This window comes from Pseudomonas sp. Root329, from assembly GCF_001424925.1.
Taxonomy (GTDB): Bacteria; Pseudomonadota; Gammaproteobacteria; order Pseudomonadales; family Pseudomonadaceae; genus Aquipseudomonas; species Aquipseudomonas arabinosi.
Window position 1 is genome coordinate 57,184 of record NZ_LMCV01000009.1, and the last position, 57,671, is coordinate 114,854.

Annotated in this window: 49 protein-coding genes and 1 tRNA gene (2 of these 50 only partly in view); 20 read left to right on the top strand and 30 right to left on the bottom strand. The window is 59.4% G+C overall.

Going from position 1 to position 57,671, the window contains the following annotated elements; genetic code table 11:
* The 10 genes from ASC74_RS10240 to ASC74_RS10280 form a co-directional block, all read right to left on the bottom strand.
* Nucleotides 1-1,697 carry the 5' portion of an alpha/beta hydrolase family protein gene (locus ASC74_RS10240; RefSeq protein WP_056741286.1) on the bottom strand. It extends 130 nt beyond the left edge of the window, so only the first 1,697 of its 1,827 coding nucleotides appear in the window; its start codon is at nt 1,695-1,697; the stop codon falls past the left edge of the window.
* Entirely contained in the window at nt 1,663-2,817 is a 1,155-nt protein-coding gene (pqqE, locus tag ASC74_RS10245; RefSeq protein WP_162247440.1) for a pyrroloquinoline quinone biosynthesis protein PqqE, read from the bottom strand. The genes ASC74_RS10240 and pqqE overlap by 35 nt, the downstream gene beginning before the upstream one ends.
* A complete protein-coding gene (pqqD, locus tag ASC74_RS10250; protein WP_056741288.1) occupies nt 2,810-3,085 on the bottom strand; it encodes a pyrroloquinoline quinone biosynthesis peptide chaperone PqqD in 276 nt (91 codons plus the stop codon). The genes pqqE and pqqD overlap by 8 nt, the downstream gene beginning before the upstream one ends.
* A complete protein-coding gene (pqqC, locus tag ASC74_RS10255) occupies nt 3,082-3,834 on the bottom strand; it encodes a pyrroloquinoline-quinone synthase PqqC (RefSeq protein WP_056741289.1) in 753 nt (250 codons plus the stop codon). The genes pqqD and pqqC overlap by 4 nt, the downstream gene beginning before the upstream one ends.
* A 144-nt stretch (nt 3,835-3,978) precedes the next feature.
* Nucleotides 3,979-4,890, bottom strand: coding sequence for a pyrroloquinoline quinone biosynthesis protein PqqB (gene pqqB, locus ASC74_RS10260; RefSeq protein ID WP_056741290.1), 912 nt, complete (start codon nt 4,888-4,890; stop codon nt 3,979-3,981).
* A 75-nt stretch (nt 4,891-4,965) separates the two neighbouring features.
* The gene (pqqA, locus tag ASC74_RS30935; protein ID WP_009045898.1) at nt 4,966-5,040 is read right to left on the bottom strand and encodes a pyrroloquinoline quinone precursor peptide PqqA; all 75 of its coding nucleotides are present in this window, start codon (nt 5,038-5,040) and stop codon (nt 4,966-4,968) included.
* Between the two features lie 155 nt (nt 5,041-5,195).
* On the bottom strand, nt 5,196-7,625 hold the full coding sequence (gene pqqF, locus ASC74_RS10265) for a pyrroloquinoline quinone biosynthesis protein PqqF (RefSeq protein WP_056741291.1): 2,430 nt from the start codon (nt 7,623-7,625) through the stop codon (nt 5,196-5,198).
* Nucleotides 7,626-7,673: 48 nt separating this feature from the next.
* A complete protein-coding gene (locus ASC74_RS10270; RefSeq protein ID WP_056741292.1) occupies nt 7,674-8,468 on the bottom strand; it encodes a carbon-nitrogen hydrolase family protein in 795 nt (264 codons plus the stop codon).
* 12 nt (nt 8,469-8,480) lie between these two features.
* A complete protein-coding gene (locus ASC74_RS10275) occupies nt 8,481-10,163 on the bottom strand; it encodes a flavin monoamine oxidase family protein (RefSeq protein WP_056741293.1) in 1,683 nt (560 codons plus the stop codon).
* A gap of 156 nt (nt 10,164-10,319) precedes the next feature.
* Entirely contained in the window at nt 10,320-10,781 is a 462-nt protein-coding gene (locus ASC74_RS10280; protein ID WP_007980298.1) for an Lrp/AsnC family transcriptional regulator, read from the bottom strand.
* 111 nt (nt 10,782-10,892) lie between these two features.
* On the opposite strand from ASC74_RS10280, the gene ASC74_RS10285 reads away from it, so the two are divergent.
* A complete protein-coding gene (locus ASC74_RS10285; RefSeq protein WP_056741334.1) occupies nt 10,893-11,549 on the top strand; it encodes a hypothetical protein in 657 nt (218 codons plus the stop codon).
* 54 nt (nt 11,550-11,603) lie between these two features.
* On the opposite strand, the gene ASC74_RS10290 is transcribed toward ASC74_RS10285, so the two are convergent.
* Nucleotides 11,604-11,912: a DUF3077 domain-containing protein gene (locus ASC74_RS10290; RefSeq protein WP_056741294.1), complete on the bottom strand. Its 309-nt coding sequence runs from the start codon at nt 11,910-11,912 to the stop codon at nt 11,604-11,606.
* A 492-nt stretch (nt 11,913-12,404) separates the two neighbouring features.
* Here ASC74_RS10290 and ASC74_RS10295 point away from each other — a divergent pair, with 492 nt between their 5' ends.
* Both ASC74_RS10295 and ASC74_RS10300 read left to right on the top strand, forming a co-directional pair.
* A complete protein-coding gene (locus tag ASC74_RS10295) occupies nt 12,405-12,770 on the top strand; it encodes a type II toxin-antitoxin system RelE/ParE family toxin (RefSeq protein WP_056741295.1) in 366 nt (121 codons plus the stop codon).
* Nucleotides 12,763-13,068: a helix-turn-helix domain-containing protein gene (locus ASC74_RS10300; RefSeq protein WP_056741296.1), complete on the top strand. Its 306-nt coding sequence runs from the start codon at nt 12,763-12,765 to the stop codon at nt 13,066-13,068. Before ASC74_RS10295 ends, ASC74_RS10300 begins: the two co-directional genes overlap by 8 nt.
* Nucleotides 13,069-13,149: 81 nt before the next feature.
* Here the strand turns inward: ASC74_RS10300 and ASC74_RS10305 are convergent.
* The 5 genes from ASC74_RS10305 to rpsU all read right to left on the bottom strand — a co-directional run bounded on the left by ASC74_RS10305 (nt 13,150) and on the right by rpsU (nt 21,694).
* A tRNA-Ile gene (locus ASC74_RS10305) sits at nt 13,150-13,226 on the bottom strand.
* A 15-nt stretch (nt 13,227-13,241) separates the two neighbouring features.
* Entirely contained in the window at nt 13,242-16,988 is a 3,747-nt protein-coding gene (locus ASC74_RS10310; RefSeq protein ID WP_056741297.1) for a bifunctional diguanylate cyclase/phosphodiesterase, read from the bottom strand.
* Nucleotides 16,989-17,110: 122 nt separating this feature from the next.
* On the bottom strand, nt 17,111-18,961 hold the full coding sequence (gene rpoD, locus ASC74_RS10315; protein ID WP_033056224.1) for an RNA polymerase sigma factor RpoD: 1,851 nt from the start codon (nt 18,959-18,961) through the stop codon (nt 17,111-17,113).
* A 67-nt stretch (nt 18,962-19,028) separates the two neighbouring features.
* Complete coding sequence (gene dnaG, locus ASC74_RS10320) at nt 19,029-20,996, bottom strand: DNA primase (protein ID WP_056741298.1); 1,968 nt, start codon at nt 20,994-20,996, stop codon at nt 19,029-19,031.
* A gap of 482 nt (nt 20,997-21,478) precedes the next feature.
* On the bottom strand, nt 21,479-21,694 hold the full coding sequence (gene rpsU, locus ASC74_RS30940; RefSeq protein ID WP_002551877.1) for a 30S ribosomal protein S21: 216 nt from the start codon (nt 21,692-21,694) through the stop codon (nt 21,479-21,481).
* A gap of 199 nt (nt 21,695-21,893) precedes the next feature.
* Here rpsU and tsaD point away from each other — a divergent pair, with 199 nt between their 5' ends.
* Complete coding sequence (gene tsaD / locus ASC74_RS10330; RefSeq protein ID WP_008147192.1) at nt 21,894-22,919, top strand: tRNA (adenosine(37)-N6)-threonylcarbamoyltransferase complex transferase subunit TsaD; 1,026 nt, start codon at nt 21,894-21,896, stop codon at nt 22,917-22,919.
* Between the two features lie 35 nt (nt 22,920-22,954).
* Here tsaD and plsY read toward each other — a convergent pair whose 3' ends face one another.
* Entirely contained in the window at nt 22,955-23,524 is a 570-nt protein-coding gene (gene plsY, locus ASC74_RS10335; RefSeq protein WP_056741300.1) for a glycerol-3-phosphate 1-O-acyltransferase PlsY, read from the bottom strand.
* Nucleotides 23,525-23,598: 74 nt separating this feature from the next.
* Here plsY and folB point away from each other — a divergent pair, with 74 nt between their 5' ends.
* Both folB and folK read left to right on the top strand, forming a co-directional pair.
* A complete protein-coding gene (gene folB / locus ASC74_RS10340) occupies nt 23,599-23,955 on the top strand; it encodes a dihydroneopterin aldolase (protein ID WP_008008297.1) in 357 nt (118 codons plus the stop codon).
* Nucleotides 23,946-24,464 (top strand): 2-amino-4-hydroxy-6-hydroxymethyldihydropteridine diphosphokinase, encoded by a 519-nt coding sequence (gene folK, locus ASC74_RS10345; protein WP_056741301.1) that lies wholly within the window; start codon nt 23,946-23,948, stop codon nt 24,462-24,464. Before folB ends, folK begins: the two co-directional genes overlap by 10 nt.
* A gap of 93 nt (nt 24,465-24,557) precedes the next feature.
* Here the strand turns inward: folK and ASC74_RS10350 are convergent, their stop codons facing one another.
* The 11 genes from ASC74_RS10350 to ASC74_RS10400 form a co-directional block, all read right to left on the bottom strand.
* On the bottom strand, nt 24,558-25,787 hold the full coding sequence (locus tag ASC74_RS10350; RefSeq protein WP_056741302.1) for a multifunctional CCA addition/repair protein: 1,230 nt from the start codon (nt 25,785-25,787) through the stop codon (nt 24,558-24,560).
* A gap of 63 nt (nt 25,788-25,850) precedes the next feature.
* Nucleotides 25,851-27,413, bottom strand: a complete 1,563-nt coding sequence (locus ASC74_RS10355) for a SpoVR family protein (protein ID WP_056741303.1) — start codon at nt 27,411-27,413, stop codon at nt 25,851-25,853.
* Nucleotides 27,410-28,681: a YeaH/YhbH family protein gene (locus ASC74_RS10360; RefSeq protein WP_056741304.1), complete on the bottom strand. Its 1,272-nt coding sequence runs from the start codon at nt 28,679-28,681 to the stop codon at nt 27,410-27,412. Before ASC74_RS10360 ends, ASC74_RS10355 begins: the two co-directional genes overlap by 4 nt.
* A 202-nt stretch (nt 28,682-28,883) precedes the next feature.
* Nucleotides 28,884-30,806: a PrkA family serine protein kinase gene (locus tag ASC74_RS10365; RefSeq protein WP_033056218.1), complete on the bottom strand. Its 1,923-nt coding sequence runs from the start codon at nt 30,804-30,806 to the stop codon at nt 28,884-28,886.
* Nucleotides 30,807-31,102: 296 nt separating this feature from the next.
* Nucleotides 31,103-31,432, bottom strand: coding sequence for a thiosulfate sulfurtransferase GlpE (gene glpE, locus ASC74_RS10370; RefSeq protein ID WP_008147200.1), 330 nt, complete (start codon nt 31,430-31,432; stop codon nt 31,103-31,105).
* Between the two features lie 33 nt (nt 31,433-31,465).
* On the bottom strand, nt 31,466-32,347 hold the full coding sequence (locus ASC74_RS10375) for a symmetrical bis(5'-nucleosyl)-tetraphosphatase (protein WP_046045373.1): 882 nt from the start codon (nt 32,345-32,347) through the stop codon (nt 31,466-31,468).
* Complete coding sequence (apaG, locus tag ASC74_RS10380; protein WP_008147202.1) at nt 32,347-32,727, bottom strand: Co2+/Mg2+ efflux protein ApaG; 381 nt, start codon at nt 32,725-32,727, stop codon at nt 32,347-32,349. The genes ASC74_RS10375 and apaG overlap by 1 nt, the downstream gene beginning before the upstream one ends.
* A 121-nt stretch (nt 32,728-32,848) precedes the next feature.
* Nucleotides 32,849-33,667 carry a 16S rRNA (adenine(1518)-N(6)/adenine(1519)-N(6))-dimethyltransferase RsmA gene (gene rsmA, locus ASC74_RS10385; protein ID WP_056741305.1) on the bottom strand — a complete coding sequence of 273 codons (819 nt, stop codon included), beginning with the start codon at nt 33,665-33,667 and terminating at the stop codon, nt 32,849-32,851.
* Nucleotides 33,664-34,653, bottom strand: a complete 990-nt coding sequence (gene pdxA, locus ASC74_RS10390) for a 4-hydroxythreonine-4-phosphate dehydrogenase PdxA (protein ID WP_056741306.1) — start codon at nt 34,651-34,653, stop codon at nt 33,664-33,666. The genes rsmA and pdxA overlap by 4 nt, the downstream gene beginning before the upstream one ends.
* Complete coding sequence (surA, locus tag ASC74_RS10395) at nt 34,650-35,966, bottom strand: peptidylprolyl isomerase SurA (RefSeq protein WP_056741307.1); 1,317 nt, start codon at nt 35,964-35,966, stop codon at nt 34,650-34,652. The genes pdxA and surA overlap by 4 nt, the downstream gene beginning before the upstream one ends.
* Nucleotides 35,947-38,748 (bottom strand): LPS-assembly protein LptD, encoded by a 2,802-nt coding sequence (locus ASC74_RS10400; protein ID WP_056741308.1) that lies wholly within the window; start codon nt 38,746-38,748, stop codon nt 35,947-35,949. The genes surA and ASC74_RS10400 overlap by 20 nt, the downstream gene beginning before the upstream one ends.
* A 130-nt stretch (nt 38,749-38,878) precedes the next feature.
* Here ASC74_RS10400 and ASC74_RS10405 point away from each other — a divergent pair, with 130 nt between their 5' ends.
* Genes ASC74_RS10405 through ASC74_RS10415 form a run of 3 tightly spaced genes read left to right on the top strand, consistent with a single transcriptional unit; the run spans nt 38,879 to nt 41,335 of the window.
* Nucleotides 38,879-39,898 (top strand): aminoglycoside phosphotransferase family protein, encoded by a 1,020-nt coding sequence (locus ASC74_RS10405; protein ID WP_056741309.1) that lies wholly within the window; start codon nt 38,879-38,881, stop codon nt 39,896-39,898.
* Nucleotides 39,895-40,566 carry an N-acetylmuramate alpha-1-phosphate uridylyltransferase MurU gene (murU, locus tag ASC74_RS10410; RefSeq protein WP_056741310.1) on the top strand — a complete coding sequence of 224 codons (672 nt, stop codon included), beginning with the start codon at nt 39,895-39,897 and terminating at the stop codon, nt 40,564-40,566. The genes ASC74_RS10405 and murU overlap by 4 nt, the downstream gene beginning before the upstream one ends.
* A gap of 1 nt (nt 40,567) precedes the next feature.
* Nucleotides 40,568-41,335, top strand: a complete 768-nt coding sequence (locus ASC74_RS10415) for a TerB family tellurite resistance protein (RefSeq protein ID WP_056741311.1) — start codon at nt 40,568-40,570, stop codon at nt 41,333-41,335.
* Between the two features lie 7 nt (nt 41,336-41,342).
* On the opposite strand, the gene ASC74_RS10420 is transcribed toward ASC74_RS10415, so the two are convergent.
* Nucleotides 41,343-42,335 carry an alpha/beta hydrolase family protein gene (locus ASC74_RS10420; protein ID WP_056741312.1) on the bottom strand — a complete coding sequence of 331 codons (993 nt, stop codon included), beginning with the start codon at nt 42,333-42,335 and terminating at the stop codon, nt 41,343-41,345.
* Between the two features lie 73 nt (nt 42,336-42,408).
* Between ASC74_RS10420 and ASC74_RS10425 the strand changes: the two genes are divergently transcribed.
* The 10 genes from ASC74_RS10425 (at nt 42,409) to trpE (ending at nt 55,040) form a co-directional block, all read left to right on the top strand.
* Entirely contained in the window at nt 42,409-44,808 is a 2,400-nt protein-coding gene (locus ASC74_RS10425) for a PAS domain-containing sensor histidine kinase (RefSeq protein WP_056741313.1), read from the top strand.
* Nucleotides 44,809-45,438, top strand: a complete 630-nt coding sequence (locus ASC74_RS10430) for a response regulator (RefSeq protein ID WP_003210977.1) — start codon at nt 44,809-44,811, stop codon at nt 45,436-45,438.
* Between the two features lie 341 nt (nt 45,439-45,779).
* Nucleotides 45,780-46,904: an ABC transporter ATP-binding protein gene (locus ASC74_RS10435; RefSeq protein WP_056741314.1), complete on the top strand. Its 1,125-nt coding sequence runs from the start codon at nt 45,780-45,782 to the stop codon at nt 46,902-46,904.
* A 49-nt stretch (nt 46,905-46,953) separates the two neighbouring features.
* On the top strand, nt 46,954-47,997 hold the full coding sequence (locus ASC74_RS10440) for an ABC transporter substrate-binding protein (RefSeq protein ID WP_056741315.1): 1,044 nt from the start codon (nt 46,954-46,956) through the stop codon (nt 47,995-47,997).
* 198 nt (nt 47,998-48,195) lie between these two features.
* Nucleotides 48,196-49,443: an ABC transporter permease gene (locus ASC74_RS10445; RefSeq protein ID WP_056741316.1), complete on the top strand. Its 1,248-nt coding sequence runs from the start codon at nt 48,196-48,198 to the stop codon at nt 49,441-49,443.
* Between the two features lie 12 nt (nt 49,444-49,455).
* Nucleotides 49,456-50,280 carry an ABC transporter permease gene (locus ASC74_RS10450; protein ID WP_056741317.1) on the top strand — a complete coding sequence of 275 codons (825 nt, stop codon included), beginning with the start codon at nt 49,456-49,458 and terminating at the stop codon, nt 50,278-50,280.
* A gap of 221 nt (nt 50,281-50,501) precedes the next feature.
* Nucleotides 50,502-51,650, top strand: coding sequence for an iron-containing alcohol dehydrogenase (locus tag ASC74_RS10455; protein ID WP_056741318.1), 1,149 nt, complete (start codon nt 50,502-50,504; stop codon nt 51,648-51,650).
* A gap of 347 nt (nt 51,651-51,997) precedes the next feature.
* Nucleotides 51,998-52,672: a ribulose-phosphate 3-epimerase gene (gene rpe, locus ASC74_RS10460; RefSeq protein WP_056741319.1), complete on the top strand. Its 675-nt coding sequence runs from the start codon at nt 51,998-52,000 to the stop codon at nt 52,670-52,672.
* Entirely contained in the window at nt 52,669-53,487 is an 819-nt protein-coding gene (locus ASC74_RS10465) for a phosphoglycolate phosphatase (protein ID WP_056741320.1), read from the top strand. Before rpe ends, ASC74_RS10465 begins: the two co-directional genes overlap by 4 nt.
* 71 nt (nt 53,488-53,558) lie before the next feature.
* Entirely contained in the window at nt 53,559-55,040 is a 1,482-nt protein-coding gene (trpE, locus tag ASC74_RS10470; RefSeq protein WP_056741321.1) for an anthranilate synthase component I, read from the top strand.
* A gap of 191 nt (nt 55,041-55,231) precedes the next feature.
* Here the strand turns inward: trpE and estP are convergent, their stop codons facing one another.
* Nucleotides 55,232-57,139: an esterase EstP gene (estP, locus tag ASC74_RS10475; RefSeq protein WP_056741322.1), complete on the bottom strand. Its 1,908-nt coding sequence runs from the start codon at nt 57,137-57,139 to the stop codon at nt 55,232-55,234.
* A 405-nt stretch (nt 57,140-57,544) separates the two neighbouring features.
* On the opposite strand from estP, the gene ASC74_RS10480 reads away from it, so the two are divergent.
* Nucleotides 57,545-57,671 carry the 5' end (the start) of an aminodeoxychorismate/anthranilate synthase component II gene (locus ASC74_RS10480; RefSeq protein ID WP_033056198.1) on the top strand. It continues 467 nt past the right edge of the window, so 127 of the gene's 594 nt are visible here — the first part of the coding sequence; it begins with the start codon at nt 57,545-57,547; its stop codon lies off the right edge, out of view.

Genomic DNA, 57,671 nt, shown 5'->3' on the forward strand with positions numbered 1-57,671 from the left:
TCCTGTAGCGCCGTGACCATGTCGCGGGTCTGTTGCGGCACCACCACAGCGTCCAGTTCACCCTGGAAGAAAATCACCGGCACACGGATGTTGCCCGCGTGCAGCAACGGCGTTCGTGCGGCGTAGCGTTCGGCATCCTGCACCGGGTCGCCGATCAGCCAATCCAGATAATCGCCTTCGAACTTGTGAGTCGTCCGTCCCAGCGCCACAGGATCGCTGACGCCATACAGGCTGGCGCCGGCGCGGAAGACTGTGTGAAAGGCCAGCGCGCACAGTGTGGTGTAGCCGCCAGCACTGCCGCCGCGAATAAACGCCTTGTTGCCGTCGATCAGTCCGCGATCGGCAAGATAAGCGACGACTGCGCAAGCGTCTTCCACATCTACTTCACCCCAGCTCAAACGCAGTGCTTGTCGATAAGCCCGGCCATAGCCACTGCTGCCGCGGTAGTTGAGGTCGGCCACGGCGAAGCCGCGTTGCGCCCAGTACTGGATACGCGGATCGAGCATGGGGTAGCAGGCCGACGTCGGGCCGCCGTGGATAAACACCACCAGAGGCGGTTTCGCGTCGCCGGTCATTGCTGGATAGAAGAAGCCGTGTGCCTCGCCCGAACCGCTCGGGTAGCACAGGGTTTGCGGGACGCTGATCTGCTCGGCAGGCAACGGTGCAATACCGCCAGCCAGTGTTTTGACTTGCCGGGTCTGGCGGTCGATGGCAATGACTGCCGATGAACTGACTGGCGAAGCGGCGATGCAGTAAATGAACTGCTCATCCAGTGCGAGAGAGCGGAAGCGGCTGTAATCGCCGGTGAAATCTTCACCGGCGTCACCACAAAGACCCAGTCTGCCAAATCCGTCTTCGGTCCAGCTCGCCAGATAGCGGCCTTCGCTCAGCGGCAACCAGGTGCAGCCACCCAACTGCCACGGCGCTGGCCCATGATCAGCGGCGGCACTCGGCAGCGGGCTCAGACCGTCTGCCGATTCCACCCAAGGCTGCCAGTGGCCGCCGCGATCTGTCAGGCAAAACAGACGGCCGTTGGTATCGAACCTCGGTTGTTGCAGTGATTCCTCGGCGTCTTCGCCCGCCACGCAACGCGGCGGAGCAAAACGGCCATCGTTTTGGCGTTCGGCAACCATCAGGCGAGTCGCGATCCATGGCTGGTCCGGACGACTCCACTCGATCCACGCCAGTCGTTGCGCGTCGGGACTCAAGGTCGGCGCGGCGTAGAAGTCGGCGCCTTCGGCCAGCAGATGACGTACCCCGTCAGCCACATCGATAGCCACCAGACGATGCCGATCGCGGTTTTCTTCAACCGCCAATACCTGCCCGTTAGCGAACTGCAGATCGCCGTATCGGCATTCGCCTGAGCTCAGTAACTCAGGTGTCTCGCCGGCAAGCGACTGCCGATACAGCTGTTGGTCCGCCTCGTTGACGAACACTGTCCCGTCATTGGTCAGACAGAACGCGCCACCGCCATATTCGTACACCCGACTGCGCACACTGAAGCCCGCTGGCGTCAGGCAATGTGCCTGTCCGTCACGCCAATGCCAGATCCGGCAGGCGGCGTCCTCGGGGCGGTACTCGTTCCAGAACAAGCCATGTGGGCCGACCTGCAACTCGGCGAAGTCGATGCCGGCCGCAACAGCCTTGGCAGCGCTGAAGGGTTCAGCTTTTAGCGATGAGTCGTGAATTTCGTTCATTGCGAAAGGCCAGTTGTTCGATGGTCTGGGTCGCGTGTTCGGCTTCTTCGCGAGCCTTGAGGATCACGCCGTGATGTTCCGATTTGCTGCACACCGGGTCGGCGTTGCTCGCGTCCCCCGTGAGCATGAATGCCTGGCAGCGACAGCCGCCGAAGTCTTTTTCTTTCTCGTCGCAGGAACGGCACGGCTCGGGCATCCAGTCGTAACCGCGGAAGCGGTTGAAGCCGAATGAGTCGTACCAGATGTGCTGCATGCTGTGATCGCGTACGTTGGGAAACTGCACCGGCATCTGTCGGGCGCCGTGACAGGGCAGAGCGGTTCCGTCCGGCGTGACTGTCAGAAAAATACTGCCCCAGCCGTTCATGCAGGCTTTCGGGCGTTCTTCGTAATAGTCGGGGGTGACGAATATCAGCTTGCACGGATGCCCTTCTGCTTCGAGTTTGGCGCGGTATTCGTTGGTGATGCGTTCGGCGCGGACCAGTTGTTCCTTGGTTGGCAACAGACCGACCCGGTTGAGCTGCGCCCAACCGTAGAACTGGCACGTGGCGAGTTCGACGAAGTCCGCTTCAAGGGCGATGCACAGCTCGATGATCCGGTCGATCTTGTCGATGTTGTGCCGATGGGTCACGAAATTCAGCACCATCGGATAACCGTGGGCTTTCACCGCGCGGGCCATTTCCAGCTTCTGGGCGAAGGCTTTTTTCGAGCCAGCCAGCAAGTTGTTCACTTGCTCGTCGCTGGCCTGAAAGCTGATCTGAATGTGGTCCAGGCCGGCCTTTTTGAAGTCGCTGATTTTCTGCTCGGTCAGGCCGATGCCCGAGGTGATCAGGTTGGTGTAGAAACCCAGCTTGCGAGCCTCGGTGATCAGCTCGGCGAGGTCCTGGCGCACCAGCGGTTCACCGCCGGAAAAGCCCAACTGCGCCGCGCCCATTTCCCGCGCTTCGCGAAAGACCTTGATCCACTGCTCAGTGCTGAGTTCTTTGCCTTGCTCGGCGAAGTCCAGCGGATTGGAGCAATACGGACATTGCAGCGGGCAGCGATAGGTCAGCTCGGCCAGCAGCCACAGCGGCAGGCCAATTTCCGGTTTGGGCGGTAACTTGTCTGACGCGGAATCAGGCAAGTTCGATCCAGTGCTGAGCACGGGCGACCTCCATGAATTGCTCGATGTCGTCCCCGAGCTCGGGCACGCCGGGAAACTGCGCGTCCAGTTCGGCGATGATCGCCGCGACGTCACGCTCGCCGTCGATCAAACCGCCGATCAGTGCGGCGCTTTCGTTGAGTTTGATCATGCCTTCCGGGTAGAGCAGCACATGACCTTTCTGCGCCGGTTCGTACTGGTAGCGGTAGCCGGGACGCCAGGTCGGGGTCCTGCTGCGATCAAAACTCATAAGGTGATTCCTTTATGCCAGACCCGTTGCTCGGTCACGCTGTGATACGGCGGGCGATTCAGTTCGTAGGCCATGCTCATGGCATCGAGCATGCTCCAAAGAATGTCCAGTTTGAACTGGAGAATTTCCAGCATGCGCTCTTGGCCGGCCCGCGTCGTGTAGTGCTGCAAAGTGATCGCCAAGCCGTGTTCCACGTCGCGACGCGCCTGACCCAGACGCGTGCGGAAATACTCGTAACCAGCCGGATCGATCCACGGGTAATGCTGCGGCCAGCTGTCCAGGCGCGACTGGTGGATCTGCGGCGCAAACAGTTCGGTCAGCGAGCTGCTGGCGGCTTCCTGCCAACTGGCACGGCGGGCGAAGTTGACGTAGGCGTCGACGGCAAAACGTACACCGGGCAGTACCAATTCCTGCGAGCGCAGCTGATCCGGGTCGAGGCCGACGGCTTGGCCAAGACGCAGCCAGGCTTCGATGCCGCCGTCTTCGCCGGGGGCGCCGTCGTGGTCGAGCAGGCGCTGAATCCACTCACGACGAATCTCGCGGTCCGGGCAGTTGGCGAGGATCGCGGCGTCCTTGAGTGGAATGTTCACCTGATAATAGAAACGGTTGGCGACCCAGCCCTGGATCTGTTCGCGCGTTGCCCGGCCTTCGTACATCGCCACGTGATATGGGTGATGGATGTGGTAATAGGCGCCCTTGGCGCGCAGGGCTGCTTCGAACTCGGCGGGGGACATTGCTGTGTCAGTCATTTCGGTTCTCCGGGTACGACCGGTGGATTCCTTGGTGCCTGGTCTGACGTCTTCGCGAGCAAGCCCGCTCCCACATTCGACCGTATTCTTCTGACGGAACTCGATTGAATGTGGGAGCGGGCTTGCTCGCGAAGAGGCTATCCGCTACAGCACAATACTCATGCCGTCATACGCCACTTCAACATCACGCCGAGCCAGTTCTTCACGCTCTGGCGAATCCTCATCGAGAATCGGGTTGGTGTTGTTGATGTGGATAAGTACTTTGCGCTGGTTGGGCAGTTGTTCCAGCACTTCCAGCATGCCGCCGGGGCCGTTCTGCGCCAGGTGGCCCATTTCACGACCGGTGCGGGTGCCGACGCCACGGCGCTGCATTTCGTCGTCATCCCACATCGTGCCGTCCACCAGCAGACAATCGCTGCCCGCCATGATCTCCAGCAGCGGTGCGTCGACCTTGCCCAGACCCGGTGCGTAGAACAGTTTGCCGCCGGTGTTGAGGTCTTCAACGATCAGGCCGATGTTGTCGCCCGGGTGCGGGTCGAAACGGTGCGGCGAGTACGGCGGTGCGGCGCTGCGCAGCGGCAGCGGGGTGAAACGCAGACTCGGGCAGCCCGGGATGATGAAGCTGCGGTCAAGCTCGATCTGGTTCCAGGTCAGCCCGCCGTTCCAGTGGGTCAGCATGGTGAACAGCGGGAAACCGGTGCTCAGGTCTTCGTGGACCATGTCGGTGCACCAGACCTGGTGCGGGCAACCTTCGCGCAGGCTGAGCAGGCCGGTGGTGTGGTCGATCTGGCTGTCCATCAGGATGATCGCGTTGATGCCGGTATCGCGCAGGGCGCGGCCCGGTTGCATCGGGGCGAAGCTCTGGAGCTGGGCGCGGATGTCCGGCGATGCGTTGCACAACACCCAGTTCACGCCGTTATCGGAAATCGCGATGGACGACTGGGTCCGCGCCTTGGCGTTCAGGCTGCCATCACGAAAACCGGCGCAGTTCACGCAGTTGCAGTTCCACTGGGGGAAACCACCGCCGGCGGCGGAACCTAGAATCTGGACAAACATGGCCGCTCCATCATTCGAAAACTGAAAATAAAAACGCCTCGGCGAGCCGAGGCGTTGCACTGCGCTACAAAAAGATTAGCGGCTTGCGAAGTACATGGTGACTTCAAAGCCGATACGCAGGTCGGTGTAAGCAGGTTTGGACCAGGACATAGAAGCGCTCCTTCAGGTGATGGGACAGTTGAGATCTATACATATAGTCCACCTCCAGCCGGAGATGTTCAGATAGTTAGGTGGCTATGTTACTCAAAATTACAGGGCGATTGGCCGGGAATCTTTGAGAAAGCTAATTGCAGCACCGGTAATGATCATTTTGCCGCTTGCCAAGGTGAGCTCGGGCAAGGGCCGCTGGCCAGACAGCGCCAACCGCCTTCGGCCTGATTCAGTCGTTGTGCTGCGGCCAGTAAGGTTTCACGGTCGATCGTCAGAATCGTCTGAGGTAGAAGCTCCAGATAATCCGACGAGCGGCCGGCCAGTTTGCCCTGCCAAAGCAGTTCGGCGGCCTGCGCATTGGGCAGCGCCGCGCTATCGAATTGATCGGCCAGTGCCTGGCGCTGCTCGATGAAAATCTGGTCATTGATATCGCCAATCAACCCGGCCAATCCGCTCAGGAAATGTTCGATATGTTCCAGTAGATCCAGAGGGGCGACGCTGGGTGATTGCACGCCGAACAACAATCCTGTCTGCCCATGGATCTGCCGCAGGGCGCTGAACACTGCATAGCCGAGCTGCAGTTCTACCCGCAGGCGTTGGTAAAACGGCGTCTGGCAGAGGTGAGCCAGCAAGCGCCAGGCGGCTTCGTCAGCGATGTCCGCGGTTGCGGTCGGGCAGAAGAGCAACAAGGCGTGTTCGCTGGACCCGGTATCGACCGCGCTCCACAGATGCTGCGCGTTTATCGGGGCGGGCGGCGTCAGTTGATTGTCCGCAGCGCCGGGCACACGACTCAAGGCAAGCCCCATCGCCGCTTGTGTCTGGGCGGACATCCCGGTCGCCAGACCATCCCAGCGTGCGCTTGACCAAAGCTGCATCAAGTCGTCCGAGTCAGCGGTGCCCTCAAGGCAGTGATCGGGCAGCGCTTTAAGCAACTGTCGAATCGGCATCAACGCAACGCTCGGCTCTTCCTGCGAGAAATTGTCACCAGGTTTTGTCAGTTCTTTCAGCGCATGTTCGAGGACGGTCGGCATCGGCTCCTGTAGCCCGGTCATTTTCAGCAGCCATTCATTGCTCGATGCGCTGAAGGAAAAATCGACACCTGCCTGACGAGCGTCTTCACGCAACGGCTGAAGGCGGTTTTCCAGGCTCATCTGAACATTGCTGCGAGGGGCCGAGTCCAGACGCCAGCGCAGGTAAACGGCACCTTCGGCACTGTTATCGGGCAACGCCTGACTGAACTGCATGGGTGAACGTTCACGACGACCGCGTGAGCGATCCTGGGCAAAGGTCCGCAAACCTCGGTGTTTGCTGGTCTGGCCGCGGATCAGTCCGGCACTCGGGGCCGGAGCCTCGGCGCGTAAAAACGGATTAGGTGTGGGCAGTTGCCATTGGCCGGTGAAGTTATCCACAGCGCCGATTTGTTTCAGGACTTCCTTGAGGGCTGCAATACCCGATTCGGATAACCCGGCTTCACGCTGTTCACTGTCGAGTCGGGCCAGTTGCAGGGCACCGCTGACTTGCTGCTGACGTTGCAGCAGGGCGGCGTATTCTTCGCGCAACCCGGTCCAGGGTTGCTGTGAGGCAAAGAATCCAAGCCAATCCAGTAGCCGCTCGCGGATCCCGTTGGGCGTCGCGTTGGCAGGCAACGTGAACTCGATGTGCAACAAAGCCTGGCCGGCGAACTGATACAACGGCGCAGCTTTGAGGCTGTCAGTCAGCCCGCGCTCGTGCAATTGCGCCAGCAGGCCACCGGGTTTCGCGGCGTTCAGCCAATGACACAGGAACGCCAGCGCCTCAGGCGATGAATCGGGCAACGCGTCGAAGGCAAACAGCAGATCCAGTCGACGCGCTCCAGCCTGTTGATAACTTTTGTCCAAAGAGTCCATCAGCGATGTAGGTGCCTGTTGCGGGACCTTTTCCCCTACGGGAATAGCAGCGCTAAAGCTATGAGCCATCGCCCTCAACTCATCGAGACTCTGCGGCCCGGCCAGGCTCAAGGTCATCTGCCCGGTCTGATAAAACCGCTGATAGAAACCCTGCAAGGCTTGCTGAAACTCAGGTTGCGGAACCGGCAGGCTGTAGCGGTTGCCGGCATGAAACGCTCGGAGTGGATGCGCCGCTGAAAGGCCATCGAACAGGGCGAATTGCTGTTGAGCGGTCGTATCCCGCGACCAGGCGACAAATTCTGCGTGCAGCACTTCCCGTTCCCGCCGCTGATCGTCCGGATTCATACGTGGATGAGCGAGCATGTCCGACAGGCGCTCCAGTCCCCCGGTAAACGACTGAGGCGGTAACTCGAAAAAGTAATCCGTGGTGCGTTCGCTGGTCCGCGCATTCACCTGACCGCCATGACCCTGGACGTAGGCCATCAGCCCTTGGCTAGCGGGAAAACGCTCGGTGCCGAGAAACAGCAAGTGTTCGAGAAAATGCGCCATCCCGGGCCAGGCCAGCGGTACGTCATGGCTTCCCGCCGCGACGCGCAACGCAGCAGCACTGCGCTTCAAATCGGGAACATGACGCAGCGTCACCCGCAGACCGTTGGCCAGGGTTTCAGTGTGAAGGTGGGGGTGATTCAGCGCAGGCATGAGCACTTCCAGAACAGAGAAGCGCTAATGCTAGCGGATAACGGTAGATCAGCGCTTGTTCAGCTCGCTGTAAAGCTCGGGGCGGCGATCGAGGAAGTAGCGATTGGCGGCGCGGGAATCGACCATCAACTGACGATCCAGCTCACCGACAATCAGCGCTTCATCCAGGCCCGCCTGGGCAATACGATTGCCATCCGGCGCGGCAATGCTGCTCTGGCCGCAATACTGGATCTCGCCTTCGTTGCCGCAATAGTTGGCGTAAGCCACATAGCACTGGTTTTCGAAAGCCCGGGCGCGGACGGTGACGTCGGCAATGAAGTCGTAAGGAATCATGTTCGCCGTCGGCACCAGAATCAGCTCGGCGCCGGCCAAGGCCAGGCGTCGGGCGTTTTCCGGGAACTCCAGGTCGTAGCAGATCAGGAAGCCGAGCTTCCAGCCATTGAGTTCAACCAGCGGAAACTCATCCGGCCCGGCGCTGAACATCGAGTGATCGAGGTCGCCGAACAGGTGAGTCTTGCGGTAGTTGCACAACCGCTCGCCATTGGCGTCGATCAACTGCACGGCGTTGTAGATCTGACCGTCTTCCGTGCGCTCGGGGTAGCCATACAAAATGGCGATCCCGGCCGTCTTGGCGATGCGCGCGATCTGCTGCGCCGACTCACCGTTGTGCACCTCCGCCAGCACGCTGACCGCGTCGAGGCCGATGTTGTAGCCGGTCAAAAACATCTCCGGCAGCACCAGCAAATCCGCTCCCTTGGCTTCCAGCGCCAATTGATGCAGGCGTTGCAGATTGCCGGCGACATCCAGGGGCAGCGGTGGACATTGGTAAAGGGCTACGCGCATTTCGGACTCCTCTTACTCGGGCAGGGCGATCGGACCGATCTCGTTGAACACATCTCCTGGACCCGGGTTCTCGGCGTGAGTTTCACCGCCGAAGTGTTTCATGATGCCCCACACCGCATTGAGCGAGGTCTGCACCGCGCCTTCGACCCAGGCTGGCGTCCACGAAACGTCGTCGCCGGCGATGAAAATTCCGCGTTGCTCGGCCGGCATGTCGGCCTGCATGAAGTGCGCGTACATGCGCTGGTTGTAGCGGTAATGGCCGGGTAGGGCACCCTTGAAAGCACCGAGGAAATGCGGGTCGGCTTCCCAGGACACGGTGATCGGATCGCCAATGATTCGCGCGGCGATGTCGACTTTCGGGTAGATCTTCTTCAACGCATCCAGTGCCAGTTTCACGCGTTTTTCCACGGGTTGCGGGAGCATTTTCAGCGCGTCGCTCATCCACGAGTACGACAGGCAAATCACGCCTGGCTTGTCGTCGCCGTTGTCGAACAGGTAGGTGCCACGGGTCAGGCGATCGGTGAGGGTCATGCTCATCAGGTCGCGGCCGGTTTCCGGATCCTTGTCCTTCCAGAATGGCCGGTCGACCATCACGAAGGTTTTCGACGATTGCATGTAGCGCGTACGGTCGAGGGCCATCCACATCTTTTGCGAGAAAAGGCTTTCGTCGCATTCGATCTGGGTGGTCAGCAGCCAGCTCTGGCAGGTGGTCAGCACCGCTGCGTATTCGCGGGTGTCGCCCCAGTTGTCGGTGACGGCAAAGCGCCCGTCTGCCGCATGGGCAATTTTTTTCACGCCGGTACGCGGCGCGCCGTTGTGCAGAGAGCTGAGGCTGGTGCCTTCTGGCCAGTGCACGCAACGTTCCGGCACATGACGCCAGATCCCCAACGGCACTTGTTCGACGCCGCCGACCACCAAGTGTTGGTGATCGTCGCAGTTGGTCATGACCACGCGGAAGATTTCCAGCATCGAATTCGGGAAGTCCGAATCCCAGCCGCCGGTACCGAAACCGACCTGACCAAACACCTCGCGGTGATGGAACGAGAGTTTGGCGAAGGCTTTGGAGGTGGCCACGAAGTCGTAGAAAGTGCGGTCGTCCCACAGCGGAACGAGGGTGTTCCACAGCTCTTTGAGGCGCGGCACATCGCGATCGCGGATCGCTTGCTGGATGTCAGAGAACTGCGAACCGGCTTCCAGCGCATCGGCCCAGGCGTCGGCGACTTCCTGGAACAGTGCAGGAAGATCCGCCAGTTTCTGTGCGTAATGAGTCTGGCCTTCGAGGTCGATCACCGTGCTGCCCGAGGCAGGTGTCAGCGGGTTCGGGAAAGGTTTGGTTTGCAGCCCAAGCTTGTCGACGTAGTGATAAAACGCAGTGGACGACACCGGGAAGCGCATGCCGCCGAGCTCGGCGATGATGCCTTCAGCGCCGTTGAATGCCTGGGAGCGCAGACGGCCGCCCATTTTCGAGGCTTCGTAGACGACGGGTTTTAGGCCCAGTTTCATCAATTCGTACGCTGCCACTAAACCTGCAATACCGGCACCGACGATCGCTACCTCGGCGCCATGGTTGTGCGCAGGGATGCTGCCCAGACCGGCCGGGTGCTCGATCCAGTCGTCGAAGGCGAAGGGAAAGTCCGGACCGAAAATGGTGACTGGTTTTTTACCGTCTGCAGGATGGCGATTGTTCTTGTTCATGGCTGACCTTGCTGGCGACCGGACGCGGCATGCGCGTCTGAGTATAGGAAAAGATGGCAGCCATTCTAGAGAGCGTAGAACACGTTAATAAGACGCAATGTGTCGTCGTTTTGCTTGTTAATGCTACAATTTGACGAGCATGACGAACAGATTGGATTAAACCGGCTGCCCCCGATCAATCTTGCTACTCAAGATGATCGACGTAGTCGTCTTCTCCACCCCATCCACACTGCCGATCTGATCCAGCAACTGATCCAGCTGCTCAGGTGAATCGGTGCGCAGCCACGCCACGTAATCAAATTCGCCACTGACCGCGCACAACTGCTGCACCTGAGCCATCGCGCTAAGACGTCGCAACACTTCCTTGCCCGAGCGCGGTTGCACCGTGATCCCGACGTACGCCTGCAAGCCGCCATCCACGACACGTTGACCCAAACGCACGCCGTAACCGGTGATCACCTTGGCCTTTTCCAGCCGGGCCAGGCGCGAAGTCACGGTGGTGCGAGCGATGCCCAATTGTCGCGCGAGCATGGCCACGCTTTCGCGGGCATTGATCTGCAGGGCTGCAATCAACTGGCGGTCGATTTCGTCAAGAACGGGCGGGCGGGTGTCAGGCAAGGGTCGTCTCCAGCGGTACAGATCAATGGGCGAGCATGTTACATAGGATGGACGCCAAAAGTAGCTCATAGTCGAATGAGCAATTGAGGGCAGTGACGCGAGGCGATGGAAATGACGAACAAGATGCCTCCCGTAATACGGGATCATGCATTGCAGATAGCGCATCACGAAATGGGGCACTACGTCGTGGCCCGCGCCTTGGGGTTCGCAACGGGCGGTGTGACCCTGACAGTCACCATGGACTTGAGGCATCAAGGAGGAGCTTCCATCACCTTGACGCGGCCAATTCCGTCGATAGAAGCCATGAAGGAGCATCTGGAAGCGCGGATGATGGTCCTCTTCGCTGGCGCCATGGGGCAGACATTATCTTCAAAACATTTGCCCAGGAGGCGTGTCGATAAGTCGGAAGCGGCCGCCATCCTCAAGGGCGGGCTGGGGGCGGAACAGGATTACGCAAAAGTAAGGGAGTTGCGGCATTTGCTGCGCAATATCGCCTACCCCGGTACGGATCCCGCGTCGTCCGACCGCGTAACGACTGAGCTTAAAGAAATTACCGATCGTGTTTGGCTGCGGACTGAGAAAATCGTCGAGGCGTTGGCTGATACGGTTAGTGGATTGGCGCGGGCGCTGGTGGACGGCATGGTCATCGTGGAGCAGTGGGGCAGGGCAGCGGATACGTATGAGGTTGTGATGACGAAGGAAATGCTGGAGCGGCTGGGGCCGGTGCAGGCTATTCCATCGATAGCGGTGGCTTCTACCGATACGTAAGTGAGCATTGAAAGCCCCGAAGACTCGGGGCTCATCTCGTAGAACTGTCGGGCGCTACGCTTTGGATTTCGTTGCTGTCGGAACTGGTTTTCGTGTCAGCACTTTCACCACATCATCGATCACCGCTTTACTCATCGCCGTCAGGTAGTGCGCGGCCCAGGCGTGGCGGTCGGTGTCTTTTGCGTAGGCGGCGTCAACGGCGAACGCCTTGGCGAGGAACAGCAGATCGGAAGCCTGAGCCAACGCATCGCTGATCGGGACGCCGGCGCGGACGTTGAACAGCGCTTGATTCGAGCAAAAAATCAACGGGGTGAAGCCGATGGTTTTCAGTTCTGAAGGTTCGGACGGGTTTGTTTTGCTCATGGTCTAGCTCCTAAGCTTGATGAGCTGCCACGTTCGTTTCCAAGCGAATGGGTGGCAGCTGTGCGCAGGTTGGAAACCGGGAGCTTAGGAAACCGGCACGTCCGAAGACGTCCCACGCACAGCCGCCATGACACAGGGTTGCAGCCGTAAAACGTCTGCGGTCATGTTGGGCGCGTTGTTGCGATTCGCTCGTCGGGTTTCCAAGCCCGATCGCTGAATGGTCAGCGACGTCCGGAGAGTATCCCGTCAAAGAAAAGCCCAACAAGGCGGCAAAGTGCCCCAAATGCAAGTTTCGGAGTTTGCCTACAAGGTCTGCGGGCGTCATCCGATATTTCGACACCTTAAGTAAACACAACTAAACGCCAGGCACCGAACACCCCGATCCAACCAGAAACCACTGTTAACAATTTCATCGGCAACCAAGGCGGCCGCACGGCCGTTAAAGCCTAGAGTTATTCCCTTGAGATCATATTCCTTGGGTGGCATATTGGTATGGGCTGGGAAATTGAATACACCGATGAATTTGAAGGTTGGTGGGAGGGGTTGGATGCAAAGGAGCAAGCCTCGGTTTCAGCCAGCGTCGATCTGCTGGGGTTTTTCGGGCCGGGTCTGCGTTACCCGCATAGCAGCGATATTAAAGGCTCACGACTGGGCAATCTCCGAGAGTTGCGGGTCCAGCATGCGGGTCGGCCTTATCGTGTGCTCTATGCGTTTGATCCACGCCGATGCGCGTTACTTTTAATCGGAGGGGACAAAACCGGTCGAAACCGTTGGTATGACGAGCATGTCCCGCAGGCGGAAACATTGTATGACGACCATTTGGAAACATTGCGTAAAGAGGGCCGCAACGATGGCTAAAAAATTTGCTGAACTTCAAGCTCGCATGACGCCGGAGTCTCGCGCTAACGCAGAGCGGTTGTTCCAGCAGCACCTGAAAGAAATGCCTCTGCACGAGCTGCGTAAGGCCCAGGAGCTGAGTCAGGAAACGCTGGCCAAGACGTTGCACGTCAACCAGGCAGCGATCTCCAGAATGGAGCGGCGAACAGACATGTACATCAGCACCTTGCGAAACTACATCCGCGCCATGGGCGGCGAACTGGAAATTATCGCGACCTTTCCTGAGGGCCAGGTCAGGATCGAGAATTTCGCCAACTGAGTGATGCTTCGGCAGGCGGTAGTGGCGATTGAGTTATTCCAACAGACACGAAAAAGCCGCGCATTGCGCGGCTTTCTTGTTTGGTGGGCCCACACGGACTTGAACCGTGGACCAAAGGATTATGAGTCCTCTGCTCTAACCAACTGAGCTATAGGCCCTCAGTAGGCCGCGGATTATAGCGACGGTTTCTCGGCTGTGCTATCCGAAAAGTCTGAAATGGCTATACGAAGAAACGTCGCGGCAAATTCTTCCGGTGGCAAGGGCAGGCTGACAATGTAGCCCTGGATCTGTTCACAGCCTTCGGCCGCGAGGAATTGCTGCTGCGCGAGGGTTTCGACGCCCTCGGCAATGATGGTGAATTGCATGCTGCGGCCCAAGGCGATGATGGCGCGAACGATGGCTGCGTCGTGGGGATCATCCGGCAGGCCGCGGACGAAAGACTGGTCGATCTTGAGAATGTCCAACGGCAGACGTTTGAGGTAACTCAATGAGGAGTAGCCGGTGCCGAAGTCGTCGATCGCCAGTTGCACGCCCAGGTGTTTGAGTTGATGCAGCACTGCCAGCGCCTCTTCTGCCTGGCTCATGATGAAGTTTTCAGTAATTTCCAGTTGCAGGAAACCGGGTTTGAGACGGTTGTCCTTGAGCAATTGTTCGATCCGACCGAGCAGGTTCGGCTGGCGCAATTGAGCGCCCGCGAGGTTGACCGACAGCGGGCCGACGGGTTCGTAAACCTGATTCCACTCGAACATCTGCCGGCAGGCGGTTTCGAGAACCCAATCGCCGATTTGCAGGATCATGCCGTTTTCTTCGGCCAGCGGAATGAAATGCTCCGGCGGCACATCGCCGAAGGTCGGGTGGCGCCAGCGAATGAGCGCTTCTGCACCGACCAGGCGATGGTCGACCAGGCTGATCTTCGGTTGATAATGGAGGTGCAGTTCGTTGCGCTCGATAGCGCGTCGCAGTTCATGTTCCAGTGCCACTCGCTCACTGGCTTGAGCGGTGAGGTCGCGGGTGTAGCTTTCGACCCGGTTGCGACCCTTGGCCTTGGAGCGGTACATCGCCGCATCGGCGTTCTTGACCAGCGTGGCGACGTCGCAGCCATCCTTGGGGTACAGGCTGGTGCCGATACTGGCGCTGATAAAAAACTCATGTTCGCCAGCCTGGAACGGTGCGCCGAAGCAATTGAGCAATTTGGTCGCGATGTTGTCGGCGTCACTGGATTGCTGCAGCCCGGGCAGCAGGATGATGAACTCGTCGCCACCCAGGCGCGCCACGGTGTCGATGTCGCGCAACTGCTCCTTGAGGCGCACGGCAATGCCCTTGAGCAGCAGGTCGCCGACCGGGTGACCCAGGCTGTCGTTGATGTGTTTGAAACGGTCCAGGTCCAGGAACAGCACCGCGCCCTGGCCGCCGTTTTCCTGTTGGTTATTGAGTGCAGTCAGCAATCGACTCTCGAACAACGTGCGATTTGGCAGCCCGGTCAGCGGGTCGTGGTGTGCCTGGTAATCGAGCTTGGCCTGGGCGTGTTTGAGGCTGGAAATGTCCGCGAACACCGCGACAAAGTGGGTGACGAATCTGTCCCGGTTGCGCACCGCACTGATGGTCAGCCAGCTCGGATAGAGCTCGCCATTCTTGCGCCGGTTGGAAATTTCGCCCTGCCAATGACCTTCGGCGGTCAGTTGATGCCACATGGCGGCATAAAACGCGCTGTCGTGCAGGCCCGAGGCGAGCAGGCGAGGGGTGTGGCCCAATGCTTCGCTCTCGCTGTAGCCGGTGATTTCGGTAAACGCACGGTTGACCGCGCTGATGTGCTGTTGGGTGTCGGTGATCAATACACCTTCGGCGGTGCTCTCGAATACCGTGGCGGCCTGTTGCAGTTTCTCCTGCATCAGGTGTCGCTCGGTGATGTCCCGGGCGATGGTCAGCATGCAATCTTCATCGCCGATCGGTAGCGGACGGCTGGACACCTCACAGAGGCGGATCTGTCCGTCGCTGCGGCGTATATGGCAACTGAAGTCGCGGACGAAACCGTCCCGGTGCAGCAGATCGAGCATCTGTTTGCGTTCGTTGAGATTGACCCAGATTCCCAGCTCGAGGGCGGAGCGATCCACGGACATCGCGCTGTTGAAACCGGTAATGCGACTGAAACCCTCGTTGACCTCAATCAGTAAACCGTCGCTCTGCCGTGACAATAGCAAGCCGTCGGGTGAGGCATGGAAGGCCTTGGCGAATTTCTCTTCGGAGGTTTGCAGCTGTTTCTGGGTTTCCTTGAGCTGGCTGATGTCCCGCACGACCACTACCAGCGCAGGGGTTGTATCGAGGTCGAACGGCTCAGCGGAGATCAGACCGGTAAACACTTGGTCATTGTTGCGGCGAAAGGGCATCTCCAGGTTACGGATGCTGCCGGCCTGCAACCGTTGCAACAAGCCCGGCCCGACGCCGGGTATGCCCCAGATGTTCAGGTCGGTGGCCGTCTGGCCGATGACGTCTTCGGCCTTGAGACCGATCTGTTCTTCGAACGCTTCGTTGACCTCCAGCAGGCAGCCGTCGGAGAGTCGCGCGATGACTAGTATGTCCGGGCATTGCTGGAACACCGAGGCGAACTTCTGTTCCGACAGGCGCAACGCCTCTTCGGTGCGCTTGGCTTCGCTGATGTCGATCATCAGCCCGCGCATCACCGGTTCATGGCCGTGCTCGATCAGGCTGACGATATCGCGCACCCAAATGCAGCGGCCATCGGCGGTGATGACCCGGTAATCGTGGCTGTGATCGCGCCCGGCCAGTACTTCGTGATCACAGAAGGTCTGGGCGCGAGTCAGGTCGGCCGGGTGGATAATGTTGCGCCAGAAACCCGGAATCAGCCAATGAGACAAGGGGTAGCCGAGCAGATCCTCGGCATGGGGGGACACATAGCTATAGGTGAAATCGCTGATCCGCGCTTCCCAGGCGATGGCCGAAAGGCTCTCCACCAGCCCGCGGTAATGGTATTCGCTGCTGCGCAGTTCTTGCTCCAGGTCGACTCGGCGGGCAATTTCTGAACTCAGCCGACGGTTGATCCGGATAACCATCGCCAGCACGATGATCAGCAGCAGCAATCCCGGCAGGCCGTAAACCAGCAGATCGTTCCAGAATGTCCGATGATCGAGGACGTTGCCGACCCAGTGCTCCTGAATCTCATTGATTTCGTTCGGGGTCATGTCCGCCAGGACTTTATCCAGTATGCCGACCAGTATCTTGTTGTCCCGGGGCACGCCCATTGCCAATTGATAACGATAGGGAGTTTCGCCGCTGACGTAGAGCCCGTCGAGCTTGAGTTGACGCAGGCTCCAGACGCTGGAGGCGAGATCGCCGACCACCGCATCCACTTCATCGGTAGCTAGCGCTTGCAGTGCTGAGCTGACGTTGGGCATCGCCACCAGATTGAGGTCGGGATTGTGGGTGCGCAAAAGCTCGTGGGGTGCGTAGTTTTCCACCACGGCGACTTTCAGACCGTACAAGTCTTTGAGGTTGCGTGGCTGGGGGCCTCCGATATGGGCAAGGATGACAATCGGAAAGTCCAGGTAGGGGCGGGTGAATGACAGGTAAGTCTGGCGCTCCGGGGTCGACATGATGCCGGGCAACAGGTCCAGCTTGGCTTGTTTGGCCTGCTCCAGGACGACGGTCCAGCTGACGGGCTCGATAGGCGTGAGCTTGATGGCCAGGCGTTGACGGATCCGGTCGATATAGTCTGCTGCAAGGCCCTGATAGCGGCCCTGATCGTCGCGAAACTCGAAGGGTGGCCAAGACGCATCGACACCCAGGCGCAAGTCCGGGTGAGCCGCCAGCCAGCTACGTTCTTCGTCGGTCAGAGTCAGCGCGCCAGCCGTTGCGGTCCAGGTCAATAGCGACAGCAAAAAAAGCACGGTCGGCAGTCTGGGCATAACGGTCTCGTTATGGCTCGGGGAATGTTTCGAGTGTAGACGGGCAATTCAGAGGGGGGGAGGTGCGGGGGATTTAATCTGTATAAAAGCAAAACCCCCGGCCTGGGCCGGGGGTTTTGTTGTTACTCGTCGAGGAAGGAGCGCAAATGCTCGCTTCTCGTCGGGTGGCGCAGCTTGCGCAGCGCCTTGGCTTCGATCTGACGAATCCGTTCACGGGTCACGTCGAACTGCTTACCAACCTCCTCGAGGGTGTGGTCGGTATTCATGTCGATACCGAAGCGCATGCGCAGAACCTTGGCTTCACGGGCAGTGAGGCCGGACAGAACTTCGCGAGTCGCTTCTTTAAGGCTCTCAACAGTGGCGACATCGATTGGCGACTGCATGGTCGAGTCTTCGATGAAGTCACCCAAATGGGAGTCTTCGTCATCACCGATCGGGGTTTCCATGGAGATCGGCTCTTTAGCGATCTTCAATACCTTGCGGATCTTGTCCTCAGGCATTTCCATGCGTTCGCCCAGCTCTTCCGGGGTCGGTTCGCGACCCATTTCCTGCAACATCTGGCGGGAAATGCGGTTGAGCTTGTTGATCGTCTCGATCATGTGCACCGGAATACGGATGGTGCGGGCCTGGTCGGCGATCGAGCGAGTGATCGCCTGACGGATCCACCAGGTGGCATAAGTCGAGAACTTGTAGCCGCGGCGGTATTCGAATTTGTCTACCGCTTTCATCAAACCGATGTTGCCTTCCTGGATCAGATCGAGGAATTGCAGACCACGGTTGGTGTACTTCTTGGCGATGGAGATCACCAGACGCAAGTTCGCCTCTACCATCTCTTTCTTCGCGCGGCGGGCCTTGGCCTCACCGATCGACATGCGACGGTTGATGTCCTTGATCTCGGCGATCGTCAAACCGGTTTCGGTTTGCAGCGCGGTCAGCTTCTGCTGGCAACGAATGATGTCCGGTTGCAGGCGACCAATGGCTTCAGCGTACTTGCTTTTGCCTTTGGCCAGTGCATCGCTCCAGCTTTCGTCGACTTCATTGCCCGGGAACTGGCGCAGGAAGTCAGCACGCGGCATACGAGCATCACGAACGCAAAGTTGCATGATCGCGCGCTCTTGCTGACGCAGACGATCCAGGGCACTGCGAACACGCTCGACCAGGCCTTCGAATTGCTTCGGAACCAGTTTGATCGGCATGAACAGCTCAGCCAGTAGCACCAGCTCGGCAATTGCCAGCTTGTTGCCACGACCGTGCTTTTTCAGCGCCTTGCGGGTGATTTCCATCTGATCGGAGACAGCGCCAAAGCGCTGAGCTGCGATAACCGGATCCGGACCGCTTTCGGCTTCTTCTTCGTCGTCGGTGCTGGCTTCGGCGTCATCGTCGTCGGTGTCGTCGTCCGCTTTCACGGCTTTCGGGTCGACAGGCGGCGGCACTTCTGCTGCAGGCGGCGCAATGCCGTCGTCCGGGTCGATATAACCGCTCAGGACGTCGGACAGGCGGCCACCTTCGGTGGTGACGCGAGTGTACTCGGAGAGAATATGGTCAACCGTGCCAGGGAAGTGCGCAATTGCGCCCATCACTTCACGGATGCCCTCTTCAATACGTTTGGCGATTTCGATTTCGCCTTCACGTGTGAGGAGCTCTACCGTACCCATTTCACGCATGTACATGCGCACTGGGTCGGTAGTGCGACCAATGTCGGTCTCGACCGCTGCCAACGCTGCTGCTGCCTCTTCGGCCGCGGCTTCGTCGGTATCGGCGTCGGCCAGCATAAGGGAATCCTTATCTGGCGCAACCTCGAATACGTTGATCCCCATGTCATTGATCATGCGGATGATGTCTTCCACCTGTTCCGGATCTGAAATATCCTCCGGCAGGTGGTCGTTGACCTCCGCGTAAGTCAGGTAACCCTGCTCACGACCAAGTGTGATCAACTCTTTGATACGAGACTGCTGTTGCGCTTTTCCGGACATAACACCCTATCCACTGAAGGTCTTGGCGGGCAAAAAACAAGCCGAGGATTATACCTGAGCTATGACCTCACGCGCCAGTTGAGGTCGGGCTTGTTGCGGAAACATTGCGACTTAATAGGTCGCGCAGTTGATTTTTCTCTTCGGCACTCAGTTCGCTTTGACGTGCTTTCCTGAGAAGTTGTTCCAGGTTTCGCTCGCGTTGGCGGGCTGACAAGCTAGTAATGGTGTCGAAAAACTGTTGTTCAAGGTTATCTCCGTCAATCAGCCATTCCTTTTCCGCCAGCGCCTTGAGCAAACGTCCTTGCTCCGTACCGTGCCAGCGCGCAATCAACTGAAATGAGTTTAGCTTGGGATTCTTCTGTACGGCTTCGAGTAGGGCCACCAGTAATTGCGTGTTGGTGTGATCCTCGGCAGCAAAGTGCCCGGCATCCTCGACTTTCTCGGCCAATTGCGGGTGATGCAATAGCGTACGCAAGGCGGCCAGGGTCGGCGGCTCTACAGCGGCCGGCACCCGTGGCGCGCGGGGTTGATCGTGATCACCACCGCGTTTGCCGTTTTTGTCCCACGGTTTTTTGTCCCATTTTTTGCCGCCGGCGCCGGGTTTCTTCGGCGTCCATTCCTGCTGCGGCACATACATCTCTTGTGCCTGCGGCTGATGGTAGTCGCTGTAATCCGGCATGGCGTCGTAATCGATGCCCGGGTCGTACGCCGGTGGCGCTTCCTGAGGTGCGCTTTGCACCAGTTGGCTCACGGCTTCACCGCTAAGCCCGGTAATTTCGGTCAGGCGCTGACGCATCAGGATGCGCAGGTTCGCCCCCGGAACTTTGTCGATCAGCGGCGCGGCGAGGGTGGCCATATGGGCCTTGCCTTCGAGCGAGCGTGGGTCCGATTCCTCGGTCAGCTGTTGAAAAAAATAATCCGCCAATGGTTGGGCGTGCTGGTTGATCCGCGCGCGGAAGGCATCAGTGCCTTCGGAGCGGACCAGCGTATCCGGGTCTTCGCCTTCTGGGAGGAACAGAAAACGTGCGCGCCGCCCGTCCTGCAGGCTCGGCAGCGCTGCCTCCAATGCTCGCCAGGCGGCATTTCGACCTGCCTGATCACCGTCGAAACAGAACAGCACGTTGGGCACGACGCGAAACAGGCGCTTCAAGTGCTCTTCGCTGGTGGCGGTGCCCAGGGTCGCGACAGCATTGCGCAGGCCTTGCTGGGCGAGGGCGATAACATCCATGTAGCCTTCGACGACGATGATTTCGTCGAGGTTGCGGTTGTTCTTGCGTGCTTCATAAAGGCCGTAGAGTTCCTGGCCCTTATGGAATACCGGGGTTTCCGGTGAGTTCAGGTATTTCGGCTTGTCGTCGCCCAATACCCGGCCACCGAAAGCAATGATTCGCCCGCGGCTGTCGCGGATCGGGAACATCACGCGATCGCGGAAGCGGTCATAGCGTTTGCCGGTTTCGGCGTTCTCGATCAGCAGGCCGGCATCGATCATGGCTTTCTGTTGCAGGGTGTCGCTGCTCAAGTGCTTGAACAGGTTGTCCCAGCCGGGCGGGGCAAAGCCGAGGCCGAAGTCTCGGGCGATTTCACCGGTCAGTCCGCGTCCTTTCAAGTAATCCACAGCTGCTTTTCGCGATGGATGGCTTTTCAGTGCCTGACGGTAAAAGTCGGCGGCGGCAGTGAGCAGCGGGTACAGCGGCGAATCGGTCGGCTGCCGCGGTTTGTGCGGCCGTCCGCTTTCTTCGCGGGGGATTTCCATGCCGGCGGCTTTGGCCAGTTCTTCGACAGCCTGGACGAAATCCAGATTGTCGTGGTCCATCATGAAGCCGAGGGCGTTGCCGCCAGCGCCGCAGCCAAAGCAATAATAGAACTGCTTGTCGGGGCTGACGCTGAAGGAGGGGGTTTTCTCTTTGTGAAACGGGCAGCAGGCGGTGTAATTCTTGCCGGCCTTTTTCATTTGCAGGCGCGAGCTGACCACATCGACGATGTCGGTGCGGTTCAGAAGGTCGTCAATGAAGCTCTGGGGAATTAGCCCGGCCATGGCGTTCTCGTCATCTGCGCTGCAATTGATCCGAAACGAAGAGCGGCTGAGCGCGGGTCGTTGTTTGAGGCGCGCAAAATGTGCGGCTCGACCAGTGTCGTCTGCGTAATCGCTGTCGGGAAGTGTATCTGCCGAAAATCCACTGACGTTAGTACCAATCAGTATTCGACTATTTGAAAGTGTTGCGCTGAAATCCGCTACGGCCTGTCGATGGCCTCGGATAGCTCATAAGCTGGCACGCAAGAAGGTGCCTTGGGCTGATCGTCGTGAGAGGAATCAGTGGGTGTGCTCGTCAGTAGCCTTGGAAGGCTCGTCAGAAAAGACGTGCACCGCTGGCAAAAGAGCCAGGTCTGACGCTGTGAAGCAGATTTGTCTCGGTCGCGTCTGCGGCTTTGACGATGAAGCATCAAGCGTATTCCGCAAATGCCATTAGCCCGGCTGAGGGCCGGGCTTGGCAGAAGCTTGCTACGAACGTCTGTGTATTAGTACAGACGAACGGCGCGGCGCTGTTCGCGCTGAACTTTCTTGGCGTGACGCTTAACAGCGGCTGCTGCTTTGCGCTTACGCTCAGAAGTAGGCTTCTCGTAGAATTCGCGGCTACGAACTTCAGCCAGTACACCGGCTTTTTCGCAGGAGCGCTTGAAACGACGCAGAGCTACGTCGAAGGGTTCGTTCTCTTTTACTTTGACGGCTGGCATCCAGAGCTACCTTCATTCATTACCGGGGTCAACATCCTCGTGGCAAAAGAGCACTTGAAGACGTCGGTTTTTAAGGGTTGCGGATGTTAACCCCTCATCGCTCGGAATGCAAAGCCTCTGATCGAAAACCGCTAGTCGGGGCATCCCATGGCGACTATTATGCGCGCCTTCGAATTTAGCCTAAACAAGGCGCAAACCCATGCTAGTACTGGGATTAGAAACCTCCTGCGACGAAACCGGTGTCGCATTATATGACAGTGAACGCGGCCTGCTGGCCGACGCGCTGTTCAGCCAGATCGACCTGCACCGCGCCTATGGCGGGGTGGTGCCGGAGCTGGCCTCGCGTGACCACGTCAAGCGCATGCTGCCCTTGATTCGTCAGGTGTTGGCCGAAGCTGACTGTGTGCCAACCGAAATCGACGCCATCGCCTACACCGCGGGTCCTGGCCTGGTTGGTGCCTTGCTGGTGGGCGCCTCCTGCGCTCAGGCGCTGGCCTTCGCCTGGGGTATTCCGGCGCTGGGTGTGCACCACATGGAAGGTCACTTGCTGGCGCCGATGCTGGAGTCGCAACCACCGGAATTCCCGTTCGTCGCTTTGTTGGTGTCTGGCGGTCATACGCAGCTGGTTCAGGTCGACGGGATCGGTCAATACACGCTCTTGGGCGAGACCCTCGACGATGCCGCCGGTGAAGCTTTTGACAAGACCGCGAAGATGATGGGCCTCAATTATCCGGGTGGCCCGGAAATCGCTCGGCTGGCGGAGCAGGGGGTTGCAGGACGTTTCACTTTCCCGCGTCCGATGTGCGACCGTCCAGGCCTGGCTTTCAGTTTCAGTGGCTTGAAAACCTTCGCCCTGAACACCTGGCAGCAGAGCGTCAGCGCCGGGGACGACAGCGAGCAAGCCCGTTGCGACATCTCGCTGGCGTTCCAGCAGGCCGTGGTGGAGACTTTGACCATCAAGTGCAAGCGCGCCCTGAAACAGGCCGGTATGAGGCGTCTGGTGATCGCTGGCGGCGTCAGCGCCAACAAGGCACTGCGTACCTCACTGGAGAAGATGCTCGGCGACATGAAGGGCGATGTTTTTTATGCCCGTCCGGAGTTCTGCACCGACAACGGCGCGATGATTGCCTTTGCCGGCTGCCAGCGCTTACAGGCCGGTCAGCACGAAAGCCTGGCGATCAGCGTGCAGGCGCGTTGGCCGATGGAGCAATTGTCGGCGCTGTGATGATGTGCGGGATGAGCCGCGTTCATGTCCGATATTTAAAAATGCCGTTCGCGCCCGGCAAACAGGTCGCGTAGATTGCCCCGATGGCGCCAGACGATCAGTCCCGTGAGTGCGCTCATGGGCAGCAATGCCGCCGGCTCCTGCCAAGCCAGCAACGGCAGGGTCAGCGGTGTGGCGATCAAGGCTGCCAGTGAGCTGGTGCGAGTCAGGTAGAACGTCAGCAGCCAGGCGCAGACCGCCAACAGTGCGGCGGGCGGGTAAAGCCCCAGCAGCATGCCGGCAGAGGTGGCGACACCCTTGCCGCCGCGGAAGCGAAAGTACAACGGGAACAGGTGACCGATGACGGCACAGACGCCGATCCAGGCCTGTTCTTGAGGCGAAAGGCCCGCAACGCCGGCAATAAGTACGGGCAGCAGGCCTTTGAAGAGGTCTCCGATCAAGGTCAGGGCGGCGAGTTTTTTGCCGGCCAGGCGCAACATGTTGGTGGCACCGGCATTGCCCGAACCACTCGTTCGCGGATCGGGTTTACCGGTCAGGCGGCTGAGCAAAATGGCGAAGGACAGAGAGCCGAGCAGGTAGGCGAGGGTCGCCAGTAACCAAAACATGCTAACTATTCCGGGCGAGGACGCCCTGATTCTAACGGCGCATTGCGCCCTTGTCGTGCAGCGGAGAAAAGTGCTTGGACAGAGTGTTTATCGAGGGCCTGGAAGTCGACACCGTGATTGGTGCCTACGACTGGGAGCGAGGCATCCGACAGTGCTTGCGTCTTGATCTGAGCTTCGCCTGGGATAATCGCCCGGCCGCCGCCGGTGATGACCTGACGCTGGCGCTCGATTACGCCAGTGTGTCGTCGCGAATCCAGGCCTTTGCCGAGCAGGCGCAGTTCCAGCTGGTCGAGACCTTCGCCGAGCGTCTGGCTGAAGTCCTGATGAGCGAATTCAACATCACCTGGATGCGCCTCAAGCTGACCAAGCCAGGCGCCATCCCGGCTGCCACGGGTGGTGTGGGTGTGGAGATCGAGCGCGGATGTCGCTGACTCAGGTGTTTCTCGGGCTCGGTAGCAATATCGAGCGCGAATCCCATTTGCAGGCTGGCCTGGAAGCCCTGGCAGGTTTTCTGGTGGATATACGCTGCTCGGCGGTGTTCGAAAGCCAGCCGGTGGGGATCAAGAGCGGGCCGTTCTTCAATTTTGTGGTGTCGGCTTTTACCGATTTGCCGCTGATGGAGCTGGATCGCCGGCTGAAATTCATCGAGGCGGACAACGGCCGTTATGCGCCGGACCGCAAGGGTTTGCCGCTGGATATCGACGTGCTGCTGTTCGGCGACCTGGTGGGCAACTTCGATGGCTTGATCCTGCCGCGGGCAGAAATTCTGAAAAATGCCTTCGTGCTGTGGCCGTTGTCGCTGATTGCGCCGGATCGCGTGCATCCGGGGGTAGGCAAGAACTTTGCGACGTTGTGGCGCGAAGCGCAGATTGATCAGATGTTGGCGCCGGTGGCGTTTGAGTGGCGCGGCGAGCCGCTGACCCCTTCGAACTTGCTGTGAGGCGGATAACGCCATTGCGAGCAAGCCCGCTCCCACATTGAATCTGCGTCGTACACAAATCAAATGTGGGAGCGGGCTTGCTCGCGAAGCTTTTCAGGCAGACGCCGCCTCTTTGTAAGCCTTCAGCGCCTTGAGCCGCTCTCGCTTGATCGCCTCACCCAGCTCCGGCCCTTTGAATCCCTTCTCCAGCAACGGCTGAACCGCTACGGTCCGAGCGGCATTCGCCGCCCCCCGCAAATAATCAGCCTGTGGATAACTTCGCTGCTCCAGCCCTTTGCGTCCGCGCGCGTCCATCTCGCACGCCGCGATAAATTCCTCGAACCGCTGCGGCCGACGGTAAACGTCAAAACTTTGCAGCAACTCCAGCAACGTCGACGGCTTCAGCTCCAGGGCGCGATGGCCGTGGGTGTGATATTTGCCCACCAGCAGTGCCAGTTCCTGACAGTCCTTCGGCGCCTTGAAGCGTTCGTTGACCGCTTTGATCAGCTTCAAGCCCTTGTGCTCATGAGCAATGTGTCGGGGCCACTCTTCCTCGGGCGTCAGTCCCTTGCCGAGGTCGTGCAGTAGGCAGGCCCAACGTACGGTGAGTGGTTGTTTATGCTTCGCCGCTTGCTCCAGCACGCTCAAAGTGTGCACGCCCGTGTCGATTTCCGGGTGGTGGGCTTCCGGTTGCGGTACGCCGAACAGGGCGTCGACTTCCGGCATCAATACCTTGAGAGCGCCACACTCTCGCAGCACCTCGATGAACACCTGTGGCTGGTCTTCCATCAGGGCGCGGGAAATTTCCTTCCAGCTGCGTTCGGCGGTCAAGGCTTCCAGTTCGCCTGATTCGCTGAGTTGGCGCATCAGGTCCATTGTCTCGGGTGCGACGGTGAACCCCAAACTTGAATAACGAGCAGCGAAGCGGGCAACACGCATAACCCGGAGCGGATCTTCGGCGAACGCGGGGGAAACGTGACGAAGCAAGCGCGCCTCGAGATCGCGCTGGCCGTGGTAAGGATCGGTCAGGTTCTGCTGATCGTCTTCGGCCATGGCATTGATGGTCAGGTCACGACGGATCAGGTCTTCTTCGAGGGTGACTTCGGGGCTGGCGTGAAAGGTAAAGCCGCCGTAACCGCGTCCGCTTTTGCGCTCGGTCCGGGCGAGGGCGAATTCCTCACCGCTTTTGGGGTGAAGAAATACCGGGAAATCCGCGCCCACCGGGCGAAAGCCTTTAGCGAGCATTTCTTCAGTGGTGGCGCCAACCACAACCCAGTCGATGTCGGTGACAGGCTTGCCCAGCAGGCGATCACGTACCGCGCCGCCGACTTTATAAATCTGCATAAAAAACCTCCGTTAGCCCGACAGAATAACCTTTGCGTCGAACTTCCGGAGGCAGAAACAGGATCAAAGATGGATGACAGCCAGGTCCAGCCGGCCGTAATCCCCCTCGGCGTGTTCACTTCTGGGTGGGACATGATGGACTTTCATCACCTGATCGCCTTGCAGGGTTTCCAGGTGAATGTCGAAGCCCCAGAGGCGGTGCAGGTGTTTGAGCACTTCCTCGGTGGACTCGCCCAGCGGTTTGCGGTCGTGTTGCTGGTGACGCAAGGTCAGGGAGCGGTCGCCGCGCCGGTCGATGCTGTAGATCTGCACGTTGGGTTCGCGATTGCCGAGGTTGTATTGCGCCGCCAGGGTTTCACGGATGATGCGGTAGCCCGGCTCATCGTGTATGGCGGGCACCAGCAGATCGTCCTTCTGGTCGTCATCAAGAATGCTGAACAACTTCAGGTCACGGATCACCTGGGGTGACAGGTACTGCAGGATGAAGCTTTCATCCTTGAAGCTGCTCATGGCGAACTTGATGCTCGACAGCCAGTCGGTGCCGGCAATCTCAGGGAACCAGCGGTAGTCCTCTTCGGTCGGGTGTTCACACATGCGGCGAATGTCCCGGTACATGGCAAAACCCAGGGTGTAGGGGTTGATGCCGTTGTAGTAGGGGCTGTCGAAGCCGGGTTGGTAGACCACGCTGGTGTGGGACGTCAAAAACTCCATCATGAAGCCGTCGGTCACCAGGCCTTCGTCATACAGGTCGTTCATCAGGGTGTAATGCCAGAACGTGGCCCAGCCCTCGTTCATCACCTGAGTCTGACGTTGCGGGTAGAAATACTGAGCGATCTTGCGCACGATCCGCACGATTTCCCGCTGCCATGGCTCCAGCAGCGGTGCGTGTTTTTCGATGAAATAGAGGATATTTTCCTGTGGTTCGGCGGGGAAGCGCGCGTTGTCCTTGTCGCTGTACTTGTCTGCACCTTTTGGAATGGTCCGCCACAGATCGTTGATCTGTTTCTGCAAATGCTCTTCCCGATCCTTTTGCCGGCGACGTTCTTCTTCGGCGGAAATCGGATAGGGGCGTTTGTAGCGATCGACCCCATAGTTCATCAGGGCGTGGCAGGAATCCAGCAGGTCCTCGACCGCGTCGATACCGTGGCGCTCTTCGCACTGCATGATGTATTGCTTGGCGAAGACCAGGTAATCGATGATCGAACTGGCGTCAGTCCAGGTGCGGAACAGGTAGTTGCCTTTGAAAAAACTGTTATGCCCGTAGCAGGCATGGGCGACGACCAACGCCTGCATGCAGATGGTGTTTTCTTCCATCAAGTAGGCGATGCACGGGTCCGAGTTGATCACGATTTCGTACGCCAGCCCCATCTGGCCGCGAGAGTAGGATTTTTCGGTGCTGAGGAAGTGTTTGCCGTAGGACCAATGGTGATAACCCAGCGGCATGCCGACGGAGGCGTAGGCGTCCATCATCTGCTCGGCAGTGATCACTTCGATCTGGTTAGGGTAAGTATCGAGCGCGTAGCGAGCCGCCAGACGACTGATTTCTTTGTCGTAGGCCTGAATCAGCTCGAACGTCCATTCGGAGCCGGTGGAAATGGGTTGGCGCTTCTGCTCTTTGGCGGTCATGTCACTAACCTGCGCTGGAAGAGTTCACGGAAGACCGGATAGATATCCCCGGCCGAGACCAGTTGTTGCTGGGCAAAAGTGTCAGAGAAGGCTTCGGCGATGCGTTCGTACTCGAACCACAGGGCCTGATGTTCGCGGGGGGTGATCTCAACGTAAGTGTAGTACTGCACGAACGGCATGATCTGGTTGATCAGTATGTCGCGGCAGATTGGCGAGTCGTCGTTCCAGTTATCGCCGTCGGAGGCCTGGGCGGCATAGATATTCCACTCATTGCTTGGATAGCGTTCGGCCATGATTTCCTGCATCAGTTTCAAGGCGCTGGAAACGATGGTGCCGCCGGTTTCGCGGGAGTAGAAAAACTCCTCTTCGTCCACTTCCCGGGCGCTGGTGTGGTGGCGGATGAACACGACGTCGATCTTGTCGTAGTTACGCTTGAGAAACAGGTACAGCAGGATAAAGAAACGCTTGGCGATGTCCTTGGTCGCTTGGGTCATGGAGCCGGACACGTCCATCAGGCAGAACATCACCGCTTTGGAGCTGGGGTTGGGTTGCTTGATGAGCAAGTTGTACTTGAGGTCGAAGGTATCGAGGAACGGTATGCGATGAATGCGCGCACTGAGTTTTTCGATTTCTGCTTCGATTTTCTGAATATCGCCGAAGTTGTCCGGCTCATCCAGCTTCAATCGCAGCAGTTCTTCTTTGGCTTCGCGTAATTTTGCCCGGCTGCTGCCAGACAGGGCGATTCGCCGTGCATGGGCCGAGCGCAAGGTTCGGATGATGTTGATCCGCGACGGGTTGCCCTCGTTACTGATCCCTGCACGAACGGTCTTGAAGGTGTCGGTGCCGGTCAGGTTGCGCTTGACCAGGTTCGGCAGCTCAAGGTCCTCGAACATGAATTCGAGGAATTCCTCCTGGGTGATCTGGAAGACGAATTCGTCCATCCCTTCGCCCGAGTTGCCGGCCTTGCCGGGGCCTCTGCCACCGCCACCTCCGGGCGGGCGGGCAATGTGCTCGCCGCTGGTGAATTCCTTGTTGCCCGGGTGCACGACGGTCTGCTTGCCACCGCGACCGTGGTGAAGCACCGGCTCGTCAATGTCGCGACCGGGGATGCTGATCTGTTCGCCGTGCTCCATATCGGTAATGGAGCGCCGACTGACCGCCTCTTCGACAGCCTTTTTGATGTGATCACGGTAACGCCGCAGAAACCGCTGACGGTTCACCGTGCTCTTGTTCTTGCCATTGAGACGTCGGTCGATCACATAGCTCATGACTGCTCCTTAGAAGCTGTCCTGAAAGGGGCGAGCGGTTATGCAGCATCGACCGAGCCAAGGGATGTTCACGCTCCCCCAAGCGCTTTTGGACGCTGCCTGAACCTCGCTACCGACTTTCGAACACCTTCCAGAGGTCTGTGTAACAGAAAATGCGTACACAGGCCTCTGGCTGACGACAACCGGTCTGGCCGGCAGCGGGTTATTGTGATTTTCTGACCCGCAGGTACCACTCGGACAGCAGTCGAACCTGTTTGTCGGTGTAGCCCCGCTCGACCATCCGTGTGACGAAGTCGTTGTGCTTCTGCTGGTCCTCTTTGCTGGCCTTGGCGTTGAAGCTGATGACTGGCAGGAGGTCCTCGGTGTTGGAGAACATTTTCTTCTCGATGACCACCCGCAGTTTTTCGTAGCTGAGCCAGGTCGGGTTCTTGCCGTTGTTATTGGCCCGGGCGCGCAGTACGAAGTTGACGATTTCGTTGCGGAAATCCTTCGGATTGCTGATGCCGGCCGGTTTTTCGATTTTCTCCAATTCTTCGTTCAGCGCTACGCGGTTGAGGATCTCGCCGGTTTCCGGGTCGCGGTATTCCTGGTCCTGGATCCAGAAGTCGGCGTACAGCACATAGCGATCGAAGATGTTCTGGCCGTACTCGCTGTAAGACTCGAGGTAGGCGGTCTGGATTTCCTTGCCGATGAACTCGATATAACGCGGTGCCAGGTACTCCTTGAGGAAGCGCAGATAGCGTTCGCGGGTTTCCGCCTGGAATTGTTCCTGTTCGATCTGTTGTTCCAGCACGTAAAGCAAGTGCACCGGGTTGGCGGCGATTTCGTGCGGATCGAAGTTGAACACTTTCGACAGGATCTTGAACGCGAAGCGGGTCGACAGGCCGTTCATGCCTTCGTCGACACCCGCGTTGTCGCGGTATTCCTGGATCGACTTGGCCTTCGGATCAGTGTCCTTGAGGTTTTCGCCGTCATACACGCGCATCTTGGAGTAGATGTTGGAGTTTTCCGGCTCTTTCAGTCGCGAGAGCACGGTGAACTGGGCAAGCATCTTCAGGGTGTCAGGCGCGCAGTGAGCCTTGGCCAGGGAGCTGTTGAACAAGAGCTTGTCGTAGATCTTCACTTCGTCGCTGACCCGCAGGCAGTACGGCACTTTGACGATGTAGATCCGGTCGATGAAGGCTTCGTTGTTCTTGTTGTTGCGGAAGGTGTGCCATTCCGATTCGTTGGAGTGGGCCAGCAGGATCCCGGTAAACGGAATCGCCCCCAGACCTTCGGTACTGTTGTAGTTGCCTTCCTGAGTGGCGGTCAGCAGTGGGTGCAGCACCTTGATCGGTGCCTTGAACATTTCGACGAATTCCATCAGGCCCTGGTTGGCCCGGCAGAGTGCGCCCGAGTAGCTGTAGGCGTCGGCGTCGTTCTGCGGGAATTCTTCGAGTTTGCGGATATCGACCTTGCCCACCAGCGCCGAGATGTCCTGGTTGTTTTCATCTCCCGGCTCGGTTTTGGCCACGGCGATCTGGTTGAGGATCGACGGATAGAGCTTCACCACACGGAACTGGCTGATGTCGCCGCCGAATTCGGCCAGGCGTTTGGTAGCCCATGGCGACATGATGGTGTTGAGGTAGCGCCGTGGAATGCCGAAGTCTTCCTCGAGGATCGCGCCATCTTCGGTGGCGTTGAACAGACCCAGAGGTGATTCGAATACCGGCGAGCCCTTGATCGCGTAGAAGGGCACTTTTTCGATCAGTTGTTTCAGCTTCTCGGCCAGGGACGATTTACCGCCACCCACAGGACCGAGCAAATAGAGAATCTGTTTCTTCTCTTCCAGGCCCTGAGCGGCATGGCGGAAATACGACACGATCTGGTCAATGCATTCTTCCATCCCGTGGAAGTCTTCAAAGGCTGGATAGCGGCGGATTACCTTGTTGGAAAAGATTCGCGACAGCCTCGAGTTGGCCGAGGTGTCGAGGAGCTCCGGTTCACCGATGGCCAGTAACAGACGCTCGGCGGCGGAGGCGTAGGCGCTGCGGTCGCTTTTGCACAGCTCCAGATACTCTTGCAGCGAGAGTTCTTCCTGGCGTGTGGACTCGAAGCGTTGTTGGAAGTGGCTAAAGATACTCATGACGTCACCTCGCTCGATACGTGGAGCCGACGCCGGATCATTCAGTCGATGCTGGCAGCGACCGAATATGCAGTCGCTGTTTACCCCCCAGAACTCTTTCGAAGCTGACTACCTCGAAAGCTACTCCCGATGACCCGCGCGCCGGTGTACCGGCTCTCCCCTGTTTTGGATGGCCTGCGCTTAAGGATAGTTGGGAATTCGGGAGGTAAAGGCGAGATACGTAATTAGTTGTGGCAGACCGTTCGTCTGCCACCGCGCGAGCCCGCGGGGGCCGGGGCTTGCGCGTTACAAAAAAATTATTCGGAAGTGCCTTGCGCCGTTTCCGAAGGATAAGTCGTACGCCACAGCTCAAAACCGCCATCCATGCTGTAGACGTCGGAGAAGCCCTGACTAATGAGGTACGCAGCGGCGCTCTGACTGGAATTGCCGTGGTAGCAGACGACCACTGTCGGTGCGTCGAGGTCGGCAGCGCGGATGAAATCCGAGATGGAGTGATTATCCAGATGCTTCGAGCCGGCGATGTGCAGTGCGGCAAAGGTCGCTGGGTCGCGAACATCGACCACCACTGCGCCTTGCTCGCGCAGGGCCTGGGCCTGTTCCGGGGGGATACGTTTGAATTCGCTCATGGCGGGCTCCTGTGGCTCGGCTGAAAGCGCAGTCTAGCGCGGGGCGCTGGCTGACGATGGTTCGGGGATAAGTGCGGCGACTGGCGGCAGGGCAAGGCCATGCTCGTCGCATTTGCAAGACAGGCGTTCACCGCTGTCGACATTCATGAGGGTCAGGGCACCACCCCAGACACAACCGGTGTCGAGGGCCGAGATGCCCGGCTCATTGCATCGGCCTTCGAGAGCGGCCCAGTGGCCGAAGATGATCTTCAGGCCCTTGGTCTTGCGCTCTTTGTGCTGAAACCAGGGCTTGTAGCCCGGTGGCGCATTGTCGAGGCCTTCCTTGCTTTTGAGGTCAAGCTTGCCCTCGGCGGTACAAAACCGCATGCGGGTGAAATAGTTGGTGATCACCCGCAGGCGTGTCACGCCTTTGAGGTCGTTGTCCCATTTCGCCGGATCGTTGCCGTACATGCCATCGAGGTAGGGCGGCAACAGGTTGTCATCGCGCAATGCCGTCTCGACTTCGGCGGCATACTTCAAGGCCTTGCGCAGTGACCACTGGGGCGGAATGCCCGCATGTACCAGGGCGACGTCGCGCTGTTCGTCGTAGTGCATGAGCTTTTGCTGACGCAGCCACTCCAGCAGTTCCGCGCAATCGGGCGCTGCGAGAATCTCGAGCAGGGTGTCGGACTTCTTCAAGCGTTCGATGTTTTTCCCGGCAGCCAGCAAGTGCAGGTCATGGTTGCCGAGCACGCACACCAGCGATTCGCGGATGCTATAGAGGAAGCGCAAGGTATCCAGCGACTGCGGGCCACGGTTGACCAGATCGCCGACCAGCCACAGACGATCCTGTGTCGGGTCGAAGGCGACCTGCTTGAGCAGGCATTGCAATGCTTGAAGGCAGCCTTGCAGATCGCCGACGGCATACGTTGCCATCAGTGCAGGGCTCCGGGCACCGCCAGGCGGAATGGGGCAATGATGGCGTCGAAGTGTTTGCCGTCGTCGGCAACCATTTCATAAGTGCCCTGCATCGTACCGACCTTGGAGGTCATGACGGTGCCGCTGCTGTAGGTGTGGCTCTCGCCCACCTCGATCAACGGTTGCTGGCCAACAACGCCGGCTCCGCGAACCTCTTCGACATGCCCGTCACCGTCGGTGATCACCCAGTGCCGTGACAACAGCTTGGCCGGTAGCTCGCCATTGTTGTGCACGGTGATGGTGTAGGCGAAGGCAAAGCGGTTTTGCTCGGGTTGCGATTGTTCTGCCAGATAGCGGGTGACGACGCTGACGTCGACCTGGTAACGAGGATCGGACATGCAAGAGGCCTTAAACGAAGCGGAACGCGGGGCGTAGCTGATAGAACTCAGTCTAGGCCAAGTATCGGGTAGTAAACCAGACATGAAGGCTGGTGTCCTACCCGATAACGCTCATTGCCTGTCAGTCGGCGGCGGGCGTCTGTAGGACTTGTTCGCTGAGCTTGTCGGCCAGGCGCACGAAGGCGGCCAGATCGAGCTGTTCGGGGCGCAGGCTGCCATCAACGCCGGCGGCTTCGATTTCAGCGTTGCTCAGCAGCAGCTTGAGGGTGTTGCGCAGGGTCTTGCGGCGCTGGTTAAAGGCTTCGCGCACGACACGCTCCAGCAACTTGTGATCCTTGGCCGGGTGCGGCAGCACCGCGTGAGGTACCAGGCGCACGATAGCCGAATCGACTTTGGGCGGCGGATTGAACGCGCCGGGGCCAACGTTGAACAGATGCTCAACCCGGCAGTGATACTGAACCATGATCGACAAGCGACCCCAGTCACCACCACCAGGGCCTGCTGCCAGGCGCTCGACCACTTCTTTTTGCAGCATGAAGTGCATGTCGCGAATCAGGCTGGCGTTATGCAGCAGGTGAAAAATCAGCGGCGTAGAGATGTTGTACGGCAGGTTACCGACCACCCGCAGGCTGTTCGGCGCAGCGTTCAGGCTGTTGAAGTCGAACTTCAGTGCGTCGCCCTGATGCAGATTGAAGTTGCTCTTGCCGGCGAATTGCTGGTTGAGGATCGGGATCAGATCCTTGTCCAGTTCCACCACGTCCAGCTGGGCACCGCTGTTAAGCAGGCCTTCAGTCAGCGCACCCTGGCCAGGGCCGATTTCCAGCAAGTGGTCTTCAGGCTTGGCGCGAATGGCGCGCAGGATGCGGTCGATGACGCCGGCATCGTGCAGGAAGTTCTGGCCGAAGCGCTTGCGCGCCCGGTGTTGGTAATGCTCGGTCATAAACGGGTCTCGGCCATCTGGTAGGCGGTTTCCAGGGCGACTTGAAGGCTGCCGGTATCGATTTTGCCGCTACCGGCCAGGTCCAGGGCAGTGCCGTGGTCGACCGATGTGCGGATGATCGGCAAGCCGAGGGTCACGTTGACTGCCGCGCCGAAGCCTTTGTACTTCAGCACAGGCAGGCCCTGGTCGTGGTACATCGCCAGCACCGCATCGCAGTGCTCCAGATATTTGGGGGTAAACAGAGTGTCGGCGGGGAGGGGGCCACGAAGGTCCATTCCTTCGCCGCGCAGGCGCTCTAATGTAGGTTCGATGATGTCGATTTCTTCATGGCCCAGGTGTCCGCCTTCGCCGGCATGGGGGTTGAGCCCACAGACGAGGATGCGTGGCCGGGCAATGCCGAATTTTTCTTGTAGATCGGTGTGCAGGATTCGCGTGACCCGTTCCAGACGCTCCGGCGTGATCGCATCGGCAATCTCGCGAAGAGGCAGGTGAGTGGTGACCAGCGCCACGCGCAATCCGCGAGTGGCGAGCATCATCACCACTTGTGCGGTATGGGTCAGGTCGGCGAGAAATTCTGTGTGCCCGGAAAAGGCGATCCCGGATTCATTGATCACGCCCTTGTGTACAGGGGCTGTGATCATGCCGGCAAAATGCCCGTCCAGGCAGCCTTGGCCAGCTCGGGTCAGGGTTTCCAGGACGAAAGCCGCATTGGCCTTGTCCAGTTGCCCGGCGGTGACCTTGGCGTTGAGCGGTGTATCCCAGACATACAGGCTGTTGGCTGGCGCGGGTACATCCGGCCAGCTGTCCGGGTTTACCGGCAGCAAATCGACAACCACGCCCAGCTGCACGGCCCGCTCAAGGAGCAGGTCGCGGCTGGTAATGGCAATCAGGGGATGTGGCTGGGCTTGCGAGGCGAGCAGCAGGCACAGGTCAGGACCTATGCCGGCCGGTTCGCCGGGTGTCAGCGCGAAACGTTTGGGTTTCACTGCGCTGCCTGGTCTGCACCAGGGAGTTTGATCTCTACGTACGCTTCGTCACGGATCTGACGCAGCCAGGTTTGCAGCTCTTCGTCATATTTGCGGTTACGCAATACGGTCATTGCTTGCTGCTCGCGGGCCTGGGTGGTGCTGTCAGTGGCACGACGGCCAAGGACTTCCAGAACGTGCCAGCCATATTGAGTCTGGAATGGCTTGGACAGCTGACCTTGCGGGGTCTTGGCCATCACTTCGCGGAATTCAGGCACCAATGCATTCGGGTCGATCCAGTTCAGGTCGCCACCGTTGAGGGCGGAACCCGGATCTTCCGAGAAGCTTTTCGCCAGTTCGCCGAAATCTTCGCCCGCTTCGATTCGGGAGTAGAGCGACTGAGCCAGGGCTTTGGTTTTTGCTTCGTCGCGGATCGGGCTCGGCTTGACCAGGATATGACGCACGTGCACTTCATCGCGTGTCTGGGTTTCACCGCCACGCTTGTCGAGGATCTTCAGGATGATGAAGCCGCCCGGTGTGCGCATTGGCTGGGTAATGTCGCCGACAGCCATGGTGCTCAGCATGCGATCGAACGGAGGTGGCAGTTGACCGGCTTTACGCCAGCCCATGTCGCCACCTTCCAGTGCGGTTTCGCTGGCGGATTTGGCGATTGCCAACTGACCGAAGTCAGCGCCTTGCTTGAGCTGCTGGTAAACCGCGTCTGCCTGTTTGGCTGCATTCTGAATCGCGTCGGAGTTGGCGCTTTCCGGTGTAGGAATCAGGATGTTGGCCAGGCGAAATTCTTCGGACAGCTGCATTTTGCCAAGGTCGGAAGCGAGGAAGTTCTTCACTTCCTGTTCGGAAACCTGGATACGCTCGGCCACACGACGCTGACGCACACGGCTGATGACCATCTCGCGGCGAATCTGGTCACGGGCGTCGTCGTAAGACAGACCGTCGTGAGTCAGGGCAGCGCGGAATTGATCCACGGACATGTTGTTGCGCTGGGCAATGGTGCCGACAGCCTGGTTCAGTTCTTCATCGGTAATGCGGATACCGGAACGTTCGCCGATCTGCAGTTGCAGGTTTTCGACGATCAGGCGTTCAAGTACCTGCTGATCCAGCACGTTGGCCGGCGGTACGGCAGAACCACGCTTGGCGATGGTTTGCTGAACTTCATGAACGCGTTGGTCCAGTTGGCTCTGCATGACCACGTCGTTGTCGACAATGGCCACCACTTTATCGATGGACTGTACCGCGGCGTTCGCCGCGGTACCCAGGAACAACGCGCCCAACACTAGCGGGCGCAGACAATCAGAAAGCTTGGTCTTCACGTTCACGATAACCTTGGATGCCTTTGTCGAGGAAGCTCTCTACTTTGGCGCCGGTGAGGCCGCCGAGACCTTTCAGAACGATTTGTAGGAAGACGCCGTGGTCGCCTTTTTCGTTTTGCGGAGCGTCCTGACTGAACTCGTCATAGGAAACCCAGTAACGGTTAATCAGGCGCAGTTTCCAGCAGCAGTTGTCGTACTCGAAGCCACCGAAAGCTTCCAGGGTACGGTTACGGTTGTAGTCATACTGCCAGCGGCTGATGGCGTTCCACTGCGGCACGATCGGCCAGATCACCGAGAAATCGTGCTGCTTGATCTTGTAGTAGTCCTTCACGAAGCCAGGTTGGCCCGGGGTGCCGTAGTCACCACCGCCCACTTGCCACTTACCGGTGTTCTGGTCGTAACGGACCTGGTCATTGCGATAGCGATAGCCGGCGTTGATGACCTTGTTCGGGTTGTCTTCAGGCTGGTAGTGGAACATCGCGCTGCCCGAGCGAGGGCTGCGGCTGTCCGGGTCCCAGTTGTAGTCGGCCGTGGTGCGCCAATCGCGGTTCCAGCGGTATTCGTATTCCAGGGCATACGGCGAGACATTAGCCTGCGCGTCCTGGCGGGTTTTTGCATCGATACCCGGCAACTGAACTTCACGATCCTTGAAGTACATGGCCTGGCCGACGCTGATGCGTTGACGCTCGAAGCCATTGTCTTCGATCCAGCGGTTGGTGATGCCCAGAGACAGTTTGTTCTCGTCGCCGACGCGGTCAGAGCCGGAGAAGCGGTTGTCACGGAACAGCGACGCGTAGTTGAAGGTGTATTCGCTGGTGTCGAAGACCGGAATGTCTTCCTGATCTTTCTCAGGGACATAGAGGTAGAACAAGCGCGGCTCAAGGGTCTGGCGATAGTTCTTGCCGAACCATTGGGTGTTGCGATCGAAATACAGGCCGCTGTCGATGCTGGCGATTGGAACGCCACGGCTCTGGTTACTGCTGAAAGTACCGTTGAGCTTGTCCTGTTCAGCACTCTGCAAGGCGATGTCACTTTTACCCTTGCCGTCCAGATCCAGTTGGTACTGCGTGTACTGGTACTTGAGCGATGGCTTCAGGAAGCCATAAGTCCAGTTCAGCGGCAGGCTGACACCTGGCTTGAGGTTCATACGGTCGCCGTTGGCCCGTGCAAGGCCGGTCACGTTGGTGTCCAGGCGAGGTGACAGATTGCCGTCTTCATCGGAGAACTGACCATTTTCCAGGTCACGATCAAAGCGCACGAGTTCTGTTTCGTAATCGAAATTCAGACCGCCGGGGTGCGTAGGCAGCTGACCGTTGAAAGTGATCTGCGGCAAGCGGTCGTACGGTGTGATGTTCGATACAGTCGCCAGCTGATAGGCCTGGGCGTTGAGGCGAGCGGTGTAGCTGTCGCCGCGATAGCTCACAGAGCCCTGCTGGTTCACGTAATCGGCACTTTTCACACCGATCTGATCAGTTTGCAGATCCTGGAAGTAGTAAGGATCGCTGAGCTTGGTGTAGTCGACTTGCGTGAAGACGCGCGAGTCGAGACCACCCTTGTGCTGCCAGTTGTACATGTACCGGGTTTTTTCGTAGTCGGTCTGCAGCTTGCGATCGGTGTCTTCGTCGTTGAGGTACGCGGCGCCGAACTGACCTTCGCTGGACGGGGTCAGGTAACGGAATTCGCCTTCCATCAACAGCCCGTGCTTGCTCATGTAGCGCGGGTACAACGTGGCATCGTAGTTCGGTGCCAGGTTGAAGTAATACGGTGTGACCAGCATGAAGCCGGTATCGCTGCCGGTGCCGATGGTCGGCGGCAGGAAGCCGGACTGGCGACGGTCATCGATCGGGAAATAGATGTACGGCGTGTACAGGACCGGAATGTCTTTGACGCGCAGTGTCACGTTGGTCGCGGTACCGAAACCGGTGGCCGGGTTCAAGGTGATGTTGTTGCCCTTGAGCTGCCAGGCGTTGCTGTTCGGTTCGCACGTGGTGTACGTACCATCCTTGAGGCGGATGATCGCGTTCTCGGCACGCTTGGCGTACAGCGCATTCCCGCGGATACGGGATTTGTGCATCACGTATTCGGCGTTGTCGACCTTGGCTTCACCGGTGTCGAGCTGCACGTCGGCGTGGTCGCCCACGATCAGCGCGCCGTTGTCGCGAACACGGACGTTGCCGCTCAGTTCGCCACGGCTCTCGGCCTGGTACAGGTTCGCTTCGTCGGCTTCGACCTGCATGCTGCCCTGACGCATGACCACGTCACCCGCGAGGGTCGCGACCTGCTCATCCTGCTTATAGCGAGAGGCTTTGGCGCCGAGAAAGGTCGGAGCGTCACTTTTATTCGTCTTGTCATTCATGCCAGGACGAATCGGTTCGATATAGGAACCAGAGCAGTAAGGACCGGTTTCGGCCAATTGCGCTGCAGTGAGCTTCTCGCGCGGAACCCAGTCGAGGTGACTGTAGTCTTCGCTACGCGACTTTAGCCCGCGGCCCTTGGATTCGGTCACCAGCACAGGCTTGGCGCCGGTGTCTTGACTTGAACCGCTGTCAGCCGGAGTCTCGCCGCTCGTGCTTACCGCCGCACTGCCGTCATGGACGGGGCGAGGTGGCAGCGCAGCTGCTGGAGATTTTGGCGCACAGTTCCAGGCACCCGAAGCAGAGACTGAGCAGTCATACTGTTCCGCGGCGACCACGAACGAAGTGGCTAGAGGTTGCAGGGCCAGCAGACTGCCGGTAACCAACAACGGAAATTTTTTACGAAACGCGGGGGATTTCAATGCCATCTTATTAGTCCGGGCTTCCTGCGTGCCATCTGCCCGCGGTGTGGGCCGCACGCCTCTCGATGGTCTGAAAAAGATGCTGGATAATAAAGCATGACCCGCTTGACGGCTAGCGCCGTCGGAGACCCTTGCAATGCCTGACCAAGATGTACGTTTGCAACACCTGAAAGTTTGGCTCGATGAGCAATTGGCTGTCCTCTTTACAGAACAGGGTTGGGGTGCCGTACCCCCGGCCACGTTGACCGCGGCCAGTAGCGATGCGAGTTTTCGACGTTATTTCCGCTGGGAAGGCGAGGGCAGAAGCTTCGTCGTGATGGACGCGCCACCGCCCCAGGAAAACTGTAAACCCTTCGTGGATATCGCTTTTTTGCTGGCGAAATCCGGAATAAATGTTCCGAAAATTTATGCCGAAGACCTCGAACGTGGTTTTCTTTTGCTCAATGACCTGGGCAACAAGACTTACCTGGACGTGATCGACAGCGAAAATGCCGACGATTTGTTCAAGGATGCCCTGCAAGCGCTGTTGGCTTTTCAGCAGTTGCCGATGGTTGCACCGTTGCCAAGTTATGACGTGGCGCTGCTGCGTCGCGAGCTGGAATTGTTCCCCGAGTGGTACGTGAAGCGCGAATTGGGCATCGAGTTCGACTCGGCGCAGCAAATGCTCTGGCAGAACGTGACCGAGCTATTGATCGACAGCGCGCTGGCCCAGCCGAAAGTGCTGGTGCACCGCGACTACATGCCACGCAACCTGATGCTCAGCGAGCCCAATCCCGGCGTGCTGGATTTCCAGGACGCCGTCTACGGTCCCGTGACCTACGACGTGACCTGCCTGTTCAAGGATGCGTTCCTCAGTTGGCCCGAGGAGCGTGTGCGCGGTTGGCTGGAAGCGTACTGGCAGCAAGCGGGCGATCTCGGGATCCCGGTTCAGCCCGACTTCGAAGATTTCCTGCGCGCCAGCGACCTGATGGGCGTGCAGCGGCACCTGAAAGTGATCGGCATCTTTGCCCGCATCTGCCACCGCGACGGCAAGCCGCGCTATCTCGGCGATGTGCCACGCTTCTTCGCTTATATAGACGCCGTGATCGCCCGCCGTCCTGAACTGGCCGAGCTGGATGTGTTGCTGCTGAGTCTGCGTGCTGGAGTGAACGCATGAAGGCAATGATTCTGGCGGCAGGGAAAGGCGAGCGCATGCGCCCGCTGACCTTGACCACGCCGAAACCGCTGGTTCGCGCTGGCGGTATTCCGTTGATCGAGTATCACTTGAAGGCCTTGGCGGTGGCGGGGTTTACCGAGGTGGTGATCAACCATGCCTGGCTCGGCCAGCTGATCGAAAACTACCTGGGTGATGGCTCGCAATACGGCGTACGTATTCAGTACTCGCCGGAAGGTGAGCCGCTGGAAACCGGAGGCGGGATTTTCCGAGCGCTGCCTTTGCTGGGTGACGAGGCCTTTATGGTGGTCAACGGTGACATCTGGACTGACTACGACTTCAGCGTGTTGCACCAACCCATCACCGGGCTGGCGCATTTGGTGTTGGCGGACAACCCTGCCCATCATCCGACCGGCGATTTCAGTCTGATCGACGGGCGAGTACGCGACGGTCAACCGGACACTGCAACCCTGACCTACAGCGGCATCGCGGTCCTGCACCCGCAGCTGTTCGACGGTTGCTCCGCCGGCGCCTTCAAGCTTGCACCGCTGCTGCGCAAGGCGATGGCCGATGGACACGTCACCGGTGAGCACCTTAATGGACATTGGGTGGATGTTGGCACTCACGAACGTCTGGCTGAAGTCGAAACCCTGTTAGAAGCGAGACGCTGACATGTTGTGGCCAGGGACTCTGATTGGAGCCGGAGCGGGCTTTTACATCGCCAGCATTCCGGGGGCCATGCTGGGCGCCTTGTTGGGGCAGGTGCTGGATCGGCACTTGCACATACAGGGCTGGGCGCACTTGCGAGAAAAGCTCGGTGGCCGCTCGGTGCTGCGCAACGATGAACTGTTGTTTGTGTTGTTGGGGCGGCTGGCCAAGTGCGATGGACGGGTGGTGGAGGGCCACATCCAGCAGGCCCGTCAGGAAATGCGTTCGCTGGACATGACCGAGTCGGCCCAGCGTCGAGCCATTGCCGCGTTCAATCGCGGCAAGTCGGGAGATGACCGGTTGCGCGGTTATTTGCGCCGCTTGAGCGCTCAGCCTCATGCGGCCGAAGGCGTCTTGCGCGCCTGCTGGCGGATGATCTGGGCGGATGGCCGCGCCGGTAGCGCTGAGCGTGAGCTGATCAGACAGTGGGGTAAATGGCTGGGCTGGACGTCACGACAGGTGCAGGCTCTGTCGGCCGATTACGAGCAGCACAAGTTTGCACAGGCCAGCAGCGTGCTGACCTATCAAGATGCTCTGCGGCTTTTGGGCGTTTCGGCGACCACCGAGCCGGCGCAGATCAAGCGTGCTTATCGACGCCTGCTGAGTCGCCATCACCCGGACAAGATCGCCGGCAGCGGTGCGACGGCGCTGCAGGTGCGCGAAGCCACTGACAAGACTCGCGAACTGCATAGCGCCTACACATTGATTCGTGAGCGGCGGGATTTTCGGTAGCGGTCTATCAGTTCACCGCGTTCTGTGGGTTCAACCAGCCTCGCACCCGACGGAACAGCTGCTCTTGCTCAGCCTTGGAGTTACCGGGCAAAGCCTTGAGCGAAACCTGACTGAACCCCGAAGTCTTCAAGCGTTTGCTGGCCTGCAAACGTTCCAGCGCCAGGTTGCGATCCAGTGGCCTATCCATATAGAAGATGTCTGCGGTGGGCAGCTTCAGGGTCGGTGTCAGTTCGACCAGCTCTGGTTTGGCTTTCGCCGGCATCTGAGCGGCGACCATCACAAACTTTTCCACTTGCGAGGGCTGCTTCTCACTCAGGTAGCGCGCGGCCCAGTAGGCGCCAGTGCCATGCCCCAGGACGACAATGCTGCGAGCGCTTTGCTGTTCGGCGTAGGCAATGGCGGCGTCGATGCGGGCGAAGATTCGTTCGGCGTCGGCTTTGGCCTGTTCCTCGGTGGTTTCGGCGATCGCCTTGTCCGCCACCTCCGCTTCGCCGCCCGCCGCTTGTTCGATGGGCGCTGCGGTAGTCGAGTCTTTGCTGCCGGTGTCAGGGGCTTTTGGTGTCGGTGCCACTTCTGCGATACGCGGCGCAATGGCATCGCTTTGCAGGTCCGGCAAGGTGATACTCAGGCTGCTCCACTCGGCGTCCGGCAATTTACGTCGCAATGGACCTATTGCTTGCGGCCAGTCAACGGTTTCGCCGGCGCCCGGGATGATAATCACCGCGCCTTTGGGTTCGGCGGTATTGGCCGGTTTCCACAAGGCCAGAAACGTGTCGCTGCCCGCTTGCAGTTGCTGCTGTTCCTGAGCAGGGATCTGTCGCTCAATCGCAGACGCTTCTTCCTGACTACGCTCAAGCAGCGGCTGGCGCTCAACCGGTTTTTCTTCGGCGGGTGTTTCCGTTGCGGCAGGTACCGGGGCGGCGGCCTCGACAGAAAAGGCGCAAGGCAGGATCAGCGACAGGCACAATGCTGGCAGTGCCAGGCGGTAGACAGGGGGCATCGGATATTCCAGGCCAGAAGTTATTCCGGCAGCCTAATGGGTTGGTCAGTATTTGTCAGTGTGTGAGACTTCGATGATGCGTTTTCGCTGCCTGTGGGTTATCGGCTGTTTGTGGTTTCCCTTGATGGGCTGGGCGGCTCCCGCGCCACCCGTGCATGTCGCGCAATTGTCCGCGGGCCAGCAGCAATGGCTGGCGCAACATGGCGAATTGCGCGTGGGGCTGGTGTTGCAAGTGCCCTACGCCCAATACGATCGCCGCTTGCAGCGTTTGTCCGGGGTCAATGTCGAGCTGATGAAGTGGCTGGCCAAGGCGCTCAAAGTCGAGCTGAGCTGGCGCAACTTTCCCGACCTGGCGCAGCTGGAAGACGCCGCGCGCGAGGGTGAAATCGACATCGCTCCGGGGCTGACTCAAACCCCCGGTGGCCTGCGTCTCTGGCAGTTTTCCGACCCGTATATGCGGGTGCCGCAACTGGTGGTCAGCGACCAGAAAAGCACCGGCGTGGTAGAGCTGGAAAAACTCGACAGCCAGACCCGCGTCGCCGTGCGCATGCCCGGCGCCACTGCCGATTACCTGCGCAGCAATTACCCGCACCTGAACCTTCAAGGCGTACCGATCGAGCGCCAGGCACTGCAACTGTTATTGAGTCAGCAGGCCAGTTACGCCGTGGTCGACGAAGCGCAGCTGGGGCGTTTGTCCGCCGAGCCGGAATTCGCCGGGCTGGTGGTGGTGGGCGACATCGGCCTGCCGCAACTGTTGCGGGTGGCCACGCGCCGGGACTGGCCGGAACTGGCCGGCATCGTCGAAAGCGCGTTGCGGGCGATCCCGGCCAAGGACCTGGAGCAACTGCACAACCAGTGGCTGCAACCCAAATACCCGCGGCTGACCGAGTCCCCGGGTTTCTGGCAAAACCTCTGCCTGCTGTTGGCGGTGCTGATGCTGAGCAGCATGGCCATCGTGTTCTGGCAGCGTCGGCAGCAGCACAGTCTTGAGCATCGTTTGCGGGCAGCGCGCGAAGACATTGCCCTGCGTGCCGCCAGCGAAGAAGCTTTGCGTCTCACCCAGTTTTCCATCGACCAGAGCACCGTCGGCATCCTTTGGGTCAACTGGGACAGCCATGTGCGCTACGCCAATCGCGCGGCCGAAACCATGCTGGGTTATCCAGCGGGCGGGATCATTGATCGGCCGCTGATCGACTTCGAGCCCGGCTTGCACATGGATCGCTGGCTGAACCTGTGGAAACGCGCCCGGGCCAGTGAAGATGGCCCGCAAAGTTTCGAAACCAACTGCATACGGGCGGATGGCAGCAATCTGCCGGTGGATGTTTCGCTGAGCTTTTTGCGGTTTCGCGACAGCGAATACCTGGTGGTTTACCTCAACGACGTCACCGAGCGCCGCCGTGCGTTGGCCGCGTTGCAGGAAAGCGAAGCGCGTCTGCAAGGGATCGCCGCCAACGTTCCCGGACTGGTCTTTCGCCTGGAACGGGCACCGGTGACGGGGCAGATCGACTTCGCCTACATCAGTGAAGGCAGCGAGAGCCTGGTCGGTTACTCGCCGGCCACCCTGGCCCATCGCGACAAAGGCCTGCGCAGCCTGGTGCACCCGGACGACAAGGCCAGTTATCACCAAACCCAGGACCATGCGCTGGATACCGACAGTGACTGGTCGTGGCAGGGACGGATTCTCACCCGTTCGGGCAAACAGCGCTGGGCCGAGATCAAGGCCATCACCCGCCGACTCGAAGACGGCGCCTATGTCTGGGACGGGATCGTCTGGGACATCAGCGAGAGCAAACGCATCGAACTGGAACTGGCCAGCTCTCGCGAACAGCTGCGTGAGTTGTCCGCGCACCTGGAAAGCGTGCGGGAAGAGGAAAAGGCCCGCATCGCCCGGGAAGTTCACGACGAACTGGGTCAGATGTTGACCGTGCTCAAACTGGAAACCTCCATGTGCGAACTGGCCTACGCCCAGCTCGACCCTGGTCTGAATGAACGCTTGAACAGCATGAAGCGGTTGATCGCTCAGCTGTTCCAATTGGTGCGAGATGTAGCCACGGCGCTGCGGCCGCCGATTCTCGACGCCGGGATCGCCTCGGCTATCGAGTGGCAGGCCCGCCGATTCGAGGCGCGCACGCAGATTCCGTGTCTGGTGCAGGTGCCGGAGAACCTGCCGGTGCTCAGTGATGCCAAGGCGATTGGCCTGTTCCGGATCCTTCAGGAAGCGCTGACCAATGTCATGCGCCATGCCCAGGCGCATACTGTCGAACTGACATTGGCGCTGGAAGGCGACGAGTTGTGTCTGACCGTCAGTGATGATGGCGTAGGATTTGTCCCCGCCACCGGTAGGTCAACATCCTTCGGGGTGGTCGGCATGCGCGAGCGAGTGTTGATCATGGGCGGACAGTTGTCGCTTGAGAGTGAACCGGGTGAAGGCACGACCCTGAGCGTGCGAGTGCCGCTGGATGAGGAGAAGTAAGTGATCCGTGTATTGGTAGCCGAAGACCACACCATCGTCCGCGAAGGCATCAAGCAATTGATCGGCCTGGCCAAGGATTTGCTGGTGGTAGGGGAGGCGAGCAATGGCGAGCAGTTGCTCGAGACCTTGCGCCATGTTCCCTGCGAAGTGGTCTTGCTGGACATCTCCATGCCCGGGGTTAACGGGCTGGAGGCGATTCCCCGGATTCGCGCGCTGAACAATCCGCCGGCGATTCTGGTGTTGTCGATGCACGACGAAGCGCAAATGGCCGCCCGTGCGTTGAAGGTCGGCGCTGCGGGTTATGCGACCAAGGACAGCGATCCGGCGCTGCTGCTGACGGCGATCCGCAAGGTCGCGGCGGGCGGGCGCTACATCGACCCGGACCTGGCCGACCGTATGGTCTTCGAAGTCGGCCTGACCGATTCGCGGCCGTTGCACTCGTTACTGTCCGAGCGCGAGTTCTCGGTGTTCGAACGCCTGGCCCAGGGCGCCAACGTCAACGACATCGCCCAGCAACTGGCCTTGAGCAGCAAAACCATCAGCACCCACAAGGCGCGGCTGATGCAGAAACTCAACATCACCTCCCTGGCGGAACTGGTGAAGTACGCGATGGAGCACAAACTCCTCTAAGGCTCAGCGCGGACCCATTGTGGGAGCGAGCCTGCTCGCGAAAGCGGTGTGTCAGTCGGCATATCTTTGCCTGATTCACCGCTTTCGCGAGCAGGCTCGCTCCCACAGGAATCTCGTCGTCATATCCATTTGCGACATCCTGAAACCCCGCTTTTGCCTGTTCTTGCGGCTTGCAGCGTCAAGCTAGCCGCTGCCCTATCCATCCCCGCCATCCTTGTAGGGCAATCCCTACCCCCAACCTTCCATCCTGCTGAGGCCATTCTCTCCTGCGCCCCGATTTGCGCGGTCGGCAGCGTCCACTAGGCTTAGTCCACAGCAGTCATCACAACAAAGGTGTGGGTATGAGCCAGGTCGATTCAAGCGCAGGGGCCAGCGATATTCTGGTCAGCTTTCGTGGAGTACAAAAAAGCTACGACGGCGAGAACCTGATCGTCAAAGACCTCAACCTGGAGATTCGCAAAGGCGAATTCCTCACCTTGCTCGGCCCGTCCGGCTCCGGCAAGACCACCAGCCTGATGATGCTCGCCGGTTTCGAAACACCGACCGCAGGCGAAATCCAGCTGGCCGGGCGCTCTATCAACAACGTGCCGCCACACAAGCGCGACATCGGCATGGTGTTCCAGAACTACGCATTGTTCCCGCACATGACGGTCGCCGAGAACCTGGCGTTCCCGTTGACCGTGCGCGGCTTGAACAAGAGCGATGTCAGCGACAAGGTCAAAAAAGTCCTGAGCATGGTGCAGCTCGACACCTTCGCCCAGCGATATCCGGCACAACTCTCCGGCGGTCAGCAGCAGCGTGTGGCTTTGGCCCGGGCGTTGGTGTTCGAACCGCAACTGGTGCTGATGGACGAACCCCTTGGCGCACTGGACAAACAACTGCGCGAACACATGCAGATGGAGATCAAGCACCTGCACCAGCGCCTCGGCGTGACCGTGGTCTACGTGACCCACGACCAGGGCGAAGCCCTGACCATGTCCGACCGTGTAGCCGTGTTCCATCAGGGCGAAATCCAGCAGATCGCACCGCCGCGCACCCTGTACGAAGAGCCGAAAAACACCTTCGTCGCCAACTTCATCGGCGAGAACAACCGCCTCAATGGCCGCTTGCACAGCCACACCGGCGACCGCTGCGTGGTTGAGTTGGGGCGCGGTGAAAAGGTTGAAGCCCTGGCGGTCAACGTCGGCAAGACCGGCGAACCCGTCACGCTGTCGATTCGTCCCGAGCGCATCAGCCTCAACGGCGCAAGCGATCAATGCGTTAACCGCTTCTCAGGGCGGGTGGAGGAATTCATCTACCTGGGCGACCACGTCCGGGTTCGCCTGGAAGTCTGCGGCAAGACCGATTTCTTTGTGAAACAACCGATTGCCGAGCTCGATCCCGCGCTGGCCGTCGGTGACGTGGTACCGCTTGGCTGGCAGGTCGAACACGTTCGCGCGCTCGACCCACTTTTAGAGGCGCATTGATCGCCCCCTGCTTCAACAACACCAACCCTGCACGTGGAGAGAACAATAAATGTTGAGATCCCTGAAATTCACCGCTTTGGTCATGGGCATGATCGGTGCGGCACACGCAATGGCGGCGGGCCCGGACCTGACCGTGGTGTCCTTTGGCGGGGCGAACAAGGCAGCGCAGGTCAAAGCCTTCTACGCGCCGTGGGAAGCGGCAGGTAACGGCAAGATCGTGGCGGGCGAGTACAACGGCGAAATGGCCAAAGTCAAAGCCATGGTCGACACCAAGAGCGTGTCCTGGGACCTGGTAGAAGTTGAATCGCCAGAACTGTCTCGTGGTTGCGACGAAGACATGTTCGAGCAGCTTGATCCGAAGTTGTTCGGCAAGTCCGAAGACTACGTCAAAGGCGCTATCCAGCCATGCGGCGTGGGCTTCTTCGTGTGGTCGACCGTGCTGGCCTACAACGCCGACAAGCTGGCTTCCGCACCGACCAGCTGGGTGGATTTCTGGGACACCAAGAAATTCCCGGGCAAACGTGGCCTGCGTAAAGGCGCCAAGTACACCCTGGAATTCGCTCTGATGGCCGACGGCGTTGCGCCGAAAGACGTCTACAAAGTACTGGCCGGCAAGGATGGTCAGGACCGCGCGTTCAAGAAACTCGATGAGCTCAAACCAAGCATCCAGTGGTGGGAAGCCGGCGCGCAACCGCCGCAGTACCTCGCTTCCGGTGACGTGGTCATGAGCTCGGCCTACAACGGCCGGATCGCTGCCGTGCAGAAAGAAAGCAACCTGAAAGTCGTGTGGAACGGCGGCATCTACGACTTCGACGCATGGGCCATCCCGAAAGGTCTGGATAAGGCACGTGCTGAAGCGGCGAAGAAATTCATCGCGTTCTCGGTGCAGCCGCAGCAGCAGAAGACCTACTCGGAAAACATCGCCTACGGCCCGGCCAACACCCAAGCCGTACCGTTGCTGGCCAAGGATGTCCTGAAAGACATGCCGACCACCCCGGAAAACATCGCCAACCAGGTGCAGATCGACGTCAGCTTCTGGGCTGACAACGGTGAGCAACTGGAACAGCGCTTCAATTCCTGGGCTGCGAAGTAAGCAAGTCACACGGGACGACGGTTCACCGGATGATCGTTCCCACGCTCTGCGTGGGAATGCCGCCCGGGACGCTCCGCGTCCCTGTGACGCAGAGCGTCACTGGATGCGTTCCCCCGCAGAGCGTGGGGACGATCAGCACCCAAAGTTCGAGGTGGCGTTTGCCACCTCTGCAACGATCAAAGATTTCCGGAGTACGCCATGGCCACCGCCATTCCCCTGAACGCGGGCACCGACCCCACCTTGAAGCAGCGGCTCAAGCACGCCGAGCGGATCAACCGCTGGAAAGCACAAGCCTTGATCGCGCCGTTGGTGCTGTTTCTGTTGCTGGTGTTCCTGGTGCCCATCGTGGCGCTGCTCTACAAAAGCGTTGGTAACCCGGAAGTGGTCGGCGGCATGCCGCGCACCGTGGCTGCTATCGCCAGTTGGGATGGCCGCGGCCTGCCCGCTGAACCGGTTTACAAGGCGGCCAGCGAAGACCTCGCTGAAGCCCGCAAGAATCAGACCCTGGGCGACCTGTCCAAGCGCTTGAACATGGAGTTGGCCGGCTACCGCAGCCTGCTGACCAAAACCGCACGTGCCTTACCATTAGCCACCGAACCGGCCTCCTATAAAGAAGCGCTGGAAGGTCTCGACGAGCGCTGGGGCGACCCGGCCTACTGGCAAGCCGTGCGCCGCAACACCAGCAGCATCACGCCTTATTACTTGCTGGCAGCGGTTGATCACCGTATCGATGACCTCGGCGAAATCGCCCCGGCCACGCCCGATCAGGCGATCTACCTCGACATCTTTACCCGGACGTTCTGGATGGGGCTGATCATCACCGTGATCTGCCTGCTGCTGGCGTATCCATTGGCCTACCTGCTGGCGAACCTGCCGTCACGGCAAAGCAACTTGCTAATGATTCTGGTGCTGCTGCCGTTCTGGACCTCGATCCTGGTGCGGGTCGCCGCGTGGATCGTGTTGCTGCAATCGGGTGGCTTGATCAACAGCGGCCTGATGGCGATGGGCATCATCGATAAACCGCTGGAGCTGGTGTTCAACCGCACCGGGGTTTACATCTCGATGGTGCACATCCTGCTGCCGTTCATGATTCTGCCGATCTACAGCGTGATGAAAGGCATCTCGCCGACCTACATGCGCGCCGCGATTTCCCTCGGCTGCCACCCGTTCGCCAGTTTCTGGCGGGTGTACTTCCCGCAGACCTATGCCGGTGTCGGCGCTGGTTGCCTGTTGGTGTTCATCCTCGCCATCGGCTACTACATCACCCCGGCCTTGCTGGGCAGCCCGAACGATCAGATGGTCAGTTACTTCGTCGCCTTCTACACCAACACCAGCATCAACTGGGGCATGGCGACCGCACTCGGTGGGCTGCTGCTGTTGGCGACCGTGGTGCTTTATCTGATTTACAGCTGGCTGGTGGGCGCCAGTCGCCTGCGCCTGAGCTAAGGGGAGAACGAAATGCTGAGTCCTTATATGTCGCCCATTGAGCGGGTGTGGTTCTACAGCTTGCGCATTCTCTGCGGGCTGGTCCTGTTGTTCCTGATTCTGCCGGTGCTGGTGATCATCCCGCTGTCGTTCAACTCCGGGAGTTTTCTGGTGTACCCGTTGCAAGGCTTTTCGCTGCACTGGTACCAGGATTTCTTCGCTTCGGCCGAGTGGATGCGTTCGCTGAAGAACAGCATCATCGTTGCTCCGGCGGCGACTGTGCTGGCGATGATCTTCGGTACGCTGGCGGCCATCGGCCTGACACGGGGCGACTTCCCCGGCAAACCGCTGGTGATGGCACTGGTGATTTCGCCGATGGTGGTGCCTGTGGTGATCATTGGTGTGGCCAGTTACCTGACCTTTGCCCCACTGGGATTTGGCAACAGCTATATTTCGCTGATCGTCGTACACGCCGTATTGGGTGTGCCGTTTGTGATCATCACGGTGTCGGCGACGTTGCAGGGGTTTAACCAAAACCTGGTGCGTGCTGCTGCGAGTCTTGGGGCTTCGCCGCTGACGGCGTTCCGTCGAGTGACCTTGCCGTTGATTGCGCCTGGCGTGATCTCCGGTGCGCTGTTTGCCTTCGCGACTTCGTTCGATGAAGTGGTGGTGACGCTGTTCCTCGCCGGTCCTGAACAAGCGACCCTGCCACGGCAGATGTTCAGCGGCATCCGCGAAAACCTCAGCCCGACCATCGCGGCGGCTGCGACATTGCTGATTGCCTTCTCGGTAATCCTGCTGCTGACCCTGGAATGGCTGCGTGGGCGTAGCGAAAAACTGCGTACCGCCCAGGTCTGAAGCCGTACACAAACCAACTGTGGGAGCGAGCCTGCTCGCGATAGCGGACTATCAGTCGACATCAATGTTGAATGTTAGTCCGCTATCGCGAGCAGGCTCGCTCCCACATTGGTTTTGTGCGGTGTTCGAGATCTCTGGTCATTCACGGCCTGAATAGCAGACAAACCCCAATCCCCAGCTACTCTTGTGCCCAGCTCCCCTATCTATAAGAGGCTGCGCACATGAGTATTTCCTCTTTCAAAATCGCTCACAAACTGATCACCGGTGCAGGTGCCATCGAGCAACTGGCGGCTGAACTGACACGCCTGGACATCGACAACCCGCTGATCGTCACCGATGCCGCACTGGTCAAGTCCGGCACGGTCGAGCTGGCGCTGGCGCAGCTGGGCGACCGAACCTACGAAATTTTCGACCGTGTATTGCCAGACCCGGAAATCGCCATCGTCGAAGACTGCATGCGGGTCTACCGCGAGGGCGGGCACGACGGACTGATCGGCCTGGGCGGCGGCAGTGCCATCGACATCGCTAAAAGTGTCGCGGCCTACGCCGGTTATCACGGGGCGCTGGAGGATCTGTTCGGCATCGATCAGGTGCCGCGCAAAGGTCCGCCGCTGATCGCCATTCCGACCACCGCCGGTACCGGCTCGGAAGTCACCAACGTGGCGATCCTCTCCGACAAGGTCGCGCAGCTGAAGAAAGGCATCGTCAGCGACTATCTATTACCGGACGTGGCGCTGGTCAGCCCGCAAATGACCCTGACCTGTCCGCGCAGTGTCACTGCCGCCAGTGGCGTCGATGCACTGGTGCACGCCATCGAATCCTATCTGTCGCTCAACGCCTCACCGATTACCGACGCACTGGCCATCGGCGCCATCAAGCTCATCGCCAAGGCGCTGCCGAAGGCTTACGCCAATCCCTCCAATCTCCAGGCCCGCGAAGACATGGCCACCGCCAGCCTGATGGCCGGTATGGCATTTGGTAATGCCGGGGTCGGCGCGGTGCACGCGCTGGCGTACCCGCTGGGCGGCCGTTACAACATTGCCCATGGCGTCAGCAACGCCTTGCTGCTGCCGTATGTCATGGCCTGGAACAAAATGGCCTGCGTGGAGCGCATGCAAGATATCGCCGAGGCCATGGGCGTGAAGACCGCTCATCTGAGCGCCAACGACGCGGCGGACAAGGCCGTAGAGGCGATGACCGAGTTGTGCGCTGCGGTGGAAATCCCGCCGGGCCTGCACAGCTTCGGCGTTCCAGAAGATGCCATCCCGGCCATGGCCGTGGAAGCGGCCGGAATTGAGCGCCTGATGCGCAACAATCCACGCAAATTGAGCGCCGTCGACATAGAGAAGATCTACCGAGCGGCCTACTAGGGCCTGCCATCCATTATTTTCTGTGCCGCGCCGGGTCTGCTGTTGCGCAGGGCAAGGCGCGAGGAGCGTGGTTTGGTCATTCCAAATAAGCTCCGAGCAACGCAGCCCTGCGCAACAGCAGGCCCGGCCCTTCGGGTTGTGTCTGAAAGCGGGCCAGGCTGCGTTGCAGTCCTTGGCAAGGGAACAACCATTACCGGCGGACTGCGCCTTGCCTGGCCCGCTTTCAGACGACAACGCGGCACAGAAAATAATGGATGGCAGGCCCAATCATCGCGGCCACGGTGCGCGGGTCAAAGCATGAGGTATACAATGCGCGCCATCGTGATTCTGCTCAAAAAAGGTGCGTCATGCAGCCCTTCGTAATTGCTCCGTCGATTCTCTCCGCCGACTTCGCCCGCCTGGGTGAAGAAGTGGACAACGTCCTGGCCGCTGGCGCCGACTTCGTGCACTTCGATGTCATGGACAACCACTACGTGCCGAACCTGACCATCGGCCCGATGGTCTGTGCCGCGCTGCGCAAGTACGGCGTGACCGCGCCGATCGACGCGCACCTGATGGTCAGCCCGGTGGACCGCATCGTCGGTGACTTCATCGAAGCCGGCGCGACCTACATCACTTTTCACCCGGAAGCCACGCAGCACGTCGACCGCTCCCTGCAACTGATCCGCGAAGGTGGCTGCAAGTCAGGCCTGGTGTTCAACCCGGCGACCTCGCTGGACGTGCTCAAGTACGTGATGGACAAGGTCGACATGATCCTGCTGATGAGCGTCAACCCAGGCTTCGGCGGGCAGAAGTTCATCCCCAGCACCTTGGATAAACTGCGTGAAGTACGGGCGCTGATCGATGCTAGCGGCCGTGACATCCGCCTGGAAATCGACGGCGGCGTGAACGTGAACAACATTCGTGAAATCGCCGCTGCTGGCGCTGACACCTTCGTCGCCGGCTCGGCGATCTTCAATGCACCGAACTACCAAGAGGTGATTGAAAAGATGCGTTCCGAACTGGCGCTGGCCCGCCCATGAGTGGCTTTGAGCAGCTGTTCCCGGGGTCTCTGCCGCGGTTGGTGATGTTCGATCTGGATGGCACGCTGGTCGATTCAGTCCCCGACCTCGCAGCGGCTGTGGATAACATGCTGCTCAAACTCGGGCGTAAACCTGCCGGCATCGAATCGGTGCGCGAGTGGGTGGGCAACGGCGTGCACACGCTGGTGCGCCGGGCCTTGGCCAACCACATCGACGCCGAGGGTGTCGATGACGTCGAGGCCGAGCATGCCCTGGAGCTGTTCAACGGCTTTTACGAGGACGGTCACGAGCTGACGGTGGTTTACCCCGGCGTGCGCGACACCCTGAAATGGCTGCACAAGCAGGGCGTCGAGATGGCGCTGATCACCAACAAGCCGGAGCGCTTCGTCGCGCCGCTGCTGGATCAGATGAAAATCGGTCGTTATTTCCGCTTGATCATCGGCGGCGACACCCTGCCACAGAAAAAGCCGGACCCGGCAGCGCTGTTTTTCGTGATGAAAATGACCAATATCCCGGCGTCGCAATCCTTGTTCGTCGGCGATTCGCGCAGCGATGTGCTGGCGGCGAAAGCGGCGGGGGTCAAATGCGTGGCGCTCAGTTACGGTTATAACCACGGCCGACCGATTGCCGAAGAGTCGCCGGCGCTGGTGATCGACGATCTGCGCAAGTTAATTCGCGGTTGCCTGGATCCGGCCGCTGAGATAACGTTGCCCGACGCTGTTCAACCCCCTTCTGGAAACGCCATCGTGGTGGTCACTCGCAAACTCTGGATGAAAGTCATCAAGGCCCTGGCCCGCTGGCGTTGGCGCGCCTGACTTGTTCCTGGCCGGCATACCGGCGCGTTTGCATACCTGACTGTTAGACCCTCAAGCCACGAGGCTACCCCATGATCCGCGAAGAATTCCTGCGTTTGGCCGCTGCCGGCTACAACCGCATCCCGCTTGCCTGCGAAACCCTGGCTGACTTCGACACGCCGCTGTCGATCTACCTGAAACTGGCCGACGAGCCCAATTCCTACCTGCTGGAATCGGTGCAGGGCGGGGAGAAGTGGGGGCGTTACTCGATCATCGGCCTGCCGTGCCGCACCGTGCTGCGGGTTCACGACCATCAGGTCAGCGTGACCCACGACGGCATCGAAATCGAAAGCCACGAAGCCGAAGATCCACTGGCGTTCGTCGAAGAATTCAAAGCTCGCTACAACGTGCCAACCATCCCTGGCCTGCCGCGCTTCAACGGCGGCCTGGTGGGTTACTTCGGTTACGACTGCGTGCGCTATGTGGAGAAGCGTCTGGGCAAGTGCCCAAACCCGGATCCGTTGGGCGTTCCGGACATTCTGCTGATGGTCTCCGACGCGGTGGTGGTGTTCGACAACCTCGCCGGCAAGATGCACGCGATTGTCCTGGCCGACCCCTCGCAGGACGATGCTTTCGAGCAAGGTCAGGCGCGCCTGGAAGAGTTGCTGGAAAAACTCCGTCAGCCGATCACCCCGCGCCGTGGCCTGGATTTCAGCAAGCAACAGTCTGCTGATCCGGTATTCCGTTCGAGCTTCACCCAGGACGATTACGAAAAAGCCGTCGACACCATCAAGGAATACATCCTGGCCGGTGACTGCATGCAGGTCGTGCCGTCCCAGCGCATGTCGATCGACTTCAAGGCCGCGCCAATCGATCTGTACCGGGCGCTGCGTTGCTTCAACCCGACGCCTTATATGTACTTCTTCAACTTCGGCGACTTCCACGTCGTTGGCAGTTCGCCGGAAGTGCTGGTGCGGGTCGAAGACAACCTGATCACCGTGCGCCCGATCGCCGGCACCCGTCCGCGCGGCGCCAACGAAGAGGCCGACCTGGCACTGGAAAAAGACCTGCTGTCCGACGACAAGGAAATTGCCGAGCACTTGATGCTGATCGACCTGGGCCGTAACGACACTGGTCGGGTTTCGGAAATCGGTTCGGTGAAACTCACTGAAAAGATGGTCATCGAGCGTTATTCCAACGTGATGCACATCGTGTCCAACGTCACCGGCCAATTGAAGGCCGGGCTGACGGCGATGGACGCACTGCGGGCGATTCTGCCGGCGGGTACCTTGTCCGGTGCGCCGAAGATTCGCGCGATGGAAATCATCGACGAACTGGAACCGGTCAAGCGTGGTGTCTACGGCGGCGCCGTCGGCTATTTCGCCTGGAACGGCAACATGGACACTGCGATCGCGATCCGCACCGCGGTGATCAAGAACGGCGAACTGCACGTGCAGGCCGGTGGCGGCATCGTCGCCGACTCGGTACCGGCGCTGGAATGGGAAGAAACCCTGAACAAGCGCCGCGCGATGTTCCGTGCGGTGGCCCTTGCCGAACAAACCCCGGAAAGCTGAGTTCCTATAAAACCTGTGGGAGCGAGCCTGCTCGCGAAGAGGCCAGCACAGCCAACATTGATGTTGTCTGACCCACCGCTTTCGTCGGAACGCCGCCCGGAGCAGGCTCGCTCCCACAAGGGCCTCCCAGCATAAAAAAAACGCGGCACCTGTGAGGGCGCCGCGTTTTTTTATGCCAGCTGTTTGCTGGATCAGAAATCCAGCGCAACCCCAACGGTAAGCCCTTGCTGGGTAAAGTCATCATCCTTGCGGAACGTGTATCCGCCGCGCAGCGCCAAATCGGCCGTCAACTTGTGGCTGACCCCCAGGCTCACGCGATTCAAGTGGCTTTGCGGTGTATAGCCGTCCAGTTTGAAGTCCAGGGACGGCAGGCTGTTGAGCGCGATGTTTACTTTCTGAGTGTCATCCTCGTATTCATGCTCATACGCGTATTCGCCGAACACTTGAGTCTGCGCGGTGATCTGATACTTACCCTGCAGACCGGCGCCCAAACGTTTTGAATCGCGTTTCTGGTCATCAAAGGTCAGTGCTGTGGAACGAGTGCTGTTTTCCGAGTAGCCGTCGACTTCCACTTTTGCGTAATCGGCGCTGATGAACGGCGACAGGTGCCACTCGCTGCCCGGTTGCGCTATGTCGTAGCCAACCCGTGTGCTGAAGGCCCACAGATAGCCATCGGTATCGCCTTTCTCCGCACCTTCGCTGGCACCCAGGTCGAATTTGCGTTTGAGGTTGTCGTAATCCAGCTTGCCGCCGGTCAACGCGGCATCGGCCCACCAGCGATTCTGCTGGAACTGGGCGAAGGCGGTGGCCAGGTAGCTGTTGAGTTTGTAGTCCGAATCGTTGCTGCCTGCCTCCAGATTCTGACGATAGAAACCCGCCGCCACACCGACGCGCCAGGCGTCATTGAGACGATAGCTGCCGCCGATATTCAAGTTGTAACCGTCGCCGCCGGCGCTGGCACCGCTGCTTTGGCTATCGACATCCAGATGCTGACCGCCACCGGCGACAATCGCGCGCCATTGGCCGACCGCCTGCCAGTTCTCCCAGTCCGATTGCCATTGGCTGCGCAGTTCATCCTGGTGCGCACGCAAGGTGGCGTGGGCCATTTCTGGCAGTAATGTCAGCTCCCACGGCGCAGCCAGTAGGGAGTAGGCGTAGTCAGAAATCAGTTTCTGCCCGGCTTCGGTCGGATGAACCCCATCGTTATAAATCAGCTTGCTGGGGTCCGGGGTGGCACTGTTGATGCCATACGTAGGGTTTTCGGTGCAGCTGTTACCGCTGAAGCAAGTCGCCGTCAGGCTCTGGCCGGTAGCAAAACCGAATCGAGCCGGATCGGCGAAGGTTTCCTGCAACAGCAGCGGAATGTTCAGCGGGATGATTTCGGCATCGATCCCCGCCAGTCGAGTGACCAGTTGCCGGTTGAAGGCAGAGCTCAGTAGTGAGGTGGGTGTCTGCTGGGGCGTGCCATTGATGGCGGGCGCCAAACCCAGGTCGGGCAGCAGCCATACCATGATGTACCGGGCGCCGGCGGTTTGCAGAACCTGGACGCTGTTGGCCAGTCGATCCGCAGCGGCATTCGCCTGAGCGCCACTTTGTACACGTCCCTGAAGAAAGTCGTTACCACCCCCGGAAATGTAATACAGCGCGTTCGGATCGGCGCTGAAGTTGTTTGTCGGCAGATAGCCCGGGCGTGTGCGTTCGCCCGTGGCGGATGCGGTGGTGATCGAGGTGAGGATCTGGTCGGTGCGATATCCGCCAACGGCCCAGTTATTACCGTCCGGCAGACCCTGGTTCGCCCGCGCCGCCGAGGTTGAAGCGGCCGTCTGGTCCGGTGAAAACCCGAGCCTTCCACCCAGCAATTGCGTCGAGTTGGCGGAGTAGACTTCGCCGCTGCCGTCCTGGTAAACCGGTCCTGTCCGATTGGTGAAGCGCACGGTCGACCCGGGAGGGCCGCCCGTGTCGGTAAACTGCCCGGCATCGTTGAGGCTATCGCCGAAGACGATGAAGTTCGAATAAGGGTTGGGTGCCGAGATCGCCTGGGTGCAGGCTATAGCCAGCAAGCAGCCGGCAAGCGGTACAGTCAACGTCCGTCTGATCATGAGCAAGTCCTTTTGTTTTTGTTGTAATGAGCAAAACGATAGTGCCAAAAACTATAGGGCCTGTTGCCGTTCGGCGCGAACCCGCCAATTGTTTCAAGAGGTTCTACCGCCCCATATTGCACGCTCTGCCCAGCTAAGTTACTGTGCCGAGACGTATAAATGAGACCTTCCCCGTGTTGATCGTCAGCAAACTTCTGGATCAAGTCATCAAGGCACACGCCCGTTGGCGTTGGCGCGCCTGAATCCTTCTGCCGGCCCGGCCGGATCTTTACCGCTTTGCCTTCTTTATCCGCAAGACAAACCGCTTTGCAGCGCGACTCCAGCGACTGACAAAGTGCAGGACGCTGCGGGTAAATCATTCGAAGGCTGTATTCAAAGTCAGTAAATTCAAGAGGTTCTTAAGCCATGTTGCTGATGATCGATAACTACGACTCTTTTACTTACAACGTTGTGCAATACCTCGGTGAGCTCGGCTCCCAGGTCAAAGTCGTGCGCAACGATGAGCTCACCATTGCCGAAATCGAAGCCCTCA

What these genes read in the sequence shown, in the direction of transcription:
- ASC74_RS10350 (WP_056741302.1), bottom strand. Translation starts at nt 25,787, where the DNA reads ATGCAGATTTATAAAGTCGGCGGCGCGGTACGTGATCGCCTGCTGGGC.
- rpoD (WP_033056224.1), bottom strand. Translation starts at nt 18,961, where the DNA reads ATGTCCGGAAAAGCGCAACAGCAGTCTCGTATCAAAGAGTTGATCACA.
- ASC74_RS10445 (WP_056741316.1), top strand. Translation starts at nt 48,196, where the DNA reads ATGGCCACCGCCATTCCCCTGAACGCGGGCACCGACCCCACCTTGAAG.
- ASC74_RS10365 (WP_033056218.1), bottom strand. Translation starts at nt 30,806, where the DNA reads ATGAGTATCTTTAGCCACTTCCAACAACGCTTCGAGTCCACACGCCAG.
- ASC74_RS10375 (WP_046045373.1), bottom strand. Translation starts at nt 32,347, where the DNA reads ATGGCAACGTATGCCGTCGGCGATCTGCAAGGCTGCCTTCAAGCATTG.
- trpE (WP_056741321.1), top strand. Translation starts at nt 53,559, where the DNA reads ATGATCCGCGAAGAATTCCTGCGTTTGGCCGCTGCCGGCTACAACCGC.
- pqqD (WP_056741288.1), bottom strand. Translation starts at nt 3,085, where the DNA reads ATGAGTTTTGATCGCAGCAGGACCCCGACCTGGCGTCCCGGCTACCGC.
- glpE (WP_008147200.1), bottom strand. Translation starts at nt 31,432, where the DNA reads ATGAGCGAATTCAAACGTATCCCCCCGGAACAGGCCCAGGCCCTGCGC.
- ASC74_RS10455 (WP_056741318.1), top strand. Translation starts at nt 50,502, where the DNA reads ATGAGTATTTCCTCTTTCAAAATCGCTCACAAACTGATCACCGGTGCA.
- ASC74_RS10300 (WP_056741296.1), top strand. Translation starts at nt 12,763, where the DNA reads ATGGCTAAAAAATTTGCTGAACTTCAAGCTCGCATGACGCCGGAGTCT.
- ASC74_RS10290 (WP_056741294.1), bottom strand. Translation starts at nt 11,912, where the DNA reads ATGAGCAAAACAAACCCGTCCGAACCTTCAGAACTGAAAACCATCGGC.
- ASC74_RS10355 (WP_056741303.1), bottom strand. Translation starts at nt 27,413, where the DNA reads ATGACCGCCAAAGAGCAGAAGCGCCAACCCATTTCCACCGGCTCCGAA.
- ASC74_RS10310 (WP_056741297.1), bottom strand. Translation starts at nt 16,988, where the DNA reads ATGCCCAGACTGCCGACCGTGCTTTTTTTGCTGTCGCTATTGACCTGG.
- ASC74_RS10275 (WP_056741293.1), bottom strand. Translation starts at nt 10,163, where the DNA reads ATGAACAAGAACAATCGCCATCCTGCAGACGGTAAAAAACCAGTCACC.
- ASC74_RS10295 (WP_056741295.1), top strand. Translation starts at nt 12,405, where the DNA reads ATGGGCTGGGAAATTGAATACACCGATGAATTTGAAGGTTGGTGGGAG.
- ASC74_RS10415 (WP_056741311.1), top strand. Translation starts at nt 40,568, where the DNA reads ATGTTGTGGCCAGGGACTCTGATTGGAGCCGGAGCGGGCTTTTACATC.
- rpsU (WP_002551877.1), bottom strand. Translation starts at nt 21,694, where the DNA reads ATGCCAGCCGTCAAAGTAAAAGAGAACGAACCCTTCGACGTAGCTCTG.
- pqqF (WP_056741291.1), bottom strand. Translation starts at nt 7,625, where the DNA reads ATGCCTGCGCTGAATCACCCCCACCTTCACACTGAAACCCTGGCCAAC.
- ASC74_RS10285 (WP_056741334.1), top strand. Translation starts at nt 10,893, where the DNA reads ATGACGAACAAGATGCCTCCCGTAATACGGGATCATGCATTGCAGATA.
- estP (WP_056741322.1), bottom strand. Translation starts at nt 57,139, where the DNA reads ATGATCAGACGGACGTTGACTGTACCGCTTGCCGGCTGCTTGCTGGCT.
- ASC74_RS10420 (WP_056741312.1), bottom strand. Translation starts at nt 42,335, where the DNA reads ATGCCCCCTGTCTACCGCCTGGCACTGCCAGCATTGTGCCTGTCGCTG.
- ASC74_RS10360 (WP_056741304.1), bottom strand. Translation starts at nt 28,681, where the DNA reads ATGAGCTATGTGATCGACCGACGTCTCAATGGCAAGAACAAGAGCACG.
- murU (WP_056741310.1), top strand. Translation starts at nt 39,895, where the DNA reads ATGAAGGCAATGATTCTGGCGGCAGGGAAAGGCGAGCGCATGCGCCCG.
- ASC74_RS10400 (WP_056741308.1), bottom strand. Translation starts at nt 38,748, where the DNA reads ATGGCATTGAAATCCCCCGCGTTTCGTAAAAAATTTCCGTTGTTGGTT.
- ASC74_RS10270 (WP_056741292.1), bottom strand. Translation starts at nt 8,468, where the DNA reads ATGCGCGTAGCCCTTTACCAATGTCCACCGCTGCCCCTGGATGTCGCC.
- pqqB (WP_056741290.1), bottom strand. Translation starts at nt 4,890, where the DNA reads ATGTTTGTCCAGATTCTAGGTTCCGCCGCCGGCGGTGGTTTCCCCCAG.
- dnaG (WP_056741298.1), bottom strand. Translation starts at nt 20,996, where the DNA reads ATGGCCGGGCTAATTCCCCAGAGCTTCATTGACGACCTTCTGAACCGC.
- ASC74_RS10435 (WP_056741314.1), top strand. Translation starts at nt 45,780, where the DNA reads ATGAGCCAGGTCGATTCAAGCGCAGGGGCCAGCGATATTCTGGTCAGC.
- rsmA (WP_056741305.1), bottom strand. Translation starts at nt 33,667, where the DNA reads ATGACCGAGCATTACCAACACCGGGCGCGCAAGCGCTTCGGCCAGAAC.
- plsY (WP_056741300.1), bottom strand. Translation starts at nt 23,524, where the DNA reads ATGTTTTGGTTACTGGCGACCCTCGCCTACCTGCTCGGCTCTCTGTCC.
- rpe (WP_056741319.1), top strand. Translation starts at nt 51,998, where the DNA reads ATGCAGCCCTTCGTAATTGCTCCGTCGATTCTCTCCGCCGACTTCGCC.
- ASC74_RS10425 (WP_056741313.1), top strand. Translation starts at nt 42,409, where the DNA reads ATGATGCGTTTTCGCTGCCTGTGGGTTATCGGCTGTTTGTGGTTTCCC.
- ASC74_RS10440 (WP_056741315.1), top strand. Translation starts at nt 46,954, where the DNA reads ATGTTGAGATCCCTGAAATTCACCGCTTTGGTCATGGGCATGATCGGT.
- ASC74_RS10465 (WP_056741320.1), top strand. Translation starts at nt 52,669, where the DNA reads ATGAGTGGCTTTGAGCAGCTGTTCCCGGGGTCTCTGCCGCGGTTGGTG.
- apaG (WP_008147202.1), bottom strand. Translation starts at nt 32,727, where the DNA reads ATGTCCGATCCTCGTTACCAGGTCGACGTCAGCGTCGTCACCCGCTAT.
- tsaD (WP_008147192.1), top strand. Translation starts at nt 21,894, where the DNA reads ATGCTAGTACTGGGATTAGAAACCTCCTGCGACGAAACCGGTGTCGCA.
- ASC74_RS10405 (WP_056741309.1), top strand. Translation starts at nt 38,879, where the DNA reads ATGCCTGACCAAGATGTACGTTTGCAACACCTGAAAGTTTGGCTCGAT.
- pqqC (WP_056741289.1), bottom strand. Translation starts at nt 3,834, where the DNA reads ATGACTGACACAGCAATGTCCCCCGCCGAGTTCGAAGCAGCCCTGCGC.
- folK (WP_056741301.1), top strand. Translation starts at nt 23,946, where the DNA reads ATGTCGCTGACTCAGGTGTTTCTCGGGCTCGGTAGCAATATCGAGCGC.
- ASC74_RS10450 (WP_056741317.1), top strand. Translation starts at nt 49,456, where the DNA reads ATGCTGAGTCCTTATATGTCGCCCATTGAGCGGGTGTGGTTCTACAGC.